The sequence below is a fragment of the Micromonospora sp. NPDC004704 genome (assembly GCF_053601675.1).
The window spans coordinates 1-57,671 of sequence record NZ_JBSGCD010000003.1; the positions used below are offsets into that span (position 1 = coordinate 1).

General features: G+C 71.1%; 46 protein-coding genes, 1 rRNA gene and 2 pseudogenes (1 of these 49 running past the window's edge). 36 read left to right on the forward strand and 13 right to left on the reverse strand.

What is annotated here, in order from left to right; genetic code table 11:
• A 5S ribosomal RNA gene (gene rrf / locus ACWEFB_RS04280) occupies positions 1-95 on the forward strand; the annotation flags it as partial.
• 123 nt (positions 96-218) lie between these two features.
• On the opposite strand, the gene ACWEFB_RS04285 is transcribed toward rrf, so the two are convergent.
• The gene (locus ACWEFB_RS04285; protein WP_452282125.1) at positions 219-908 is read right to left on the reverse strand and encodes a hypothetical protein; all 690 of its coding nucleotides are present in this window, start codon (positions 906-908) and stop codon (positions 219-221) included.
• Between the two features lie 69 nt (positions 909-977).
• On the opposite strand from ACWEFB_RS04285, the gene ACWEFB_RS04290 reads away from it, so the two are divergent.
• From ACWEFB_RS04290 to ACWEFB_RS04300, 3 genes are read left to right on the forward strand one after another with little or no spacing between them, the layout of a single operon-like run.
• Complete coding sequence (locus ACWEFB_RS04290; protein WP_452282127.1) at positions 978-3,593, forward strand: valine--tRNA ligase; 2,616 nt, start codon at positions 978-980, stop codon at positions 3,591-3,593.
• 59 nt (positions 3,594-3,652) lie between these two features.
• Positions 3,653-4,924: a bifunctional folylpolyglutamate synthase/dihydrofolate synthase gene (locus tag ACWEFB_RS04295; RefSeq protein ID WP_452282761.1), complete on the forward strand. Its 1,272-nt coding sequence runs from the start codon at positions 3,653-3,655 to the stop codon at positions 4,922-4,924.
• A gap of 12 nt (positions 4,925-4,936) precedes the next feature.
• Positions 4,937-5,434: a DUF4233 domain-containing protein gene (locus ACWEFB_RS04300; protein ID WP_452282129.1), complete on the forward strand. Its 498-nt coding sequence runs from the start codon at positions 4,937-4,939 to the stop codon at positions 5,432-5,434.
• Between the two features lie 21 nt (positions 5,435-5,455).
• Here ACWEFB_RS04300 and ACWEFB_RS04305 read toward each other — a convergent pair whose 3' ends face one another.
• Positions 5,456-7,009 (reverse strand): VOC family protein, encoded by a 1,554-nt coding sequence (locus ACWEFB_RS04305; RefSeq protein WP_452282131.1) that lies wholly within the window; start codon positions 7,007-7,009, stop codon positions 5,456-5,458.
• A 154-nt stretch (positions 7,010-7,163) separates the two neighbouring features.
• On the opposite strand from ACWEFB_RS04305, the gene ndk reads away from it, so the two are divergent.
• The 3 genes from ndk (at position 7,164) to ACWEFB_RS04320 (ending at position 11,855) form a co-directional block, all read left to right on the forward strand.
• Positions 7,164-7,589: a nucleoside-diphosphate kinase gene (gene ndk, locus ACWEFB_RS04310; RefSeq protein ID WP_326556222.1), complete on the forward strand. Its 426-nt coding sequence runs from the start codon at positions 7,164-7,166 to the stop codon at positions 7,587-7,589.
• An 82-nt stretch (positions 7,590-7,671) separates the two neighbouring features.
• On the forward strand, positions 7,672-9,024 hold the full coding sequence (locus ACWEFB_RS04315; protein WP_452282133.1) for an SWIM zinc finger family protein: 1,353 nt from the start codon (positions 7,672-7,674) through the stop codon (positions 9,022-9,024).
• Complete coding sequence (locus tag ACWEFB_RS04320; protein ID WP_452282135.1) at positions 9,021-11,855, forward strand: DUF7824 domain-containing protein; 2,835 nt, start codon at positions 9,021-9,023, stop codon at positions 11,853-11,855. The genes ACWEFB_RS04315 and ACWEFB_RS04320 overlap by 4 nt, the downstream gene beginning before the upstream one ends.
• A 265-nt stretch (positions 11,856-12,120) precedes the next feature.
• Here the strand turns inward: ACWEFB_RS04320 and ACWEFB_RS04325 are convergent, their stop codons facing one another.
• Positions 12,121-12,714, reverse strand: a complete 594-nt coding sequence (locus ACWEFB_RS04325) for a carboxymuconolactone decarboxylase family protein (protein ID WP_452282137.1) — start codon at positions 12,712-12,714, stop codon at positions 12,121-12,123.
• An 82-nt stretch (positions 12,715-12,796) separates the two neighbouring features.
• On the opposite strand from ACWEFB_RS04325, the gene ACWEFB_RS04330 reads away from it, so the two are divergent.
• From ACWEFB_RS04330 to ACWEFB_RS04340, 3 genes are all read left to right on the forward strand, one after another.
• Positions 12,797-14,362, forward strand: coding sequence for an alkaline phosphatase D family protein (locus tag ACWEFB_RS04330; RefSeq protein ID WP_452282139.1), 1,566 nt, complete (start codon positions 12,797-12,799; stop codon positions 14,360-14,362).
• Positions 14,363-14,745: 383 nt separating this feature from the next.
• Positions 14,746-17,910 (forward strand): isoleucine--tRNA ligase, encoded by a 3,165-nt coding sequence (gene ileS / locus ACWEFB_RS04335; RefSeq protein WP_452282141.1) that lies wholly within the window; start codon positions 14,746-14,748, stop codon positions 17,908-17,910.
• Between the two features lie 241 nt (positions 17,911-18,151).
• The gene (locus ACWEFB_RS04340) at positions 18,152-18,844 is read left to right on the forward strand and encodes a lysophospholipid acyltransferase family protein (protein ID WP_326556228.1); all 693 of its coding nucleotides are present in this window, start codon (positions 18,152-18,154) and stop codon (positions 18,842-18,844) included.
• Between the two features lie 34 nt (positions 18,845-18,878).
• Here the strand turns inward: ACWEFB_RS04340 and ACWEFB_RS04345 are convergent, their stop codons facing one another.
• On the reverse strand, positions 18,879-20,351 hold the full coding sequence (locus ACWEFB_RS04345; protein WP_452282143.1) for a cryptochrome/photolyase family protein: 1,473 nt from the start codon (positions 20,349-20,351) through the stop codon (positions 18,879-18,881).
• A gap of 81 nt (positions 20,352-20,432) precedes the next feature.
• A complete protein-coding gene (locus ACWEFB_RS04350; protein ID WP_452282145.1) occupies positions 20,433-22,037 on the reverse strand; it encodes a hypothetical protein in 1,605 nt (534 codons plus the stop codon).
• Between the two features lie 163 nt (positions 22,038-22,200).
• On the opposite strand from ACWEFB_RS04350, the gene ACWEFB_RS04355 reads away from it, so the two are divergent.
• The 8 genes from ACWEFB_RS04355 to ACWEFB_RS04390 all read left to right on the forward strand — a co-directional run bounded on the left by ACWEFB_RS04355 (position 22,201) and on the right by ACWEFB_RS04390 (position 32,103).
• Entirely contained in the window at positions 22,201-24,177 is a 1,977-nt protein-coding gene (locus ACWEFB_RS04355; RefSeq protein WP_326556232.1) for a TIGR03960 family B12-binding radical SAM protein, read from the forward strand.
• Between the two features lie 144 nt (positions 24,178-24,321).
• On the forward strand, positions 24,322-25,041 hold the full coding sequence (locus tag ACWEFB_RS04360; RefSeq protein WP_326563185.1) for a TIGR03936 family radical SAM-associated protein: 720 nt from the start codon (positions 24,322-24,324) through the stop codon (positions 25,039-25,041).
• Positions 25,042-25,179: 138 nt separating this feature from the next.
• Positions 25,180-28,266 carry an Rne/Rng family ribonuclease gene (locus ACWEFB_RS04365; RefSeq protein WP_452282148.1) on the forward strand — a complete coding sequence of 1,029 codons (3,087 nt, stop codon included), beginning with the start codon at positions 25,180-25,182 and terminating at the stop codon, positions 28,264-28,266.
• Between the two features lie 174 nt (positions 28,267-28,440).
• On the forward strand, positions 28,441-29,046 hold the full coding sequence (locus ACWEFB_RS04370) for a hypothetical protein (protein ID WP_452282150.1): 606 nt from the start codon (positions 28,441-28,443) through the stop codon (positions 29,044-29,046).
• Positions 29,047-29,209: 163 nt separating this feature from the next.
• Positions 29,210-29,524, forward strand: coding sequence for a 50S ribosomal protein L21 (gene rplU / locus ACWEFB_RS04375; RefSeq protein WP_326556235.1), 315 nt, complete (start codon positions 29,210-29,212; stop codon positions 29,522-29,524).
• 49 nt (positions 29,525-29,573) lie between these two features.
• Complete coding sequence (rpmA, locus tag ACWEFB_RS04380) at positions 29,574-29,831, forward strand: 50S ribosomal protein L27 (RefSeq protein WP_326556236.1); 258 nt, start codon at positions 29,574-29,576, stop codon at positions 29,829-29,831.
• A 240-nt stretch (positions 29,832-30,071) separates the two neighbouring features.
• The gene (gene obgE / locus ACWEFB_RS04385) at positions 30,072-31,571 is read left to right on the forward strand and encodes a GTPase ObgE (RefSeq protein ID WP_452282153.1); all 1,500 of its coding nucleotides are present in this window, start codon (positions 30,072-30,074) and stop codon (positions 31,569-31,571) included.
• A gap of 70 nt (positions 31,572-31,641) precedes the next feature.
• On the forward strand, positions 31,642-32,103 hold the full coding sequence (locus ACWEFB_RS04390; RefSeq protein WP_452282155.1) for a GNAT family N-acetyltransferase: 462 nt from the start codon (positions 31,642-31,644) through the stop codon (positions 32,101-32,103).
• 38 nt (positions 32,104-32,141) lie between these two features.
• Here ACWEFB_RS04390 and trpS read toward each other — a convergent pair whose 3' ends face one another.
• A complete protein-coding gene (gene trpS, locus ACWEFB_RS04395; RefSeq protein WP_452282157.1) occupies positions 32,142-33,155 on the reverse strand; it encodes a tryptophan--tRNA ligase in 1,014 nt (337 codons plus the stop codon).
• A gap of 305 nt (positions 33,156-33,460) precedes the next feature.
• Here trpS and ACWEFB_RS04400 point away from each other — a divergent pair, with 305 nt between their 5' ends.
• A complete protein-coding gene (locus tag ACWEFB_RS04400; RefSeq protein WP_452282159.1) occupies positions 33,461-35,707 on the forward strand; it encodes an FUSC family protein in 2,247 nt (748 codons plus the stop codon).
• Between the two features lie 163 nt (positions 35,708-35,870).
• Positions 35,871-36,749 carry an NAD(P)-dependent oxidoreductase gene (locus tag ACWEFB_RS04405; RefSeq protein ID WP_452282161.1) on the forward strand — a complete coding sequence of 293 codons (879 nt, stop codon included), beginning with the start codon at positions 35,871-35,873 and terminating at the stop codon, positions 36,747-36,749.
• A gap of 88 nt (positions 36,750-36,837) precedes the next feature.
• Here ACWEFB_RS04405 and ACWEFB_RS04410 read toward each other — a convergent pair whose 3' ends face one another.
• Entirely contained in the window at positions 36,838-37,056 is a 219-nt protein-coding gene (locus tag ACWEFB_RS04410; RefSeq protein WP_326556242.1) for a DUF397 domain-containing protein, read from the reverse strand.
• Between the two features lie 69 nt (positions 37,057-37,125).
• Here ACWEFB_RS04410 and pepN point away from each other — a divergent pair, with 69 nt between their 5' ends.
• The 5 genes from pepN (at position 37,126) to ACWEFB_RS04435 (ending at position 42,490) form a co-directional block, all read left to right on the forward strand.
• Positions 37,126-39,657 (forward strand): aminopeptidase N, encoded by a 2,532-nt coding sequence (gene pepN / locus ACWEFB_RS04415; protein ID WP_452282163.1) that lies wholly within the window; start codon positions 37,126-37,128, stop codon positions 39,655-39,657.
• Positions 39,658-39,769: 112 nt separating this feature from the next.
• Positions 39,770-40,363: a nicotinate-nucleotide adenylyltransferase gene (gene nadD / locus ACWEFB_RS04420; protein ID WP_326556244.1), complete on the forward strand. Its 594-nt coding sequence runs from the start codon at positions 39,770-39,772 to the stop codon at positions 40,361-40,363.
• Positions 40,364-40,466: 103 nt separating this feature from the next.
• The gene (gene rsfS, locus ACWEFB_RS04425) at positions 40,467-40,865 is read left to right on the forward strand and encodes a ribosome silencing factor (protein WP_326556245.1); all 399 of its coding nucleotides are present in this window, start codon (positions 40,467-40,469) and stop codon (positions 40,863-40,865) included.
• Positions 40,862-41,491, forward strand: coding sequence for a histidine phosphatase family protein (locus ACWEFB_RS04430; protein WP_452282166.1), 630 nt, complete (start codon positions 40,862-40,864; stop codon positions 41,489-41,491). The genes rsfS and ACWEFB_RS04430 overlap by 4 nt, the downstream gene beginning before the upstream one ends.
• Before the next feature lie 132 nt (positions 41,492-41,623).
• On the forward strand, positions 41,624-42,490 hold the full coding sequence (locus ACWEFB_RS04435) for a DegV family protein (RefSeq protein ID WP_452282167.1): 867 nt from the start codon (positions 41,624-41,626) through the stop codon (positions 42,488-42,490).
• Positions 42,491-42,506: 16 nt separating this feature from the next.
• Here ACWEFB_RS04435 and ACWEFB_RS04440 read toward each other — a convergent pair whose 3' ends face one another.
• From ACWEFB_RS04440 to ACWEFB_RS04455, 4 genes and pseudogenes are all read right to left on the reverse strand, one after another.
• On the reverse strand, positions 42,507-43,181 hold the full coding sequence (locus ACWEFB_RS04440) for a maleylpyruvate isomerase N-terminal domain-containing protein (protein ID WP_452282169.1): 675 nt from the start codon (positions 43,179-43,181) through the stop codon (positions 42,507-42,509).
• A gap of 5 nt (positions 43,182-43,186) precedes the next feature.
• Positions 43,187-43,534 (reverse strand): annotated as a pseudogene (locus ACWEFB_RS04445) (Imm1 family immunity protein); the annotation flags it as partial.
• 445 nt (positions 43,535-43,979) lie between these two features.
• Positions 43,980-44,165, reverse strand: a complete 186-nt coding sequence (locus tag ACWEFB_RS04450; protein ID WP_452282764.1) for a DUF397 domain-containing protein — start codon at positions 44,163-44,165, stop codon at positions 43,980-43,982.
• Positions 44,162-44,971 (reverse strand): helix-turn-helix domain-containing protein, encoded by an 810-nt coding sequence (locus tag ACWEFB_RS04455; protein WP_452282171.1) that lies wholly within the window; start codon positions 44,969-44,971, stop codon positions 44,162-44,164. The genes ACWEFB_RS04450 and ACWEFB_RS04455 overlap by 4 nt, the downstream gene beginning before the upstream one ends.
• A gap of 444 nt (positions 44,972-45,415) precedes the next feature.
• Between ACWEFB_RS04455 and ACWEFB_RS04460 the strand changes: the two genes are divergently transcribed.
• The 8 genes and pseudogenes from ACWEFB_RS04460 to ACWEFB_RS04495 form a co-directional block, all read left to right on the forward strand.
• Positions 45,416-45,709: a hypothetical protein gene (locus ACWEFB_RS04460; RefSeq protein ID WP_452282173.1), complete on the forward strand. Its 294-nt coding sequence runs from the start codon at positions 45,416-45,418 to the stop codon at positions 45,707-45,709.
• On the forward strand, positions 45,706-46,017 hold the full coding sequence (locus ACWEFB_RS04465; protein ID WP_452282175.1) for a hypothetical protein: 312 nt from the start codon (positions 45,706-45,708) through the stop codon (positions 46,015-46,017). Before ACWEFB_RS04460 ends, ACWEFB_RS04465 begins: the two co-directional genes overlap by 4 nt.
• A 139-nt stretch (positions 46,018-46,156) precedes the next feature.
• Positions 46,157-46,738: a matrixin family metalloprotease gene (locus ACWEFB_RS04470; protein WP_452282766.1), complete on the forward strand. Its 582-nt coding sequence runs from the start codon at positions 46,157-46,159 to the stop codon at positions 46,736-46,738.
• Between the two features lie 12 nt (positions 46,739-46,750).
• Positions 46,751-47,329 (forward strand): hypothetical protein, encoded by a 579-nt coding sequence (locus ACWEFB_RS04475; RefSeq protein WP_452282177.1) that lies wholly within the window; start codon positions 46,751-46,753, stop codon positions 47,327-47,329.
• Between the two features lie 398 nt (positions 47,330-47,727).
• Entirely contained in the window at positions 47,728-48,504 is a 777-nt protein-coding gene (locus tag ACWEFB_RS04480; protein ID WP_452282179.1) for a ComEA family DNA-binding protein, read from the forward strand.
• Positions 48,501-50,906: a ComEC/Rec2 family competence protein gene (locus ACWEFB_RS04485; protein WP_452282181.1), complete on the forward strand. Its 2,406-nt coding sequence runs from the start codon at positions 48,501-48,503 to the stop codon at positions 50,904-50,906. The genes ACWEFB_RS04480 and ACWEFB_RS04485 overlap by 4 nt, the downstream gene beginning before the upstream one ends.
• 140 nt (positions 50,907-51,046) lie before the next feature.
• Entirely contained in the window at positions 51,047-52,021 is a 975-nt protein-coding gene (gene holA / locus ACWEFB_RS04490; protein WP_452282183.1) for a DNA polymerase III subunit delta, read from the forward strand.
• Positions 52,022-52,245: 224 nt separating this feature from the next.
• Positions 52,246-52,644, forward strand: a pseudogene (locus tag ACWEFB_RS04495) (hypothetical protein); the annotation flags it as partial.
• A 396-nt stretch (positions 52,645-53,040) separates the two neighbouring features.
• Here the strand turns inward: ACWEFB_RS04495 and rpsT are convergent.
• Positions 53,041-53,313 (reverse strand): 30S ribosomal protein S20, encoded by a 273-nt coding sequence (gene rpsT, locus ACWEFB_RS04500; protein ID WP_452282185.1) that lies wholly within the window; start codon positions 53,311-53,313, stop codon positions 53,041-53,043.
• Positions 53,314-53,459: 146 nt separating this feature from the next.
• A complete protein-coding gene (locus ACWEFB_RS04505; protein WP_452282187.1) occupies positions 53,460-54,446 on the reverse strand; it encodes a phosphotransferase in 987 nt (328 codons plus the stop codon).
• A gap of 143 nt (positions 54,447-54,589) precedes the next feature.
• On the opposite strand from ACWEFB_RS04505, the gene ACWEFB_RS04510 reads away from it, so the two are divergent.
• The 3 genes from ACWEFB_RS04510 to ACWEFB_RS04520 all read left to right on the forward strand — a co-directional run.
• Positions 54,590-55,120, forward strand: a complete 531-nt coding sequence (locus ACWEFB_RS04510) for a DUF4240 domain-containing protein (RefSeq protein ID WP_452282189.1) — start codon at positions 54,590-54,592, stop codon at positions 55,118-55,120.
• Between the two features lie 239 nt (positions 55,121-55,359).
• The gene (gene lepA, locus ACWEFB_RS04515; protein ID WP_452282191.1) at positions 55,360-57,249 is read left to right on the forward strand and encodes a translation elongation factor 4; all 1,890 of its coding nucleotides are present in this window, start codon (positions 55,360-55,362) and stop codon (positions 57,247-57,249) included.
• Positions 57,246-57,671, forward strand: the 5' portion of a protein-coding gene (locus ACWEFB_RS04520; protein ID WP_452282193.1) for an NUDIX domain-containing protein. 102 nt of this gene lie beyond the right edge of the window; 426 of the gene's 528 nt are visible here — the first part of the coding sequence; it begins with the start codon at positions 57,246-57,248; its stop codon lies off the right edge, out of view. The genes lepA and ACWEFB_RS04520 overlap by 4 nt, the downstream gene beginning before the upstream one ends.

Here is a 57,671-nt window from a genome sequence, read left to right on the forward strand (position 1 = left end):
AAACGCCCGGTTACATTCCGAACCCGGAAGCTAAGCCCTCCAGCGCCGATGGTACTGCACTCGGGAGGGTGTGGGAGAGTAGGACGCCGCCGGACTTCTTTTGAGTTAGGGCCACCCTTCGGGGTGGCCCTAACTTGCATTCCGGGCCTGATTGCATTCCGGGCCTGATTGATCGGCGCCGGGCACGGGGAAAGACACCGCACCCGACGACCTTCGGGTCAGTCTCTGGTCTGTACCTCGGAGCGGATCTGCAACATCAGGGGTGCCGCCTCGTCGGCCGTACGGCCGGGGAACATCGCCAACGCGACGCTGCCGTGGTCCGCCCAACCACAGACGGTCAACGCGTCGCCCTGGTGGCTGGTGCCGCACTTGAGCACCCCGCCGAGTTCACCGGCCGGCAGTTCGCGCAGCTCGTCGATCCGACCGGAGTCGTCCGCCACCAGCTTGAACAGGCGGTCCAGATCCTGTTCCGGCTGCCACATCAACGTCGTACCGCCGAAGAGCAGGACCGACCGCTCGGGCCGGGCCGGGTCGGCGTACACGGCTGCGATGCTCTGGTCGACCTCGATGTCGGCGAGGAACCCGTTGCGCAGATAGTCCGCGGTGGTCCTCGCCCGGTCGCTGCCGTCCAGGGTGAGGCCGGCAACCTGGTCGGGAGTGGCCAGGGTGGCGTCCTTCTCCTGTGCGACCCGCCAACCCAGGGTGCCCAGCACCGCCGCGCCGGCCACCCCGACAAGCAGTGCAGCCCCGAGTGCGATCAGCCGACGGCGGGACGGCGGGCCCGACCGCTCCTCCTCCGGATCGTCATCGAAACCGAAACCGGGAGTGATGTCGTACGGCTCCGGGGTGACGTCTACCGGCACCGGATCGGTGGCCGAAGGGCGATCGGAGAGGTTCGCGTCGGACATGACCGACACCGTAGCCCAAGCGGAGGTGGTCCACGTCGGTCCCGGTCGGGGCCTCCGTAGACTTTCAGGGTGACCGAGACACTGGATACCCAACGTACGGCCGTCCCGTCCCTGCCCGCGCAGTACCAGCCGAGCGAGGTAGAGCAGCGACGGTACGAGCAGTGGGTAGCCGCCGGCCACTTCCGGGCGTCGGCCGACAGCGACAAGCCGCCGTTCACCATCGTCATCCCGCCGCCGAACGTGACCGGCTCCCTGCACATGGGCCACGCCCTGGACCACACGGTGCAGGACGCCCTCATCCGGCGCAAGCGGATGCAGGGCTTCGAAGCGCTCTGGTTGCCGGGCATGGACCACGCCGGCATCGCCACCCAGAACGTGGTCGAGCGGCAGCTCGCCGCCCAGGGCCTGTCCCGGCACGACCTGGGTCGGGAGAAGTTCGTCGAACGGGTCTGGCAGTGGAAGGCCGAATCCGGTGGGGCGATCCTCGGCCAGATGCGCCGGCTCGGCGACTCGGTCGACTGGGAACGCGAGCGTTTCACCATGGACGAGGGTCTCTCGCGGGCCGTACAGACGATGTTCAAGCGGCTGTACGACGACGGCCTGATCTACCGTGCCGAGCGCATCATCAACTGGTGCCCGCGCTGCCTCACCGCCCTGTCGGACATCGAGGTCGAGCACACCGACGACGACGGCGAACTGGTCTCGATCCGGTACAGCGACGACGTGGTGGTCGCCACCACCCGGGCCGAGACGATGCTGGGTGACACCGCGGTTGCCGTACACCCGGAGGACGAGCGGTACCGGCACCTGATCGGGACCGAGGTCGAGGTGCCGCTCACCGGCCGGATGATCCCGATTGTCGGCGACGAGCACGTCGACCCGACGTTCGGCACCGGCATGGTGAAGGTGACCCCGGCGCACGACCCCAACGACTTCGAGATCGGCCAGCGGCACCAACTGCCCTCGCTCACGATCATGGACGAGCGCGGTGTGATCACCGCTGCCGGGCCGTTCGAGGGTCTGGACCGGTTCGAGGCCCGGCCGGCGATCGTCGCCGCGCTGCGCGAGGACGGCCGGATCGTGGCGGAGAAGCGGCCGTACGTGCACGCGGTGGGGCACTGTTCGCGGTGCCGTACGACGGTGGAGCCCCGGCTCTCCCTGCAGTGGTTCGTCAACACGACCCCGCTGGCGCAGGCAGCCGGTGACGCGGTCCGGGACGGGCGGGTCCGGATCGAGCCGGCCGAGTTGTCCAAGCGCTACTTCGCCTGGGTCGACAACATGCACGACTGGTGCATCTCCCGCCAGCTCTGGTGGGGCCACCGGATCCCGGTCTGGTACGGCCCGGACGGCGAGGTCGTCTGCGTCGGGCCGGACGAGCAACCGCCGACGGGGCCGGGCTGGCGGCAGGACGAGGACGTACTCGACACCTGGTTCTCCAGCGGCCAGTGGCCGTTCTCCACCCTCGGCTGGCCGGAGCGGACCGCCGACCTGGAGAAGTTCTACCCGACCAGCGTCCTGGTCACCGGCTACGACATCCTCTTCTTCTGGGTCGCCCGGATGATGATGTTCGGCCTGTACGTGATGGACGGCAAGCCGCCGTTCGAGGTCATCGCGCTGCACGGCATGGTCCGTGACCAGTACGGCAAGAAGATGTCGAAGTCGTTCGGGAACGTGATCGACCCGCTGGACTGGATCGAGCGGTTCGGCGCCGACGCGACCCGGTTCACCCTGGCCCGGGGCGCCAACCCGGGTGCGGACGTCCCGGTCAGCGAGGACTGGTGCCAGGGGTCCCGCAACTTCTGCAACAAGCTCTGGAACGCGACCCGGTTCGCCCTGATCAACGGGGCGAACGTCGAGGGACCGCTGCCGGAGCCGGGCCAACTCTCCCCGGTCGACCGGTGGATCCTGTCCCGGTTGCAGCACGTGGTCGCCGAGGTCGACGAGCAGTTCGAGGCGTACGAGTTCGCCAAGATCTGTGACACCCTCTACCACTTCGCCTGGGACGACGTCTGTGACTGGTACGTCGAGCTGGCGAAGCCGGTGCTGGCCGCCGGGGGTGAGCCGGCCGCGGTCACCCGTCGGGTGCTGGGGCACGTACTCGATCAGGTGTTGCGCCTGTTGCACCCGATCGCGCCGTTCGTCACCGACGAACTGTGGATCGCGTTGACCGGTCGGGAGACGATCCAGACCGCCGACTGGCCGGTGACCGAGCCGACGCTGGTCGACGACGCGGCCGAGGCCGAGCTGGTCATGCTGCAGCGGGTGGTGACCGAGATCCGCCGGTTCCGTTCCGACCAGGGGCTGCGCCCGGCCCAGCGGGTCGCCGCCCGGCTCGACGGGCTGGCCGAGGCGGGCATCGTCGGGCACGAGCCCCTGATCCGTTCGCTGGTGCGGCTGGAGGACGGTGGACCGGACTTCTCGGCCAGCGCGACCCTGGCCGTCGCCGGTGGGGTGAACGTGGCCCTGGACACCCGCGGCTCGATCGACCTGGCGGCCGAACGGGCCCGGCTGGAGAAGGACCGGGCGGCGGCGGAGAAGGAAGCCGCCCAGGCCCGGGCGAAGCTCGGCAACCCGGCCTTCGTGGACAAGGCACCGGAACCGGTGGTCAACAAGATCAAGGATCGGCTGGCCGTCGCCGAGGCCGACCTGGCCCGGATCGCCGCCGCGCTGGAGGCACTCGCGTGAGCGACCGTAACGAGTTCAACCAGGTGGACGCCGAACTGGAGGCGCGCGGCTTCACCCGGATGGTGTTTGACCTGGGCCGGATCGAGCAACTGCTCGACCTGCTCGGCAGCCCGCAGCGGGCGTACCCGTCGATCCATCTGACCGGCACGAACGGCAAGACCTCCACCGCCCGCATGATCGACGGGTTGTTGCGGGCGTTCGGGCTGCACACCGGGCGTTACACCAGCCCGCACCTGGAGACCGTCCGGGAGCGGATCAGCCTGGACGGGGAGCCGGTCAGCGAGTCACGGTTCGTGGCCGCGTACCGGGAGGTGCTGCCGCTGGCCCGACTGGTCGACGTGAAGGCCAGCGAGCCGCTGACGTACTTCGACATGACCACCGCGCTGGCGTTCGCGATCTTCGCCGACGCGCCGGTGGACGTGGCCGTGGTCGAGGTCGGTCTCGGCGGGGCGGACGACTCCACCAACGTCCTCGGCGCTGGCGTAGCCGTGATCACCCCGATCGGGCTCGACCACACCGAGTGGCTCGGCGACACGATCGAGGACATCGCGCTGGCCAAGTCCGGCATCATCCACAAGGGCGCCACGGTGATCACGGCGAACCAGACGGAGGAGGCCGCCCGGCCCCTGCTGGAGCGGGTCGCCGAGGTTGGTGCCACCATCGCCCGCGAGGGCAGCGAGTTCGGCGTGGTACGGCGGGACGTGGCGGTGGGCGGCCAGGTGCTGGCCATCCAGGGGCTCGGCGGCGTCTACGACGAGATCTTCATCCCGCTGCACGGCGCGCACCAGGCGCAGAACGCCGCCGTCGCGCTCGCCGCCGTGGAGGCGTTCCTCGGCGCCGGTGCCGACCGGCAGCTCGACATCGACGCGGTCCGCGAGGGCTTCGCCGAGGCCAGCTCGCCCGGCCGGCTGGAACGGGTCCGGTCCGCCCCGACGATCCTGCTCGACGGTGCGCACAACCCGCACGGGATGGCCGCCACCGTCAACACGCTCCAGGAGGAGTTCGCGTTCAGCCGGCTGGTCGCGGTGCTCGGCGTACTCGCCGACAAGGACGCGTCCGGGCTGCTGGAACTCCTCGAACCGGTGGTCGACACGGTCGTGGTCACCCGCAACACGTCACCCCGGGCGATGCCGGTCGAGCAACTGGCGGAGCTGGCCGAGGAGATCTTCGGTCCGGAACGGGTCGCGACGGCGGAGGACATGCCGGACGCGATCGAGCTGGCCGTGGAACTCGCCGAATCGAACCCCGAGGCCGAGCTGAGCGGTGTCGGGGTACTCGTCACCGGATCCGTGGTCACCGTGGCCGACGCGCGGCGGCTACTGAAGCGATGAACCGGAGGAACGATGACACCGGAACGGGAAGCGGGCGAACCGGAACTGGCCGGGACGGCGACGGTCGAACCGGCAGCGGTCGAACCGGCAGCGGTCCAACCGGGAAGGGTCGAATCGGCAGCGGTCCAACCGGGAGGGGTCGAGCCGGCAGCGGTCGCGGGGGCGGCGGAGCGGCCGTCGGGACTGCGCAACCCGGTCCGGGCGGTACGCGGCCTCGGTGCCGGCACCCTGGTCATCGAGATGCTGGTGCTGCTGCTGGCCATCCAGCCGATCAGAATCGTCGGCGGTGACCTGAGCGGCACCGCGATCTGGACCATCGTCGCGCTGGCAGTGGTCGCGGTGCTGCTCAGCGGCATGCTGGCCCGAGCGTGGGCCTGGCACGCGGCAACCGTCCTGCAGGGACTGCTGCTGCTGTCCAGCTTCCTGCACTGGTCGCTGGGCGTGCTCGGGCTCATCTTCGCCCTGGTCTGGGCGTACGTGTTGCACGTACGCCGGACGATCCTGGGTTGATCGGACCCGGCACCGGACCGGTCAGGCCGCCGTGCGACCGCGCCACTGGGTCAGTGCGATGCCGTGCCCGTCCGGGTCGCGGAACGCCGCCGCCCACAGTTCCAGCTTCGCGCCCCGGTTGACCGCCCTCGGCGCGTAGGTGAACCGCACCCCCTTGGCCCGAAGGTCCTCGTACACCGCCTCGACGTCACCGACCTCGAGGTTCAGGTGGACCAGGCGGCGGTTGATCGGTGCGACGTCCGGGATGGCCCGCAGCACGATCCGGGTCGCGCCCGAGGCGAGTACGGCGTTGCCGTCGCCGCCGTCGATCTCGAAGAAGCCGAGCATGTCCCGGTAGAAGGTCACCGACCGGTCGAGGTCGGTGACGAGCAGGGTGATGCCGACCCCGTGGATCGGGCCCCCGCCGCCGACCTCGGCGCTCGGTGGTGTGGTGACCAGCCCGGCGAGCAGGTCGGCGTCATCGGCGGGCTCGGGTCGATCGTCGGACGCCTCGGCATCCGGTGAACGGTCCCGGGGCGCCACCGGGTCGTCGAAGTCCAGGTCGAGGTCGATGTCGTCCGCTGGGCGTACCGGTCCGGAAGCGGCCACCACCGGCCCGGACGCGGCCGGGTACGGGTGGGGCCGGTGATCGTCGCCGCGGTTGTCGTCGTCAGCGTCAACGTCGTCGTAACGCTCGTCGACCCGGTCCTCGGTCCGCTCGTCGACGCGGTCCTCGATCCGGTCGTCGGGGTAGCGGTCGCGGAAGTCGGTGTCCAACCGGTCCGTGGGCTCGTGGTACGGCGGTGCGTCGGGGTACGGGTCGCCGCCACCGGCGCCGCCGGTGCGCCGGGTCGGGCCGGGGGTCGGCTTCGCCCGGCGCGGAAGCGGCACCGCGGCCGGCGGCTCGACCAGGTGACCCTCCAGCACGATGGTCCCGCCCGGCGTGTGGTGCACCACCACCGGTTCCTCCCGCAGGTCGCGCAGATCGTCGTCGAGGTCCGCGATGACCGGGCCACCGCCCGGCGAGGGCGTCCGGTAGCCGTCGCCGGCCCCTCGGCGTACCCACGGCGGGACGTCCTCCTCGATCAGCACGTCGTCGCCGAGCGGGTCGAGGTTCTCGTCGAACTCCGGCGGCAGGTCCATCCGCTCGGCGGCCTCCGCGTGGGTGGGCACCTCGTCCCAGAGGATCCGTACGTGCCGGGGGTCGTCGATCGCGACCATGATCGGTAGGGCGGTACCCGGTGCCGGCCACTTGGTCACCGGCACCCTCGGATCCCGGACCCGGATCGACCGGGGCGGCAGGCCCGGCGCATCCAGCACGATCTGCAACTCGCACCGGCCGAACACCGACGAAGCGGGCGGCTCCGACACGCTGTGTACGTGCGCGATGCCGGAGACCCAGGCGCGGGCACCACTGCGTACGGTGGTCACCAGGCCGAGCCCGACGGCGAGCACCAGCAGGGCCACCCCGAGGGCGACGATCGCCCAACTGGGCATCCCGCAGCCGAAGAGGATGACAAAGGTGGCGAAGGTGCCCAGCACTCCGGCGACGAGCTTGCGCACGGGCGCGACCGATCGACGAACACCGTCTGCCACAGTGGACCTCCCTGGTTAAGGCCAGGCTAGGCCCGATCCGCCAGGATTGGAAAGAGCGGGGCCGTGAGACGTGGCCGGCGTCGGGAGCCACCGGCCGGCTCGCTAGGCTGACCTTGGTCCAGCCGTACCCGGTCCCGCTCAGGAGGAAAACAGCGTGTCCACCAGCAGCCAGGACGAGCGCACTCTCGTTCTGATCAAGCCCGACGCGGTTCGCCGCGGCCTGGTCGGCGAGATCATCTCGCGGTTCGAGCGCAAGGGCCTCGCTATCGACGCGCTGGAGCTGCGCACGATCGACGGCGAGTTCGCCGACCAGCACTACGCCGAGCACGTCGAGAAGCCGTTCTACCCGCCGCTGAAGGACTTCATGACCGGCGGTCCGCTGGTCGCGCTGGTGCTCTCCGGCGACCAGGTGATCGAGGTGGTACGCGGGCTGGTCGGTGCCACCGACGGCCGCAAGGCGGTGGCCGGCACGATCCGCGGCGACCTCTCCCTGTCCAACCGGGAGAACCTGGTGCACGCCTCCGATTCCGTCGACAGCGCCAAGCGCGAAATCGGGCTCTGGTTCCCCGTACTGGGCTGACCTTCGGGTTGGTGTCGTCGAGGCGGACAAAAGGGGTGGCGAACGCGTTCGGTTGTCGTACCGGGCGGCTAGTTTCTCCGGCATGGCCACGCTGGCGACGTACTCATATCTGCGCCCCTCCGGTCTCACCCCCGACGACCGGCAACTGACCCTCCAGACCTCGGGTGGGCCCTCGGCCCACCCGAGGTTTTTCCACGGCTTCCTGACCACCCCCGAGCCGGCCGCGGTGGGCCTGCTCGCGGTCGCCGAGGTGGCCAGGACCCGTTACTACCAGCCGGTCAGCCCCGCCAGCCTCGACCCGGTCGTCACCGGTGGGCTGGACCGGCTGCGGTTCGAGTCGTTCTCCGGCTGCTGCGGGGTCTACGCCCGGCTCGACGTGCTGCCGGCCGGGCTCGACGGTCAGATCACCACCCACGGCACCACCAACGTCGACGTCAACCCACCGCTGCGCCAGGCGCTGGCCGGCATCGGCGACAACGACCCGATGCACGTCGCCGTCGGGCCGGACGACCTCACCGTCACCACCATCGACGACGGGCCACTCGTCGAACGGAAGGTGCCGCTGCCCACCCGGTGGCTGCGCGGCTTCGCCGAGGCGCAGGTCATCACCGCCCCGTTCGAGCCGCGGGTCGAGGTCAGCGGCGCCGAGGCGACCGCGTTCCTGCGCCGCCTGCCCAGCGGATCGGACCGTTCGGTGCTGTGGGTGGTGCCGGCCGGGCGGACCCTGCGGCTGACCTCCCGCGCGGTGCCGGGCGCGGTCTGCCTGCCCGGAGCCGGTCGACTGGTGGCGCTGCGGCCGTTCCTGCGGTTCGCCACCGGGCTGCGGGTCTACGGGCCGGCGGTCCGGACGGGCAGCGGGCCGGTCGCCAGCACCTGGGAGCTGAGCACACCGGCACTGCGACTGTCGCTGACCCTGTCACCCGAACCGCACCGCGGCTTCTCCGGTGAGGGGGCGGTCCTCGCCGCGCTCGCCGGAGACGAGGTCTGCGACGACGCCGACCTGGTCAGCGCGCTGCTCTCCTGGGACCCGACGATCGACGTCGGTGCGCTGGCCGCCGCCGCCGGCCTCCCCGTCGACCGGGTACGCGCCGCGTTGACCCAGCTCGGCACCGCCGGACGGGTCGGCTACGACGTGGCGGAGGCGGGCTACTTCCACCGGGTGCTGCCGTACGACGGGGCCGCCGCCGAGCGGATGAACCCCCGGCTGGTCGGCGCGCGGGCCCTGGTCGACGCGGGTTGCGTGACCGTCGACGGCGACCTGGCGACCGTACGCAGCGGGGAGGAGACGTACCGGGTCCGGTGGACCGGGGCGGCGTCGTCCTGCACCTGTCCCTGGTGGGCGAAGTACCGGGGCGGCCGGGGGCCGTGCAAACACGCGCTCGCGGTTCGGCTGGTCACCACCGCCGCCACCGAACCGGCCGAGGTGTGGGCGTGAGTGTCATCCACCGGGAGCCCGAGCTGAACTGGCCCGACCTGCGGCAGGCGATCGACCTGGGCAAGGTCGAGGTGATCGGCAAGCTGCTGCGCGGCGGGACCGAGGAGCAGCGCCGGACGTTCGGCCCGGAGCTGGAGGCGTACGTCAAGGGTCTGCCGCCCGAGCGCTGGTGGAGCAACCGCGACCGGGCCGCCGCGGTGGCGGTCGCCGCCCTCGGTTGCCTGCCGTCGGCCGCCCGGACCTCGGCCCTGCTCACCCGTCGGGACGTGCGCGACCGGTGGGGCGACATCCCGCTCGGCGAACTGATCGAGATGTCCCGCGCCCGGGACCTGCAGTGGCTGGGGGACCTCGCCCGACGGCTCGCCGCCAAACTCCCCCGTGAGGGGCGGGACGGACAGTGGAGGCTGGTCGCCGGACTGCTCACCGAGGCCGGCGTCGCCCCGCCCACCGACGACGCGTTCGTCCGGGGATGGTTCGCACACCTCCAGGCGTGGCAGCCGAAGGACGAGCGCCAGCCGCTGCTCGAACGGCTGCGGGTCGACCCGTACCTCGACGCCCTGCTGCCCCGGATGTTCGAGGTGGACGGGCTCGGCGTCGAACTGGCCCGCAGCAGCTGGCACCAGGAGGAACGACGCTGGGACCACCGGCCGGCGGTGCCGCACGTGCTGGTGGCGCTCGCCGCCGAGGGACGCGTCGACCGGACGGTGCTGCTCGACGGCGTACTGGGACGGTTCCTGCGCGGGGACAGGGTGTCCGCCCTGCGCGCCTTCGTGGTCCTGCACGACGAACTGGCACCGACCGAGGCCGAGCTGACCGCACGGGTCGTCCGCTACGTCCGACTGCTGCCGGACGCCCACTCCACCGTCGCCGGGCTCGCCCAGCGGGCCCTGCGCCGGCTGGAGGACAACGGCCGGCTGGAACTCGACACCCTGTTGCAGGGCAGCCGTCAACTCCTCGCCCGCCCGGAGAAATTGCTGGTCAAGGCACAGTTGAGCTGGCTGGACCGGGTCGCCAAACGCAACCCGGACCGGGTCGGCGAGGTGCTGGAGACGGTCGCGGTCGCCTTCGGACACGACGCCCTCGACGTGCAGGAGCGGGCGTTGACCATCGTGCTCCGGCACATCGCCCGGACCGAGCCGCCGGTACGCGCCCGGCTCGCCGAGCTGGCCGGCGTACTGGCGGGCGACCTGCCGGGGCGGGCTGCCGCCGTACTCGGGGAGCCGGTGGCGGCGGTGGCCGTCGACGTACGGACCGGGTGGGCGCTGGTGCCGATGCCGTCGGTGGCACCCATGCCGCCGCCGGTGACGGGGGTCGCCGAACTGGCCGAGGAGATCGGTGCGCTGCTGCACGACGAGGGTTCGATGGTCGGCTGGGAGCGGGTGCTCGCCGGAATCGTCGCCTGTCACGCCGACGATCCGGTGCTGCTGCGTGACGCGCTCGTGCCGATCCTCGACCGGTACGAGGTGCAGTTCCGGCCGGGGCAGACCTGGTGGGGCAGCCCCCGGCTGCGGCAACTGCTCGGTGAGGTGATCCGAGCCGCCGTACGCCCCGGGAACAGGCTCTCCGGCTGGGAGCGCGGGGTCGGCATGGTCCGGGCGGCGCTCGGCGGTCCACCGGCCGACCTGCCGGTCACCGGGTACGGGCCGGGGCCGCAGCAGGCACTCGCCCTCCGGATCGCCGAGACGGCGGTCTACACCCGGCACAGGCCGATCCCGATGCTGGTGTCGACACCGACCCGGGCCAACGGTCAGCTCGACGCGACGGTGTTGGTGCAACGGCTCGCGGAAGCCGAGCGGGCGGGTTGGCAGCCGTGGCGGTTCGACCTGGAGCAGGCCCTGCTGCGGCTGCCCCGCGAGATCGACGGCGACGCGCTGAGCCGGGCCGCCGGGCTACGAACGCCTGCCGGTGTGCGGCTGTCCCGGTGGCTCACCGACGGCGGGGCACCGCAGCCGGGATCGGTCAGGGTGGACCAGCGGCGGCCGCCGCTGCGGCGCTTCGACCACTGGGAGTTGAGCCATCTGCCCGAGCGTCGGGTGGTGGTCGGGCTGCGGCCCGGGGCGGTGGACTACGGGCCGTTCGCCCAGGAGATGTTCGAACTCGATCCGGCCGACCGGCCGGAGATCAAGCAGAGTGACCCGGAGTACCAGCTCTGGCCGGGGGTGCTGCCCAACCATCGCGAGGTGATCGCGGCCTGGGCGCTGCCCGCCTTCGCCGGGTTGGCCGACTGCGACCAGCGGGGAGCCGAACTGTTGCCGCTGCTCGCCGAGTCCGCCGGCCCGGTCGGCCCGGCGGTCGCGCTGGCGTTGGCGTACACGCTGGCGGCGCGGCACGAGGCGGACCGGGTCGCCGGGGTCGACGCCTTCCTCGCCCTGGCCGCCGTCGGGGACCTCGACGGGGCGGCGCTCGGCCGGGAGCTCGGAGCGCTGGCCGCCGACGGCACGATCAAGCTGACCCGGGTGGTGGCGGGCCTGGCCGAGGCCGCTCGGGCCGGTGCTCGGGCGGATGTGTGGGCCGCGATCGAGGCGGCCCTGCCGGCGGTGCTGGCCGCCACTCCCCGCGGCGGACCGGACCTGCTCGCCCTCGGCGCCCAGACCGCGACCGCCACCCCCACCGTGAGCACGAGCGGTGTCACGAGCGGGAGCAACGCGACGAGCACGAGCGGCGGCACGGGCGCGAGCGGCGGCACGAGTGGGACCGGGAGTGTGGGCGGCGAGGCGCACCAGGCCGAACCCGGGGCGCTGCGGGCCGCCCTGGCGGGGATCTCCGCGCGCGGCGGCAGCGGTCGGCTGGTGACCGAGGCCCGGCGCCTCGACCGGGTGCTCGCCGGGTAGCGACAGCGGGGCGGCTGGCGACAGCGGGGCAGGGTAGCGACAGGCCGAGGGCGGGTGGCGACAGCGGGCAGGGTGGCGACAGCGGGGCAGGGTGGCGACAGGCCGGGGGAGGTGGCCACGGCCAGGGGCGGGTGGCGACCGCCGGGAACGGCCGGCCGGGTCGAGCTGGATGGTGATGAGTGGTGCGAGGGGACCATCCGGCCGACCCGGCCGCGCTCCGGTCAGGCCTCGGGTCGGGCCTGTTCAGCCCTCGGTCGGGCCTTGTTCAGACCTCGGTCGGTGTCTGGGCGTGGACGGTCACCGCGACCCGGTTCCACACGTTGATGGTGGCGATCGCGACCACCAGGTCGGCGAGTTCCTTCTCCGACCACACCTTGGCCGCCCCGTCCCAGACCTCGTCCGAGACACCGTGCTCGCCCAACCTGGTCACCTCGTCGGTGAGGGCCAGGGCGGCACGCTCCCGCTCGTCGAAGAGGGATGACTCCCGCCAGGCGGAGACCGCGAACAGCCGCCGACTCGACTCGCCCGCCGCCAGCGCGTCCCGACTGTGCATGTCGACGCAGAACGCGCACCCGTTGATCATCGACGCCCTGAGCTTGACCAGCTCCAACACGGTGTGGTCGACGTTCTTCTGGACATAGCCCTCCAGTCCGGCCACCGCCCGGTACGCCTCCGGCGCCACCCGCCCGATATCCATCCGCTGCTGCACTCCGCACCTCCTCGATCCGCCGTCGCCGGCCCGTTGACCGCCGTACGGCACCGCTTCCGGTTGCGTCTCGTGGACGGGCGGGTCGGCGGGGACGTGACGGGACCGGGGTGTGATCCGGATCATCCGGTCGTTCGTATCCAGTTCGGACATCGGTCACCTCCACCGCGTGGAGGAGCCACCTCCGGTCGATAGACAACCCTGGTCAACGCCCCACCGACCGTGGAGGAATCGAATGACCTCACTCGATCGACGTACCCTGTTGCGCGCCGGACTGGTCAGCGGCGCCGGACTCGCCGGCGGAGCGCTGCTCGGCGCGGCCGGCGCGTCCGCCGGCGGACCCGCCGCCCCGGCCTGGCGGCCCAGCGGGCGACCGGTGCTCACCCACGGCGTCCAGAGCGGCGACGCCACCGCCGACTCCGCGGTGGTCTGGACCCGGGCGGACCGGGCCGGTCGACTGCACGTCGAGGTCAGCCGCCGGCCCGACTTCCGTGGGGCCCGCCGGATCCGCGGGCCGCTGCTGGCCCCGTCCGGCGACTTCACCGGCAAGGTACGCCTGCGTGACCTGCCCGGCGGCGAACGGCTGCACTACCGGGTACGGGTGGAGAGCCTGGACCGGCCCGGCCTGCTCAGCGAGCCGCTGGTCGGGTCGCTGCGTACCGCTCCGGGGTCGGGGCGCCGGGCGGACCTGCGGTTCGTCTGGACCGGTGACATCGTCGGCCAGGGCTGGGGCATCGCGTCCGACTTCGGTGGCATGAAGATCTTCGAGTCGATGCGGGCGGTCCGGCCGGACTTCTTCCTGTGCAGCGGGGACACCGTCTACTCCGACGGACCGCTGGCCGAGACGGTGGCGCTGCCCGACGGGCGGATCTGGCGCAACCTGGTCACCCCGGAGAAGAGCAAGGTCGCCGAGACCCTGGCCGAGTACCGGGGGCAGTTCGCGTACAACCTGCTCGACGAGCACCTGCGGGCATTCGCCGCCGAGGTGCCGCAGATCAACCAGTGGGACGACCACGAGGTGACCAACAACTGGTACCCGGGGGAGATCCTCGCCGACGACCGCTACACCGAGAAGCGGGTCGACGTGCTCGCCGGGCGGGCCCGGCAGGCGTTCCACGAGTGGTTGCCGACCCCGGGCGACGGGCGGCTCTACCGGAAGCTCTCGTACGGGCCGCTGCTCGACGTGTTCGTACTGGACATGCGGACGTACAAGGACGCCAACGACGGCAACACGTACGCCGACCCGAACCGGGGGCTGCTCGGGCGGGCCCAGCGGGAGTGGCTGATCCGGGAGCTGAAGCAGTCCCGGGCGACCTGGAAGGTGATCGCCAACGACCTGCCGATCGGGCTGGTCGTACCGGACGGGTCGACCGCGCAGGAAGGGGTGGCGCAGGGCGACAACGGGCTGCCCGCCGGGCGTGAGCTGGAGTTCGCCGAGGTGCTCCGGGCAGCGCACCGCGGCGGCGTACGCGGAATCGTGTTCGTGACCGCGGACGTCCACTACACCGCGGCGCACCACTACGACCCGGCCCGGGCGGCGGTGCGCGACTTCACCCCGTTCTGGGAGTTCGTCTCCGGGCCCGCGCACGCCGGTGCATTCGGCCCGAACGCCCTCGACGGGACGTTCGGCCCCAAGGCGGTCTTCGTCAACGCCCCGCCCGCGGCCAACACCTCGCCCGCCGACGGCTTCCAACACTTCGGCGAGATCACCATCAACGCCCACTCGGCGGCCCTCACCGTCCACCTCCGCAACCGCAACGGCCACTCCCTCTGGTCCACCACCCTCCCCGCCCCCCGCTAACCGGCGCGTTGATCATGAAGTTAGCGACGGTTCGATCATCGTTCCGTGTTGCTAACTTCATGATCAACGCCCTGGGGGTGGGTGGGGGTGGGGTTAGTCGGGGGCGGGGTTGGGGGTGGGGCGGGTAGGGTGGGGGGACAGGCGATGATCTGGCTATCACCGGGGAGCCTCCGGAAGAAACGGTGGGATCCCGTGAGGGGTGCCGGCGGAGTAGAACCGGACGGGGCCGGCCCGTCACAGCCGACGAACGAGCGGGCGGTCGATCCTTGGCCGTCAAGCGGGGTGGTACCGCGGGTCCCGCGGCGCGTCGGCTGTCCGGCGTACCGTTCGGCTCGTCCTCGCAGTCCACTGACAGTGAGCTGCACCGAGGAGAGCGACCCCCGATGGCGTATCCCAAGCACGCGTCCGACGGCACGGGCGTACCGGCGAGCCCCGACCTGCCCGCGGTCGAGCGCCGCGTGCTGGAGCACTGGACCTCGGACAAGACGTTCGAGGCGAGCGTCGAGCAGCGACCGGCCGGCGACAACGGCGCCAACGAGTACGTCTTCTACGACGGCCCGCCGTTCGCCAACGGCCTGCCGCACTACGGCCACCTCTTCACCGGCTACGTCAAGGACGTGGTCCCGCGCTACCAGACCATGCGCGGCCGGCGGGTCGAGCGGCGGTTCGGCTGGGACACCCACGGCCTGCCCGCCGAGGTGGTCGCCGAACGGCAGCTCGGCATCACCACCAAGGCCGAGATCATCGACCTCGGGGTGGCGAAGTTCAACGACGTCTGCCGTACGTCGGTGCTGCAGTACACCCAGGACTGGGAGCGGTACGTCAACCGGCAGGCACGCTGGGTCGACTTCGGCAACGACTACAAGACCCTCGACCTGGACTACATGGAAAGCGTCATGTGGGCCTTCCAGACCCTGCACCGCAAGGGCCTGATCTACGAGGGTTTCCGGGTCCTGGCGTACTGCATGCGCTGCGAGACGCCGCTGTCGAACACCGAGACCCGGATGGACGACGTCTACCGGGAGCGGCACGACCCGACGCTGACCGTCTGGTTCCAGCTCGACCCGACCGCCGACGGCCAACCCGGCGAGAAGATCGGCGTCTGGACCACCACGCCCTGGACGCTCCCGTCCAACCTGGCGCTCGCCGTCGGCCCAGACATCGAGTACGCCGTACTCGAGCGCGACGGCCAGCGGTACATCGTCGGCGCCGTGCGGGTCGGTGCGTACGCCAAGGAGCTGGAGGGTTACACCCAGGTCGGCACGGTGTACGGCCGTGACCTGGTCGGACGCCGCTACACCCCGCTGTACGACTTCCTGGTCGAGCCGGCCGGACCGAACGCGTTCCAGGTGCTCGGGGCGGAGTTCGTCACCACCGAGGACGGCACCGGTGTGGTCCACCTCGCCCCGGCGTTCGGTGAGGACGACCAGAACGCCTGCAACGCCGCCGGCATCCCGACCATCGTCACCGTGGACGACCACGCCCGGTTCACCGCGCTCGTGCCGACGTACCAGGGCGAGCAGGTCTTCGACGTCAACAAGCCGGTGATCCGGGAGCTGAAGGACCGGGGGGTGGTGCTGCGGCAGGACACGTACACCCACTCGTACCCGCACTGCTGGCGCTGCGACACCCCGCTGATCTACAAGGCGGTGTCGTCCTGGTTCGTGGAGGTGACCCGCTTCCGGGACCGGATGGTCGAGCTGAACCAGGAGATCAACTGGACGCCGGGGCACGTCAAGGACGGGTCGTTCGGCAAGTGGCTGGCGAACGCCCGCGACTGGTCGATCAGCCGTAACCGGTTCTGGGGGTCGCCGATCCCGGTCTGGAAGTCCGACGACCCGAACTACCCCCGGGTCGACGTCTACGGCTCGCTGGACGAGATCGAGCGGGACTTCGGCGTACGGATCACCGACCTGCACCGGCCGGTGGTCGACGACCTGGTCCGCCCGAACCCGGACGACCCGACCGGGAAGTCGACGATGCGCCGGGTGCCCGAGGTCCTGGACTGCTGGTTCGAGTCCGGGTCGATGCCGTTCGCCCAGGTGCACTACCCGTTCGAGAACCGGGACTGGTTCGAGGACCACTACCCGGGCGACTTCATCGTCGAGTACATCGGCCAGACCCGCGGCTGGTTCTACACCATGCACGTACTGGCCACAGCGCTGTTCGACCGGCCCGCGTTCCGTAACTGCCTGGCGCACGGCATCCTGCAGGGCGCCGACGGGCGCAAGATGTCCAAGAGCCTGAACAACTACCCGGACGTCTACGGCGTCTTCGACTCGTACGGGTCGGACGCGATGCGCTGGATGCTGATGTCCTCGCCGGTGCTGCGCGGCGGTGACATGCCGGTGACCGAGGTCGGGATCCGGGACGCCGTACGTCAGGTGCTGCTGCCGCTCTGGAACGTCTGGTACTTCTTCTCCCTCTACGCCAACGCCGACGGCTACGAGGCGAGGAGGGTCGCGCCGGAATCGGCGGGCACGGGAGGGGGCGGGCTGCTGGACCGGTACGTGCTGGCCAAGACCGGCGAACTGGTTGGCACCGTGCAGACCCAGCTCGACGAGTACGACATCTCCGGCGCCTGCGCCACCGTCCGGTCGTTCCTCGACGCGCTCACCAACTGGTACGTCCGCCGTTCCCGGGACCGGTTCTGGTCCGGCGACCGGCAGGCGTTCGACACCCTCTACACCGTGCTGGAGACGCTCTGCCGGGTGGTCGCGCCGCTGGCGCCGCTGACCGCTGAGGAGATCTGGCGGGGGTTGACCGGCGAGCGCTCGGTGCACCTGACCGACTGGCCGGACGCGGCCGAGTTCCCGGCCGACCACGACCTGGTCAGCGCGATGGACAACGCCCGTACGGTCTGCTCGGTGGCGCTGTCGCTGCGCAAGGCGAAGGGGCTGCGGGTCCGCCTGCCGCTGTCGTCGCTGACCGTGGCCAGCTCGAACGCGAACGCCCTGGAGCCGTTCGCCGACCTGATCGCCGACGAGGTCAACGTCAAGACGGTCCTGTTCACCACCGAACTGGCCGGCTACTGCGAGCAGGTCCTGACGGTGGTGCCCCGGGCACTCGGGCCGCGCATCGGCGGGCAGGTCCAGACGGTGATCAGGGCGGTCAAGGCGGGCGACTGGTCGCTGGTCGACGGTGCGCCGGTCGCCGCCGGGGTCACCCTCCAGGAGGGCGAGTACGAGCTGCGCCTGGTCGCCGCCGACGTCGAGCACTCGGCACCGTTGCCGGGCGGCGAGGGGGTGGTGGTGCTGGACACCACGGTCACCGCCGAACTCGCCGCCGAGGGACTGGCCCGGGACGTCGTACGGGTGGTGCAGCAGGCCCGTCGGGCGGCCGACCTGGACGTGTCGGACCGGATCGGGGTGGCCCTGTCGGCGTCCCCGGAGGTGGCGGCGGCGGTCGAGGCGTACCACGACTTCGTCGCGGCCGAGGTGCTCGCCGACCTCATCACGGTCAACGCGACCACCGGCGAACTGCCGGGCGCCTTCACCGGCGAGGTCGGCGAGGGCGAGCCGGTCGCGGTGACCGTCCAACGCTCCTGAGGCGAACGGGAGGGCCCCTTCTCATCGCGTTTTGGGTGAGGAGGGGCCCTTCTCGACCACCGTCCGACCGCGCTCGGCAGCCGGGCGAGGCGTCGATGGCGGTGGTCGTGGAGGGGGTTGGCCGGCGGTTGGTGAGATGGAACGCTGGCGATGCTGAAGTCGGAGCGACTCTGGCCTACCATCGGTGCGGCGGCGAGGGCCGTCGCGACCGGTGGGCCCGGCGCTGACCAGGGGAGGCCGCGTGCCGCTGCTCTACACCGTCGGCAAAGTCACCGTCGGTACCGCGATGAACCTGGTGTGGCGGCCGACGGTCGAGGGGCTGGAGAACGTACCGACCAGCGGCGGCGCGATCATCGCGGGCAACCACCTCTCGGTTGCCGACGAGCTTTTCCTCGGTTCGGTGGTGCCCCGGCACATCTCCTTCTGGGCCAAGGCGGAGTACTTCACCGGGACCGGGTTCCGGGGCTGGCTGAGCCGGTCGGTGATCGGCGGGCTGGGCGCGATCCGGGTCGAACGCGGTGGCGGACGGGCCGCCCTCTCGGCCTTCGACGGGGCGATCCCGGTGCTGCGCGGCGGCGAACTGGTCGCGATCTATCCCGAGGGCACCCGGTCGCCCGACGGGCGCCTCTACCGGGGGCGTACCGGCACGGCCCGGCTGGCGATGGCGGCCGGGGTGCCGATCATCCCGGTCGGCATGATCGGGACCGACCGGGTCCAGCCGATCGGGGTCCGGGTGCCCCGACCCAACGCCCGCGGCGTCGTGGTGCGTTTCGGCAAGCCGATCGACGTGAGCGGACGGCAGGACGACCGCACCACGCTGCGCGAGGTCACCGACGAGCTGATGGCCGAGATCCAACGGCTCACCGGCCAGGAGTACGTGCCGCGGTACGCCCCGGCCCGGGTGAGCCCGACCTCCGACCCCACCGACGGCTGACCACGGTCCGGCCCGGTGCCGAACCGGCTCCGGGTCACGGTGCCTGCGACCCGCGTTCCTTCTCCTGGTCCCGGATCGCGGGTACGTCGTCGAGCCGGTCGAGTTGGCGCAGGGTGCGGACCAACCGGGGACTGCTGGGCAGGCGTTCCCGGTTGCGGTCGAGGAAGACCCAGTGCCCGGCGGTGTACGGGCAGGCGTTCTCGCCGAGGTGCTGCTTCGGGTCGTACCGGCAGCCCCCGCAGTAGTCGCTCATCCTGTTGACGTACGCCCCGCCGCCCACGTACGGCTTGGTGCTCAACTGGCCGAGGTCGGCGTACGGGTTCATGCCGACGACGTTGGCGGTCAGCACCCACTCGTGGCCGTCGACGAACGACCGCTGGAACCAGTCGACCACCTCCGACGGGCGCCACCCGCGCTGCAACGCGTAGTTGGCGAGAACCATGAGTCGGGGGACGTGATGGACCCAGCCCCGGTCCCGTACCCCGGCCAGGACGTCGGCGAGGCAGCGGGCCTGCACCGCGTCGGCGTCGAGATTGCCGAACCACGACGGCACCGATCTGCGGGCGCCGACCCGGTCGCCGCCACGGTTCCCGGCGTCGAAGTACCAGTAGAGGTGCCAGACGAAGTCCCGCCAGCCGAGAAGCTGACGGACGAATGCCTCCACACTGGATAGCGGCGCGTCCTGCTCCCGGTAGGCCTGCTCGGCGCCCCGGATCGCCTCCATCGGGTCGAGCAGACCGAGATTGAGCGACGGCGAGAGCAGGCTGTGCGCCATGAACGGGTCGGTGCCGAGCATCGCGTTCTCGTACGGCCCGAAACTCGGTAGCCGGTGCCGCAGGAAGTGCCGCAGCCGGTCGGTCGCCTCGGCCCGGGTGGCGGGGAACAGCCGTGGCCCGTCCCGGCCCACGAACCGGATGCCCTCCGCCGCCCACCGGTCCAGGTCGTACCGGACCTCCGCGTCGATGTCGTCCTCCTCCGGCAGCGGCGGCGGGGGGACGTCGAGGGGTTCGGACTCCTTCGGCGGCGGCTGCCGGTTGTCGGCGTCGAGGCTCCACCGGCCCCCGACCGGGTCGTCGCCGTCGAGCAGCACCCGGTGCTGGCGGCGGGCGTGGCGGTAGAAGTCGTCCAGCCGCATCGCACCCCGCCGGTCGTCGGCCCAGGCGGTGAAGTCGGTGGTGCTGGTGACAAAACCGCGTGGCGGCAGCACGGTCACCCGCTCCAGGGACCGCACCAGGTCACGGGCTCGACGCGAGGTCGGGTGGCAGACGTCGATCGGTTCGGGGACCTGCCGCAGGCCATCCCGGTAGGTCTCCGCCCGTACATATGTTGCCTGGTCGCCAAGCTCGGCGGCCCGGTGCCGGAGCGCGGACAGGATCAGGTGGGCCTTCTGCCGGTGGAACGCGCGCCGACGGAACACCGCTTTCGACTCGATCAGGAGTACCTGCTGGTCGTGGTCGTCGAGGAAGTGCGGCCCGAGTTGGTCTGCGAAGATCCAGCGCCGCGACATCACCCGATTCTGCACGGCGCGGCTGAGTTCACCCGTAGCCTGCCCGTGGATCGACTGTGTCTCCGGTCACATGAAGTATGGTCATTCGTGACGGATGATCTCCGTCCGGAGTCGCGTCAGCAGGTCCGCACTGTCCTGTACCGACAGCTGGGTGAACAGGACCGTGCCGAGGCTGCCGTGGTCGGCCCAGGAGCAGACCACCACGTCACTGCGTCCGGCCTGACCGACGCCGCAGCGCTGGAACTCGCCCCGTACCCCGGTGTCGATCGGCTGGACGTCGCTCAGCGCGTACTCGTTGCCGAGTTGCGCCATCGCGGCGTCGAGATCCTGTTCCGGGTTCCACCGGAAGCCGGTGCTGCCGAAGATGGTGACGACCTTCTCGTTCGGGTCGGTGTAGACCCCGGCGAAGGTGTCGCCGAACAGGTCACTCGTGGCCATCTGCTCCTTGAGCTGGTTGGTGAGCTGCTCGCTGGCCCTGTCCTCCCGCTTGTGCAGGTCGAACACCTCGGCCGGCAGGGTGGCGGTGACCGGGTACTGCTCCCACATCGGCTTGGCGTACCAGCCCGGCACCCCGCAGCAGCAGGCGACGCCGAGCAGCGACAGCACCAGCATCACCCTCGGCCAGCGCCGCCGGCGCCGGCCGGTCACCGCCACGTACCCGGGCGGCGCCCGCCATCCCGGCGGCGGCGCGGCGGTGGGGCCCCGGCCGGGCGGCGGATCGTCGCGGCGTCCGCGCCGGGACTTCGCCGGCACCTTGGCCACCGGGACGGATGCCGGGGCCGGCGGCCGACCGGACCGGGCCGGCGGGGGAGGAGGCGGCGGCGGGGGAACGGCGGCGGGCGCCGCCGGCGGCGGGCCCGCCGAGAACGGCCGGGTCGCGGGGTACGGACGCACCGGCGGATGCGGCGAAACCGGCGGGTACGCCTGCGCTGGCGCCCCGGCCCGGTACGGCTCGCCCGCTGCCGTCGGTCGGTACGGCTCCGCCGGCGACGTTGGGTGGTACGGCTCCGCCGGCGACGTTGGCTGGTACGGCTCTGCCGGCGAGATCGACGCCACGTGTGCCGCCCACGGCTCCGGATCCGCCGCCGCCCACGGGTCGACCGGGGTGTCCCGGTCCGGGATCTCCTGACCGTGGTGGCTGTGCCCGTGGCCACCCTGGTCGTGCTGTCCCTGACCGTGGTGACCCTGCCCCGGATGGCCCTGGTCGTGGTGGTCCGGTTCGACGGCCGGTAACCGCAGGGTCGGGTTGCGGGGGACCGGCACGTCCCGATTCCCGCCGCCCAGGGAACGGCGTTTCTTCGGCGCCGGTGGAGGAACCGCCGCCGATCCGGTCCAGCGCGGCGGCGCCGGCTCGGTCACCGGCTCGTCCGACCCGCTCGCCGGTTCGTCCCCGGCTGCCGGCTTCTCCGCCTCGGCCGGTGCGTCCCCGGCTTCCGATGTCTCCACCTTCGTCGGGGGCGTGTCCGGCGACGTTTTCGGGGTCTCTGCCTCTGTCGGCGGCTGGTCCGTGGGGGCGTCGGCTGTTGGCGTCCCGTTCGGGCGGGTGTCCGGGCCGGTCGGTGGCTCCGGGTCCGCGGTGGCGGTCGGCTCGGCGGGCCGCCGCTCCGGTGTCGGGGCGGGGACCGATGGCTCGGACGGTCGGGACTGGCCTGCCGGTGGGGTGACTTCCGGCTGTGGCTCCGGCATCGGGTTGTGCTCCTCTCGCGCGCCCGTACGAGGGTAGTAGCGGCGGGCCACTGCGGCATCGACGGCCACCGGGGCATCAACCTCAACGTGCCCCGGCGACTTACGCGGCCCGCCGGGCATATGGCAACCGGTCGGCCGGGCGCGCCGCGTACCCTTGGCGGTCATGAGCGTCCCGACGACCACGACCGGCCACAGCAACAGCATCTGGCCGCAGCTCGAGCCACTGTTGCCGAAGGTGAGCAAGCCCATCCAGTACGTGGGCGGCGAGCTGGGGGCGGTTGTCAAGGAGTGGGAGTCGGCGACCGTACGCTGGGCGCTGATGTATCCGGACGCGTACGAGGTGGGGCTGCCCAACCAGGGCGTGCAGATCCTCTACGAGGTGCTCAACGAGCAGCCCGACGTGCTCGCCGAGCGGACGTACGCGGTCTGGCCCGACCTCGAGGCGTTGATGCGCGAGCACCGGGTGCCGCAGTTCACCGTCGAGGCGCACCGGCCGGTCGGCACCTTCGACCTGTTCGGCATCTCGTTCAGCACCGAACTGGGCTACACCAACCTGCTCACCGCGATCGACCTGGCCGGCATGCCGATGCTCGCCGCCGACCGGACCGACAACGACCCGGTGATCGTGGCCGGTGGGCACGCCGCGTTCAACCCGGAGCCGATCGCCGACTTCATCGACGCGGCGGTCCTCGGCGACGGTGAGGAAGCCGTACTCGAGATCACCGCGATCGTGCGGCAGTGGAAGAACGAGGGATCTCCGGGCGGGCGCGACGAGTTGCTGCTGCGGCTGGCCCGGACCGAGAGCGTCTACGTCCCGAAGTTCTACGACGTCGACTACCTGCCCGACGGCCGGATCCAGCGGGTCGTGCCGAACCGGGCGGACGTGCCGTTCCGGGTACACAAGCGCACGACGATGGACCTCGACGCGTGGCCGTACCCGAAGAAGCCCCTGGTCCCGCTCGCCGAAACGGTGCACGAGCGGTACGCGGTGGAGATCTTCCGGGGTTGCACCCGGGGTTGCCGGTTCTGCCAGGCCGGCATGATCACCCGTCCGGTACGCGAGCGGTCGATCACCACCGTCGGGCAGATGGTCCGGGACGGGCTGGAGTTCTCCGGCTTCTCCGAGGTCGGTCTGCTCTCGCTCTCCTCGGCCGACCACTCCGAGATCGGCGACATGTGCTCCGGCCTGGCCGAGCAGTACGCCGGCACCAACGTCTCGCTCTCGCTGCCCTCCACCCGGGTCGACGCGTTCAACATCGACCTGGCCCAGGAGTTGTCCCGCAACGGCCGGCGCACCGGGCTGACCTTCGCACCCGAGGGCGGCTCGGAGCGGATCCGCAAGGTGATCAACAAGATGGTGTCGGAGGAGGACCTGATCCGCACCGTGGTCACCGCGTACACCAACGGGTGGCGGCAGGTGAAGCTCTACTTCATGTGCGGGCTGCCGAGCGAGACCGACGAGGACGTACTCCAGATCGCCCGGCTCGCGCACGAGGTGATCAAGGCCGGGCGGGCGGCGACGGGGTCGAAGGACATCCGCTGCACCGTCTCCATCGGCGGTTTCGTACCCAAGCCGCACACCCCGTTCCAGTGGGCGAAGATGGAGACGCCGGAGGTCATCGACAACCGCCTCCGGCTGCTCAAGCAGGCGATCAACTCCGACCGGTCGCTGGGCCGGGCGATCAGCTACCGCTATCACGACGGCGAGCCGTCGCTGATCGAAGGGCTGCTCTCCCGTGGTGACCGCCGGGTCGGCGCGGTGATCCGCCGCGTCTGGGAGGGCGGGGGTCGGTTCGACGGCTGGAGCGAGCACTTCTCCTACCAGCGCTGGGTGACCGCCGCCGCCGAGGTCCTGCCGACCTTCGGTGTCGACCTGGACTGGTACACCACCCGCCAGCGCGAGGAGCTGGAGGTCCTGCCCTGGGACCACCTCGACTCCGGCCTGGACAAGGACTGGCTCTGGCAGGACTGGCAGGACTCGATGTCCGAGTTCGAGCAGGATGACTGCCGGTGGACCCCGTGTTTCGACTGCGGTGTCTGTCCCTCGATGGACACCGAGATCCAGATCGGGCCGACCGGCAAGAAGCTGCTGCCGCTCACGCCGCTCAACTCCGGGCTGCGAGCGCCGGCCGGCGCCTGACCAGGGCTGCCGCCGGCCGCCGCAGGCCGTACCCATCCGAGCCGGTCGGGCCACGCCCGCTCGGCCGCCACACCGAGGAGCACCACGATCAGCAAGAAAAACCAGCCAGAGGGTGGTCAGGCGCCGGTCGTACAGCGGATCCGGATCAGGTACGCCAAGCGCGGGCCGCTCCGGTTCACCTCGCACCGCGACTTCGCCCGCGCGTTCGAGCGGGCCCTGCGCCGTGCCGGCGTACCGGTGGCCTTCTCCCAGGGCTTCACCCCGCACCCCAAGATCTCGTACGCCAGCGCGGCACCCACCGGTACCGCGAGCGAGGCGGAGTACCTGGAGGTCGGGCTGCAGGCCGAGGTCGACCCGGAGGCACTGCGGGTCGCCCTCGACGCCTCCCTGTCGCCCGGACTCGACGTGATCGAGGTGGTGGTCGCGCACGGCGGCAGCCTGGCCGACCGGATCGACGCCTCGCACTGGCGGATCGAGTTGCCGGGGATCGGGCCCGACGTGGCACGGCAGGCGGTGGAGAAGTTTCGGGCCTCGTCCGAGGTACTGGTCGAGCGCCTGACCAAGCAGGGCCGGCGTACGTTCGACGCCCGGGACGCAGTCAGCAGGCTCGATGTGATCGACCAGACTGGGGCACCTTCCGAGGTCGCGGGCGTACCGTGTGCGATACTCGACCTAGTCATACGGCAGGTCACTCCGTCCGTACGACCCGATGACGTCCTTTCCGGCCTCCGCGTGGTGGCCGACCTGGAGCCGCCGGTGCCGCCAAGGGCTACCCGGCTGGCGCAGGGCAGTTTGACCGCGCACGGGGCGATCGCGGATCCGTTGGAGGCGGACCGCGACGGGGCAACCATCGGTGAACGCTGATCGATTCCGGCCAGCGCTCAAGTGTTAGCCAGACTTCGGTAGTCGTGCACCTGGACGCGCTGCCGGAAACACCTTTGCGGCAACCCTGCGTGGCAGCGCTCACCCGCGCCCGGGGCAGCCAGAACTGGAGAACGTCCAATGCTCGACAACGAGCCCGAGGGCGGCGAACGGACCGGCTCCCAGCCGGCCGGTGACCCCGCCGAGACCAACGACACCACGCCCGTGCGGCGCACCCGTACCACCAGGCGGCGTACGCCGTCGGCCACCGCCGAGACGACGGAGGGCGGCGCTCCGGTGGAGGCACCGGGCGAGGCCCGTACCGGCTCCGACGAGGCACCGCAGGCGGAGGTCTTCGCCCCGGTCGCCGGAGACACCGAGCCGGCGCCGAAAGTCACCCGGCGACGTCGGAAGGCGACCACCGCCGACAAGCGGGACGAACCACCGGCGGTTGTCGGTGAGCTCGGCACGGGCGGCGAGGCCGACCCCGAACTGACCGCCTCCGGCGGAGACTCCACCCAGCTCACGGGCAGTGCACCGGTCGACAGCCCCACCCCGGCCGAAGAGCCCGAGCCCACCCCGCCGGTCAAGGTCACCCGTACCCGGCGGCGCAAGGCCGTACCGGCGGCGGTCGAGGCCGAGAACATCCCCGCCGAGCCCGAGGTGACCGCGGTGACGCCGCCGGTCGCCCCGCCCGCAGCCGAGCAGGCCGCCCCCGCCGCCGACGCGGAGCAGGTGTCGCCGGGTGTCGCCGTACCGCCGACCGCCGAGACCGCACCGAGCGGCCCCGACCTCGCCGAGCCGGCAGAGGAGGAGGTGCCGCGCACCCGTCGTCGTCGCGCCGCCCTCTCCGCTCCCACCGTGCTGTTCATGGCCCCCGAGCCGGAGATCCCGCCGTCGCGGCCGACCACCCCGCCACCGGCGGTGCTGATCGAGCCGGTCGTCGCGCCCACCGACAACGAGATCATGGCCGAAGAGATCGAGGCCGAGCCGGTCGAGACCTCCCGTCGCAGGCGGCGCGGTCGCCGTACCGGGGAGCCGACCGAGCAGGTCGTCGACCTGGTCGAGCCCGCCACCGACGCCGCGACCGACGGTGAGTCGGAGCCGGTCGACCTGGACGAGGACGACGAGGACGAGGACGACGAGGCCGGTGGCCGCCGTCGTCGCCGTCGCGGACGCCGGGGTCGGGGCCGGGGCAAGGGCCCGACCGACGAGCTCGAAGACGAGGAAACCGAGGAACCGGCGCAGGCCGACGCCGAGGCCGAGGCGGAAGACGACGAGGACGACGACACCGAGGGGGGCGACGGGCTGACCCGTCGTCGCCGTCGCCGCCGCCGCAAGGGCGCCGGGGACAGCCCCGAGGGTGGTGCAAGCACTGACGACGGCGTACACACCGTCGTCAAGATCCGTGAGCCCCGCCGGACCTCCGACGAGGTGCAGGGCGTCTCCGGGTCGACCCGGCTGGAGGCCAAGCGGCAGCGCCGGCGCGACGGGCGTGAGCAGCGCCGTACCCGGCCGCCGATCCTGAGCGAGTCGGAGTTCCTGGCCCGCCGCGAGGCGGTCGACCGGGTGATGGTGGTCCGCCAGCGCGGCGACCGTACCCAGATCGCCGTGCTCGAGGACGGGGTGCTGGTCGAGCACTACGTCACCCGGGCCACCTCCGGCACCATGGCCGGCAACGTCTACCTGGGCAAGGTGCAGAACGTCCTGCCCAGCATGGAGGCGGCGTTCGTCGACGTCGGGCGCGGCCGCAACGCCGTCCTGTACGCCGGTGAGGTGAACTGGGACATGAGCGGCCTGGAGGGACGGGCCCGCTCGATCGAGCACGCGCTGCGCTCCGGCGACTCCGTGCTGGTCCAGGTGACCAAGGACCCGATCGGTCACAAGGGCGCGCGGCTGACCAGCCACATCGCCCTCTCCGGTCGGCACCTGGTCTACGTACCGAACGGCAACGCCTCCGGGATCAGCCGCAAGCTGCCGGACAACGAGCGCAAGCGGTTGCGCGACGTACTCAAGAAGCTGGTCCCGGACGGCGCGGGCGTGATCGTCCGGACCGCCGCCGAGGGCGCCAGCGAGGACGAACTCGCCCGCGACGTCAAGCGGTTGCAGGCGCAGTGGGAGGACATCCAGGCCCGGGCCGCCGAGGGCGGTGCTCCGGCTCCGCTCTACGAGGAGCCAGACCTGGTCATCCGGGTGGTCCGCGACCTGTTCAACGAGGACTTCCAAGAGCTGTTGGTGCAGGGCGACGAGGCGTACAGCCAGGTCGAGTCGTACCTGGCGCACGTCTCGCCGGACCTGGTGGCCCGGTTGCACCGGCACACCGGTACGGGCGACGTCTTCGTGGAGCGGCGGATCGACGAGCAGATCCTCAAGGGCCTGGACCGCAAGGTCTACCTCCCCTCCGGTGGTCACCTGGTGATCGACCGGACCGAGGCGATGACCGTCGTCGACGTCAACACCGGCAAGTACACCGGTGCTGGCGGCAACCTCGAGGAGACGGTCACCCGGAACAACCTGGAGGCGGCCGAGGAGATCGTCCGCCAGCTCCGGTTGCGGGACCTCGGCGGCATCGTCGTGATCGACTTCATCGACATGGTGCTGGAGTCCAACCGTGAGCTGGTGCTGCGCCGGCTCACCGAGTGCCTCGGCCGGGACCGGACCAAGCACCAGGTCACCGAGATCACCTCGCTGGGTCTGGTGCAGATGACTCGTAAGCGGATCGGTGCCGGGCTGCTGGAGGCGTTCAGCGAGACCTGTGACTGCTGCAAGGGCCGTGGCGTGATCATCCACACCGAGCCGGTGCCGGAGAAGCGTCCCCAGGCCAGCGCGAACGGCGGCGGCGACCGGGTGAAGGCGGTCGCCTCGGCGACCGTACCGAGCAGCACCGCCGCGCCGGCCGCTCCGGCGACCGAGGCGGCACCGGCGGTCAGCCGGCGTACCCGGGCACGCAAGAGTGCGGCACCGGAGCGGGTCGCGGTCGAGATCGCCGACTCCGACGAGATCGACACCATGGGGTACGACCTGTCGCGTTACGAGGTCGACACGACCGAGGCGCCGGACGACACCGACGCCGGGTCGACCGGGTCCGCCCGGTTGGCCGGTGCGGACGACCCGGACGCGTTGGGCGAGAGCGGAGAGCTCGACGAGGACGGCGAGCCGACCGAGGGTGGTGCCGGTGGCCGGCGGCGGTCGCGTCGCGGTGGCACGCGGCGGCGTACCCGTCCCTGATCCCCACCCGATCGACGTCCGGCGCCGATCCTGATCGATCTTGTGCTCCGCACCGGTTGCGTACGACGCGCCGGTGCGGTGCACTAGGGGCCGAGCGCTGAGAAGGCCCCTTCCAGGCCAAAATGCGACTGGAAGGGGCCTTTTACCATCCGCACCCCCTTGCGAGGAGATCAGATGCGACGCCCGCTGCCGGCCGCCGTCATCACCACCGCCGCCCTCACCGCCGTCCTGCTGATCGGCTCCGGCTGCGCCGCCGAGCGTCCGAAGTCGGAGGGGCAGGCCCCGTCGGGTACGGCCGCTCCGACCGTCTCGGGTTCCGCGGAGCCCGGCGCCAGTGCCTCGCCCGGTGCCAGTGGCATGCCCCCGGCCCGTTCGAGCGAGGCGCCCGGCGGTCCCACCGGTGGCCCCGGTGCCCCGGCGCCACCGCCGCCGGCGTTGCCCCCGGCCGGCGGCAACGCCAAGGAGGTCTGCGCGGCGGCCCTGAAGACCAACACCGACCTGGGTACGGCCTTCATCACCGAGATGGTGACGGTGATGCAGGCGACCAGCGACGGCGACACCGCCGCGGCGACGGCTGCCCGGGGTCGGGCGGAGAAGGGGCTGGCCGACTGGACGGCCGCGCTGCGCGGGCACGCCACCAAGGCCACCGACGCCACCCTGAAGAGCACCCTCGGCGAGCTGGCGACCCAGGTCAGTACGATGAAGCCCGAGGCGAACTCGATCGACGAGATCAAGCTCGAGTCGCTGAACGAGCGCATCGGCCAGCTCTGCCAGAGCTGAGCCGTCGGGGCCCGGTTTGGGCGCCCGACACCCCATGGCGTACGCTAGCCTGCGGCGCACCTTTGGCGCCAAGCTCTCGCGTGCCCGCCCCCGCATTCGTGCGGCCGAGGTGAGCAGCCGCGAACAGCATCCCAACGCCTCAACGACAGGGAGTCCGCCTCCGATGTACGCGATCGTCAAGACCGGCGGCAAGCAGTACAAGGTCGCCGAGGGCGACGTGATCGAGGTCGAGAAGCTCGTCGGTGAGCCTGGCGACGCGGTGACGCTCTCCGCGGTGCTTCTCGTCGACGGCACCGACCTGGTGACCGACGCGGCCAAGCTCGCCAAGGTCGCGGTTTCCGGCGAGATCGCCGCCCACACCAAGGGCCCGAAGATCCGGATCCACAAGTTCAAGAACAAGACCGGTTACCACAAGCGTCAGGGGCACCGTCAGCCGCTGACCCAGGTCAAGGTGACCGGGATCTCCAACGGTAAGTAAGCAGTCGGCGGCAGGGTAAGAGTCCAGCGGAAAGTTAGGTCGTCCTCAGATGGCTCACAAAAAGGGTGCGTCCAGCTCGCGCAATGGTCGCGACTCCCAGGCGCAGCGGCTCGGTGTCAAGCGGTTCGGTGGCCAGGTGGTCAGCGCCGGCACGATCCTGATCCGGCAGCGCGGCACCAAGTTCCACCCCGGCGACCTGGTCGGGCGCGGCGGCGACGACACGCTCTTCGCCCTCGCCCCGGGTGCGGTCCAGTTCGGCACCAAGCGTGGCCGCAAGGTCATCAGCATCGTGCCGGCGGCACAGTAGTTAGCTTCTCCAATCGGCGAAGCGGGCCGTGGACCTGAGTGTCCCGGCCCGCTTCGCTGTTTGCGTCACGGGCCGATGCCGCGCGTCACAGGTGGCCGATGTCGCGTCGCGCCTCGACGCCGCGTCACGGGCCGATCGACGCGTTCCGTGGCAGGCTTGTTCAGGCGTGGTACGAGACCGGGCCGATGTCGCGGGTCGGTGGTTGTCGCGGGGATGGGCCCCGCGGAGAGGATTGGCGTCGTGATTACCTTCGTTGACCGGGTCGTCCTGCATCTGCGGGCCGGCGACGGCGGGCACGGCTGCGTCTCGATCCACCGGGAGAAGTTCAAGCCGTTCGGTGGCCCGGACGGCGGCAACGGCGGCCACGGCGGCAGCGTGTCGCTGGTCGTCGACCCGCAGGTGCACACCCTGCTCGACTTCCACTTCCGGCCGCACATCAAGGCCGACAACGGCAAGGGCGGCGCCGGTTCCAACCGTGACGGCGCCAACGGCGGCGACCTGGTCCTCAAGGTGCCCGCCGGCACCGTGGTGCTGAGCACCACCGGCGAGGTACTGGCCGACATGACCGGCGCCGGCACCACCTTCGAGGTCGCCCGCGGCGGACGCGGCGGACGCGGCAACGCGTCGCTGGCCAACGCCCGACGCAAGGCTCCGGGTTTCGCCGAGCTGGGTGAGCCGGGCGACGAGATGGACGTCGTACTGGAGCTCAAGAGCGTCGCCGACGTCGGCCTGGTCGGCTTCCCCTCGGCCGGCAAGTCCTCGCTGATCTCGGTGATCTCGGCCGCCAAGCCGAAGATCGCCGACTACCCGTTCACCACCCTGGTGCCGAACCTCGGCGTGGTCCGGGTGGAGAACCACACCTTCACCGTCGCCGACGTACCGGGGCTGATTCCGGGCGCGGCCAGCGGCAAGGGGCTCGGACTGCAGTTCCTGCGGCACATCGAGCGCTGCTCGGTGCTGGCACACGTGGTCGACACCGCGACCCTGGAACCGGGCCGGGACCCGCTCGCCGACATCGACGCCCTCGAGCTCGAGCTGGCCGAGTACGGCGGACTGGCCGACAAGCCCCGGATCGTCGTACTGAACAAGGTGGACGTGCCCGACGGGAAGGACCTGGCCGACATCACCCGGGCCGACATCGAGGCCCGGGGTCTGCGGGTCTTCGAGGTGTCGGCGGCGACCCGGGTCGGGTTGCGGGAGCTGACCTTCGCCATGGCGGAGTTGGTCGAGCAGTCCCGCGCCGCGGCGCCGGTGCTCGAACCGACCCGGATCGTGCTCCGCCCGGTCGCGGTGGACGACGCCGGGTTCACCATCGAGGCCACCTCGGACGGGGCGTTCGTGGTGCACGGCCCGCGCCCGGAACGCTGGGTACGGCAGACGAACTTCGACAACGACGAGGCGGTCGGCTTCCTCGCCGACCGGCTGGCCCGGCTGGGCGTCGAGGAGAAGCTGGCGAAGGCCGGTGCCGTGTCGGGCAGCCTGGTTCGGATCGGCGTACGCGAGTTCGACTGGCAGCCGACGCTCTACGCCGGTGCGGACTTCACGCCCGGTAACCGGGGCACCGACATCCGGCTGGAGACCCAGTCGTCGCGTCCGTCGGCCTCCCAGCGGTTGGCCGCGCGCAAGGCCCGGCGGGTGCGTTCGGACGAGGAGTCGCAGGCGGCGCTGGCCGCGGCGGCTGCCGCCAACCTCGACGACGCGCCGGTGACCGTCGGCGGCGGGGACAGCACCGCCGACTAGACGGATTCGCGCTCTATTGGCGCCACTTTCGGGAAACCTGGGCGAAATGCCGCCTGATTACCCTGAGTGGATGTTGATCGAGTCTCGTCCATGCTCCGATCCGGAACTCGTCGCCCTGGTCACCGCACAGCAGCGGGAGCTGCGTGAGGCGAACCGGCCGGTCGGCGTCGGCGCGGTGGACGACTCCTTTCCCGCCCCCGACGACGTACGGCACCTGGTTGGCGTGGTCAACGGGCGTGCGGTGGCCTGCGGGGCGATCCAGTCCGTCGATCCCGACATCGCCGAGATCCGGCGCATGTACGTCCGACCGGCCCACCGCAGGCGTGGTGTGGGGCGGCAGCTCCTCGCCGCCCTGGAGGACCTGGCCTTCTGGGCCGGTCACTCCGTGTTGCGCCTGGAGACCGAGACGTACCTGCCGTCGGCGTTGGCGCTCTACCGCTCGTCCGGCTACACCGAGATCCCGGTCTACGGCCGGTACGTCGGCAACCCGTACAGCGCCTGCTTCGAGAAACGGATCCTGGTTGCGGCTTGACCCGGTGTACGGGGGCCCGTACACCGGGTTGCTGCTCTTCAGGTGAGCAGGCCGATGGCGCGCTTGGCCCGGTGCACGGTGTCGGTGGCACCGTCGCGGGCCCGTTCGGCGCCCTCCGCCAGCACCCGCCGGACGTAACCGGGGTCGCGGGTCAGCTCGGCGTGACGGAGTTGGATCGGTCGCAGCAGGGCCTCGACCGCCTCCGCGACCGCCCGCTTGAGTTTGCTGTACGAGGTGAACTCGTCGGCGAGAGCATCCGGGCGGGCGTCCACGCAGGCGGCGAGGATCTCCAACAGGTTCGCCAGGCCGGGCCGGTTCTCCGGGTCGTACGCGACACCCCGGCCCGAGTCGGTGACCGCGCGGGTCACCTTGCGCCGGATCACCTCGGGCGGGTCGAGCAGGAAGATGGTGCCCGCGTCCGCGCTGGTGGTCTTGCCCATCTTGGCGGTCGGGTCGCTCAGCTCCATCACCCTGGTGGCCACCTCCGGGTGGACGGCACGCGGCACGGTGAAGGTCTCCCCGTAGCGGGTGTTGAACCGGATCGCCACGTCCCGGGCGAGTTCGAGGTGCTGGCTCTGGTCCTCGCCGACCGGCACCTCCTCGGCGTCGTGGAGCAGGATGTCGGCCGTCATCAGCACCGGGTACGTCAGCAGGCTCAGCCGTACGTGCTGTTGCTGGGAGGCGGACTGCTCCTTGAACTGGATCATCCGCTGGGCCTCGCCGACCCCGGTGGCGCACTCGAGCAGGAAGTGCAGTTCGGTGTGCTCCGGCAACTGGGACTGGACGTAGAGGATGGCCCGGTCCGGGTCGAGCCCGGCGGCGAGCAGCATGGTCGCCTGTTCCAGGGTCCGCTCGCGTACCCGGGCCGGTTCGTGGGCGACGGTGAGCGCGTGCAGGTCGGCGAGGAAGACGATGGTCTCGGCCCGGTACTGGGCGTCGACCACCGGGCGGATCGCGCCGAGCAGGTTTCCCAGGTGCAGTGAGCCGGTGGGTTTGAGGCCGGTCAGCCGGCGTTTCGGCACGGTCCGGGTGATCGTCGGGGTCGCGGTCATCGGGGGCTCCTTCGGGAGTACGTCGACCTGCCCGTCCCGGGTGCGCATACGTCAACGGCCGCCCGGGTGGGGCGGCCGTGGTGCTGTCTCGGGGTGCGCGGATGCGTGGCCGCCCGTCAGGGGGCCCGCCAGCCGTTTGTTGTCATCCGCACCCGGCCAGCTTAACCCACCCGATCGGATCACCCGTGCGGGTGGCCGGACCGCTCGTGCGGGTGGCCGGACCGGATGCCCCGTAACGCCGTGCCCGGGTGATCGTTTTTCCGATCGTGAGGAGCTGATCGGGTCGGCGAGCATCGGAGGGATCCGTGGGCAGCCGCGCCGCCGTGGCCTGGTTGAGTCGACGTGACCCCGGCTACCGGATCATCCGCCGTGCCGTACGCCTGACGCTCATCGGTGTCCTGGTCTTCTACAGCGGCATCTACCTGGTCGACAGCACGACCCTGGCGCTCTACTCGGTCTTCACCGTCTTCGCCGTCGGGGTGCTCGGCCAGTTGCCGGCCACCCCGAGGGAGCGGGCCCGGGTGCTGATCGCCGCCCTCCCGGTGACCTGGGTGCTGGTGGTCGCCGGCACCCTTCTGGCCGGCAACATCTGGGCGGCGGCGGCCGGCATGGTGGTGGTCGGATTCGTGGTCTCCTTCGTCGGGGTCGGCGGGCCACGCCTGGCCGGGGTGGCGGCCGGGTTGCAACTGTTCTACATCCTGTCCTCCTTCGGCCCGTACGCGCCCGACACGCTGGGCGAGCGACTGGGCGGGATCACCGCGAGTACGTTGCTGCTGATCCTCGCCGAGTTGGTGCTCTGGCCCGACCGGGTGACCCTGGTGTCCTATCCGAAGCGGCTCGCCGTCGCGGCGGACGCCGTCGCGGACTTCCTCGACGTGCTCGCCGACGCGCTGTCCGGACGGGTCGATCCGGGGCCGGAGACGGCCCGGCGGCAGGCCCGGGCGGGTCGGGCGGTGGACCGGTTGGCGTTCGAGGACTTGCCGGCGACCGAGCGACCGACGTCGGCGGGCCGTCGGGACCGGGCGATGCGGGACGCTGCGGTGGCGTTACGGGAGGCGTTGGACTTCGGCGACCGGCTGGCCGTCGACACGGCGCTGCCGGGAGCGTCCGCCCCGATCGGCTCGCCGCCACCGCCGGGTGCGCCGGGAATCCCGGACAGCGATCTGGACTGGCTGCTGCGTCAGGGTGCGGACCAGATCCGGGCGGCCGGTCGTACCCTCGCCGGGCAGGGGAGGCGGGACGACGAGGCGGAGCCGCTGCGGCTGCACCGGTTGATCGAGGAAATCTGGGCCCGCCCGCGCGGCGAGGCGTCCCAGGAGCCCGGCCTGGGCCGGTTGTGGCTGGACGCGATCGTCCTGCGGGTGGTCGAGCAGGCGCCGATCCTGAACACCGCGGCCCGGATCGTCGCCCGGCTGCCGACCACCCGGGTGCCACCGCAGCCCGGCCAGCGCCACCACCCCTTCGAGTACGCCCACCGTCCGATGATCGCGCTCTACTGGCAGCGGTACCGGGTGCACCTGACCCCGCGTTCGGTGCACTTCCAGGGGGCGGCGCGGATCGCCCTGGCGCTGGCGGCGGCTCGGGTGGTGGCCGGTTACCTGAACCTCGACCACGGTTTCTGGGTCCTGCTGGCCACTCTGACCCTGTTGCGTACGTCAGCCGCCGACACCCGTACGACGTTGCGGCCGGCGGTGATCGGCACCGTGCTCGGTGCCACCGCCGGTGCGGGGCTGCTGCTGGTCACCGACCGGCCGGAGGTCTACCGGGGAGTCCTGCCGGTGGCCATGGTGCTGGCCTTCGCGGTTGGCCCGCTGCTCGGGCTGGCCTGGGGGCAGGGCTTCGTCACCCTGCTGCTCACCGCCCTGTTCGCCCAGATCGGCCCGGCGAGCCTGCGGATCGTGCAGGCCCGGTTCACGGACGTGCTGGTCGGCGCGGTGATCGGGGTGCTGGCTGGTCTCCTGCTCTGGCCGCGGGGTGGGGGTGGGGAACTGCGCCGGTCGCTGGCGAACTACCTGGACGCGGCGGCGTCGTCGACCGAGGAGACGGTCGACGTGCTCACCGGCCGCCAACCGGACCGGGGGGAGTTGGGCCGGGCGCACCGGGCGATGGTGCTCGCCGAGGCGTCGATGATCCAGTACCAGTCGGAGCAGCCGGCCCGCCGCAACGAGGGGGTGGACTGGAGCGCGGTGCTGATCGCCGGACACGAGATGGTGCGCGGTGGTCAGGCCCGGCGGGATCTGCGGCCACCGCCGTACCCGCTGTTGAGCGACGAGGTGGCGGGGCCGTTGGACGACTTCGCCCACCGGGTGCGGGGCGCGTACGGGGATGTCGCGGACCAGTTGTGGCGGGGCGGGCGGGCGAAGTCGGTGTCGCCGCCTCCGGGACCCGACGACCTGGCGGTCCGGTTGCGTACGCTGCTGCGGATCGGCGGCACCCGGGCTTCGGCGCTGGACCTCGTCGACCTGGAGGTCTGGCTGATCTGCCTGACCGCGCACCTGAACCGGATCCAGACCGAGATCGACGGTACGGCGACCGAACTGCCCCTCCGGTAGGGGCTCCGGACGGGCGGGGTCAGCCGTCAAGAGTGCGCGGGTGGGGTCAGCCGTCCGGGTAGGACCGGCCGATGTTCGCCCAGATCCCGCGTACGGCCCGCCCGCCGGACCGGGTCGCGCCGCAGCCTGGAGGCGAGCCCGGAAGGGCGGCGGAGGGGGTGCCATGGCGCAGCAGCAGACGGTCGCTTTCCTCGGCCTCGGTGGCATGGGTCGGGGGATGGCGGCGAACGCGTTGCGGGCCGGCCTGCCGACGGTGGTGTGGAACCGGACACCCCGGTCGGCGGAGGCCCTGTCCGATCTCGGCGCGCAGGTGGCCGGTAGCGCGGCCGAGGCGGCCGGCCGGGCGGCGATCGCGGTCACGATGGTGACCGACATCGACGCGGTCACCGCGATCGTCGTCGACCAGGGCGCGCTCGCCGCACTGCCGCCGGGGGCGATCTGGGCGCAGATGAGCACGATCGGGGTGGCCGGCACCGAGCGGCTCGCCGCGCTGGTGCGGCGGGAGCGTCCGGACGTGGTGTTCGTCGATGCGCCGGTGGCGGGCAGTCGGGGACCGGCCGAGGCCGGGAAGCTGTCCATCTACGCGTCCGGGCCGACCGAGGCGCGGGACCGGGTGGCACCGCTGTTCGACGCGCTCGGCCAGCGGACCCTCTGGGTCGGCCCGGCGGGGCAGGGTTCCCGGCTCAAACTGGTGAACAACATCCTGCTGGCGTTCCTGGCCGAGGGGGTGGCCGAGTCGGTCGCGATGGCGCAGGCGGTCGGGATCGGCACCGAGACTGTGCTGACCGCGCTGGTCGGCAACCCGATCGTGCCGCCGTGGGCCGAGGCGAAGCTGCACCGGATGGCCCGCGACGACTACTCACCCGAGTTCACCCTGTCCCTGGCGCTCAAGGACCTCCTGCTCGCGCTCGACGCGGTCGACCCGGCCGAGTTCACCGTTGCCGGTTGTCTCGCGGCACAGTGGCGGCGGGCCGTGGACCGGGGGTTCGGTGGCGACGACCTGACGGTGATCGCACGGGCGATGACACCGGGCCCCGCGTGACGGCGCCGTCCACCCGCCTGCCGATGCGGGGGCCGCCGCCCGTGGTGGGTCATCCGGACGACCGACCGGATGACCCACGACGGCGTTCCTACTCCAGGTCGAACTCGCCGTCCTGGGCGCCGGCCACGAACGCGTCCCACTCGGCCTGGGTGAACACGAGCACCGGTCCGTCGGGTTCGGCGGAGCTGCGCATGCCGATCAGGTCGTCCACGAACGCGACCTCCACCGCCGCTTCGGACGTGTCGCCCTCGGCCCGCTGCCACACCGCGCGGGACAGGTCGAAGTCGCCCTTCGGGTGCTGCGCCATCGTCGATTCCTCCACTGCGCGATCCGTCATGGGAAAGCCTTTCCACTCTTCATGTTGCAGGATATGCGGATGCCGAGCCTTACCAGGGTCGAGGCGGCCGAGCGCGCCGCGCTGCTGACCGTCGAGTCGTACCATATTGATCTTGACCTGACCGCCGGCGACACCGGTTTCCGGTCCGTCACCACGATCCGCTTCCGGGCCACCCCCGACAGCACCACCTTCGTCGATATCAAGCCGGCCCAACTGACCAGCGTACGGCTCAACGACACGACGATCGATCCGGCGACGCTCGCCGACGACCGTCTTGTGCTGACCGGGCTGAGGGCCGAGAACACGCTGACCGTCGAGGCGGAGATGGCGTACTCGAACACCGGCGAGGGGCTGCACCGCTTTGTCGACCCGGCCGACGGCGAGGCGTACCTCTACGCCATGGCATTCCTCGAAGAGGGGCCCCGGATCTTCCCCAGCTTCGACCAGCCCGACCTGAAGGCACCGGTGACGCTGAGCGTGACCGCGCCCGAGAACTGGCTGGTCGCCGCGAACGGCGCCCCGCTGCACCCGCCGACCGGTGGCCGGTGGGAGTTCGCCCCGACCGCCCCGCTGGCAACGTACTTCACCTCGCTGATCGCCGGGCCGTACCACGCCCGGTACGACGAGCACGACGGCATCCCGCTCGGCATCTTCTGCCGCCGGTCGATGGCCGAGCACCTGGACCGGGACGCCGACGAGATCTTCACCGTGACCAAGCAGTGCCTGGACCGGTTCCACGAGCTGTTCGACGTCCGCTACCCGTTCGGCAAGTACGACCAGGCGTTCGTGCCGGAGTTCAACGCCGGCGCGATGGAGAACCCCGGCCTGGTGACGATCCGCGACGACTACGTCTTCCGGTCGGCGGTCACCGACAGCGAACGGGAACTGCGGGCCACCACGATCGCGCACGAGATGGCGCACATGTGGTTCGGTGACCTGGTCACCATGCGCTGGTGGGACGACCTGTGGCTGAACGAGTCGTTCGCGGAGTACCTCGGCACCAGGGTGACTGCCGAGGCGACCCGGTTCACCGGCGCCTGGACCACGTTCGGCCTGCGCCGCAAGGGCTGGGGGTACGCCGCCGACCAGCGCCCGTCCACCCACCCCGTCGCCCCGGAGGACGTACCCGACGCCGCCGCCGGACTGCTCAACTTCGACGGCATCTCGTACGCCAAGGGCGCCTCGGTACTGCGCCAGCTCGTCGCCTGGCTCGGCGACGAGGCCTTCCTCGCCGGGCTGAACGCGCACTTCGCCGCCCACCGGTACGGCAACGCCACCCTGGCCGACTTGCTCGACGCGATGAGTACGGCCAGCGGGCGGGACCTGTCCGAGTGGGCCGAGCTCTGGTTGCGCCGCCCGCAGGTGAACACCCTGCGGGCCGAGGTGAGCGTGGCCGAGGACGGCACGTACACCGAGGTGGCGGTGGTGCAGACGGCCCCTCCGGAGCACCCGGTGCTGCGCCCGCACCGGATCGGGGTGGGGCGCTACGACACCGAGGACTCCGCCGACCGGCCGGTGGCGGTGCTACGGGACCGGATCGAGGTCGACCTGGAGCCCGTCGTCGACAAGGGACGGACCGTCCTGGCCGAGCTGGCCGGTCAACCGGCCGCGTCGGTGCTCCTGCTCAACGACGGTGACCTGACGTTCGCCAAGGTGCGCCTCGACGACGCGTCGGCTGCGGCCGTACCGCAGGTTCTGCCCGGCCTGACCGACTCCCTGGCCCGTGCGGTGCTCTGGACCGCGACCATCGACGCGGTGACCGACGGGGAGCGGCCGGTCTCCGACCTGGTGACCCTGATCCTCGCCGCGCTGCCCGGCGAGACCGAGGTGATCGTGGTCGAGGACGTGCTGAAACTGGCCCGTACGCTGATCGACCGTTACCTCGATCCGGATCGCCGGCTGACCGCCCTCGGTTATGTCGCCCAGGCCTGCGACCGGTTGCTCGGCACCGCACCGGCGGGTGGTTCGGTGCAGCTCGCCGCCGCTCGTGGCCTGATCGGCGCGAGCGCCGATGCGGCCCGGCTGGCCGGCTGGCTGGCCGGTGACAACGTGCCGGAGGGGCTCGCCATCGACACCGACCTGCGCTGGGCGGTGGTCGGGCGGCTGGTGGTGCTCGGCGCGGCGGGCGAGGCGGAGGTCGCCGCCGAACTGGCCGCCGACCGGAGTGCGGCCGGTGAGGAACGGGCCGCCCGGTGCCGGGCCGCGCTGCCGGATCCGGCCGCGAAGGAGCGGGCCTGGCAGATCATCGTCAGCGACACCTCGCTGTCGAACCGGTTGGTCGAGGCGAACGCGGGCGGGTTCTGGCAGCCGGAGCAGGAGGCGCTGACCGAGTCCTATCTGGAGCGGTACTTCGCCGAGATGCCGGCGGCGGCGCGGTTGCGTACCTCCTGGACCGCCGACCAGGTGGCCAGGCTGGCCTTCCCCCAGTACGCCGTCGCGCCGCGGACCCGGGAGCTGGCCGCGGCGCTGCTGGAGCGCGACGACCTGACGCCGGGGCTGCGCCGGGTGGTGACCGACGCGGCCGACGACCTGCGTCGGGCGCTGGTGTCCCGTTCCGCCGGGCTGGTCTGACGGCTCTGCCGGCCGCTGGCCGGCTCGCCGGACCCCGGCTGGGGGGATCGAGCGGGTGCGATCTGCGTCATGCCGGGGCGGTTGACCGACCGTCCCGGCATACGATCAAGAGGTGGAGGAAGATACCCGACGAATCGGGATCATGGGCGGAACCTTCGATCCGATCCATCACGGTCACCTGGTCGCGGCCAGCGAGGTCGCCGACCGGTTCGGGCTCGACGAGGTCATCTTCGTGCCCACCGGTCACCCGTGGCAGAAGGCCGACGAGCCGGTCTCCTCGCCCGAGGACCGCTACCTGATGACGGTGATAGCGACCGCCTCGAACCCCCGCTTCCAGGTCAGCCGGGCCGACATCGACCGGGACGGCCCGACCTACACCGTCGACACCCTCCGCGACCTGCACGAGGAGTACGGCCCGAAGGCGCAGCTGTTCTTCATCACCGGCGCGGACGCGCTGGACAAGATCCTGTCCTGGAAAGACGCCGACCAGATGTTCGAGCTGGCCCACTTCATCGGGGTGACCAGGCCGGGCTTCGAACTCTCCGCCCGGCACCTGCCGGCCGACTCGGTGAGCCTGGTCCAGGTGCCGGCGATGGCGATCTCCTCCACCGACTGCCGGGCGCGGGTGGCCGCCGGGGAGCCCGTCTGGTACCTCGTGCCCGACGGTGTGGTCCAGTACATTGCCAAACGCCGGCTCTATCAGTAACGGTTTGGCACGGTTTGCGACCCGTTGTTCGCTAACTGCCAAGTCGTAACTCGGCCACGTGTGAGAGGCTAGATAGGTCTCATGGTCGACCCAAAGGAGTACGGTGACAGCTTCCGATCGCGCCCTCGAGCTGGCATTGGCCGCCGCCCAGGCCGCCGCTGACAAGAAGGCACAGGACATCGTCCTGATCGACGTAGGCGACCAGCTGGCCATCACCGACGTGTTCCTGATCGCCTCGGCGCCGAGTGAGCGCCAGGTACAGGCGATCGTCGACGCGATCGAGGAGCAACTGCTCACCCTCTCGGACAAGGCCAAGCCGGTCCGGCGCGAGGGCGAGCGGGCCGGACGCTGGGTGCTGCTCGACTACGTCGACATCGTGGTGCACGTCCAGCACACCGAGGAGCGCGAGTTCTACGCTCTCGACCGGCTGTGGAAGGACTGCCCGATCATCCCGTTCGTGGACCGTGACCTCGTCGACGCCGACGCCGGCCACGGCGAATGACCCGACTGATCATCTGGCGGCACGGCAACACGGACTGGAACGCGGACAACCGGGTCCAGGGGCAGACCGACACCCCGCTCAACGCGCTGGGTGTGGAACAGGCCGACGCCGCAGCTGCCCTGCTGGCCGAACTGAAGCCGGACGCCATCGTCGCCAGTGACCTGCAACGGGCCACCCGCACCGCGGAGGCCCTCGCCGCGCTGACCGGGCTGCCGGTACGCACCGACACCCGGCTGCGCGAGCGTTTCTACGGGCAGTGGCAGGGGCTCACCATGGCCGAGGTCGCCGCCCGGTTCCCGACCGAGCACGCCCGGTGGCGCAACGGTGACGCCGATCCCGGCTGCCAGGTCGAAGCCCTGGACGACCTGGCCAAGCGGATCGGCACCGCGTTCCAGGCTGCGGCAGACGCCAACCCCGGCGGCACCACTGTGGTCGCCACCCACGGCGGTGGCGCCAAGCAGGGATGCGGCCACCTGCTCGGCTGGGGGCCGCCGATCCTGCGTGCGCTCGGGTCGTTGCAGAACTGCCACTGGACCGAGCTGCGCCACGACCAGGTACGCGGCTGGCAGCTTCGCGCGCACAACGTCGGTCCGGCGGCCCGCGAGCCGATCCCCGCCGCCATCTGAGACAGACCGGTGGCCGACCGGCCGGTTTCGGTTGTCTTCTGCGGCCGTTCACCGGTTATTTGCCGGCAATTATCCTGGTCACGACCAATATCGCCAGCGGCGGTCACCAGGTAGATCGGCTACGGTGCCGGGATGCCCGTCGCGGTTACCACCGATTCCACCGCCTACCTGCCGGATCCGCCCACCGGCCCCACGGCGGTCGCCGCTGACGTCTGGCCCACCGTGGTGCCACTCACCGTCGTCCTCAACGGGGTGCCGGGGCTGGAGGGCATCGAGGTGTCACCGGCCGACGTGTCCCGGGCGATGACCGGGCGCCGGGTCGCGGTCAGCACCTCCCGGCCGTCACCGGAGCAGTTCGTCGCCGCGTACCGCCGGCTGTTCGAGCAGGGCGCGACCGGGATCGTGTCGGTGCACCTGTCGGCCGAACTCTCCGGCACGGTCGAGGCCGCGACCCTGGCCGCAGCCGAGTTCGACAACCGGGTCACCGTGATCGACTCCCGGTCCACCGGAATGGGCCTCGGCTTCCCCGCCCTGGCCGCCGCCCGCGCCGCCGCACACGGCGGCGACCTGGCCGAGGTCGCGCGGGCCACCCGGGACGCGATCGACCGTACGTTCACCTTCTTCTACGTCGACACCCTCGAATTCCTCCGCCGGGGCGGCCGGATCAACGCCGCCGAGGCGCTGTTCGGCACCGCCCTGTCGGTCAAGCCGATCCTGCACGTCCGCGACGGCCGGATCGCCGTCCGGGACAAGGTGCGCACCGCGAGCCGGGGACTGGCCAGGCTCGTCGACCTGGCCGTCGCCGCCGCCGACGGGTCGGCGGTCGACGTCGCCGTACACCACCTGGCCGCGCCGGAGCGGGCGGAATCCCTGGCCGAGGCACTGGCCGTACGCCTCGGTGACCGGTTGCACGACCGGCACATCACCGAGGCGGGTGCGGTGGTCGGGGCGCACGCCGGACCGGGGCTCGCCTGTGTGGTCGTGCACCGCCGGGCGTGATTCTTCCGTCTTCTGTTCAGCCCAGGGTGAGCCAGTGGATGCCGAGATGGTTGATCCGCTCGGTTTCGGCGGGGGTGATCGGGGTTCGGCCGGTGGCCTTGAGTAGGAAGGTCAGCCGGTCCCAGCCGAGGGCTCGTCGCGCCGTGGTGCCGCCGAGCAGGTCTTCGACCAGTTCGGCGGCGGAAGCGGTCAGCCACGGTGGGCGGTCCAGGGCCGCGGCCAGGTCCAGGCCGTGCACCGCGACCTCCACCACCCGGGTACGCAGGAACTCCGTCAACAGCATCGGATCGCCGTGCCGGGTGCGTACGACCCGGTCCGTTGGCTCGGCCCGGCAGAGCTTGTCCACCTGCTGCCAAGTGGTGCGGAAGTCCTCGACCAGCGCGTCTCCGTTGTCGTGCGCTGCCGCGTGTTCCTGGGCCAGCCTGATCCGAGTCGTGTTGGTGTCCGGGGCGAACCGCTCGTCCGGCCGGTAGTACGCCGTCGCGTCCACATTCGCGCGGGCTGGTGGTTCGGCCGCCAGCATTCCCGGCAGCCAGGCGATCACCACTCGGACGTGGGCGAGCAGGTCGCGTACGAGCCATGGGGTGCAGGCAGTGGGACGGTTCCAGTCCTGTTCGGACAGTCCGGTCAGTGCTCGGGTGAGCTGCTCCGCCTCACCCCGGAGGACGTCCAACACCGGTTCCCGCATCATGTCGATCAAGGTACCAACGGGGTGCTTCCGACGGCGGGGCAGCTCCAGAGGTCGTCGGCCGAGTTCCGGCTCTCCGTCATGGGGTCGTCAATGCTCGCCCCAGCCTGCTCGCTCCAGTCGACAGATGTGGGACGTGCGTCGGTGGCGACGAGTTGCCGTACGACCTCGAAGGCTTGTTCCGGGGTGATTCGGGTCTCGGACGGGTGGTACTCGGTGGGCTGGCCGCCATAGCTGAACTCGATGTCGCCGCTCCAGTGGCCGACGCCGGGTTCGACGGCGTAGCCGCTTTCTGGCTCGCCGAAGTACAGCACGAATGATCGATCCCGGTGCCCGACGCCGACCTGTACCCCGCCGTCGGGCCTGCCGTCCCGGTAACGGAGACGTCAACCACAACCGGCCGCCCGGTCTCGTGTAGCGGGGCGAGTACGGCGTCGACCGGGTTCGCGCTCGCCAGAGTGGCACGGCCGATGCCAAGCCAGGTCGCTTCGTAGGTGGTCATTCGATGGTGCCCTCCCCGGTTTCGCCTCCCCGGTTTCGCTCTACGTCTCCCGAATCTCGTCCGACCGTCCGTATTGCTTCACCGGATCCGTTCTGCGTCGGGCCGCGCGAGGCGTGAGGCTCCTGGTGGCGTGGCTGAACGCCGACTTCTACGACGATGACGCCGATACTGCAAGCAGCGCATCCGGGGGGCCAAGCGGGTAGGCCGGATAAAATGAAGGACCCCAGCGTGATGCTGGGGCCCTTCCTCGCTGGATCTCGGCCTGACAGGGGACCAAACCACCGCAGTCCTTCGGCGGTCTAGCTGGCACTCTTCGCGAGGCCGACGAACGCGCGCCAGGCGTCGGGCCTGAAGGCCAGGGTGCCACCGTCGCGGTCCTTGGTGTCCCGAACGAGTACGCGGCCGGGCAGGTTGTCGGCGACCTCCACGCAACTGCCACCGTTGGTTGACGAGCGGGTCGACTTCCGCCACTTGGCGCCGGTCATGTCCATGTCTTTGCCACTTCCTTGATCAGGTCGAGCGACTGGCGACGCGGGATGGCCTCGCCCATGACGATGTCCCACGCGTTCGCCAGCGTAGCAATGTCATCGTGCTTCTCCACGACGTCCACACCGATCTGATGATCTACGTGGCCGTACGTCGCACCGCCCGACAGTTGCGCGATGATGAACGAGCCAGCGAGGCCACGATAGAGCCCGACCGAGTCCGGCACGACGTGGATTTGCACGTTCGGCAGGTCAGCGCAGTTGAGCAGGTGCTCCAACTGGGCGGCCATCAAGTCGCGCTGGTCATCGACTGTGCGCTGCAGCACGGCGTGATCCAGCACAGCCATCAACTGTGGTGGCTTGTTGGCCCGCGTGAGGAGCGCCTGACGCTCCATGCGAGACGCCACGCGCTGCTCGACCTCGTCATCCGAAAACCCCTTGCCTGCTCGCAGCGTTGCGCGGGCGTAGTCCTCGGTCTGTAGCAAGCCCGGAACGAAGGACTGCTCGAACCACCGGAGCGTCAGCGCATCGCGCTCGATCACGATCCACTCTCGGAGCCACGACGGCGGTAGCGCGCTGTCCTTGATCAACTCCTCCCACATCGTCTCGAAGTGGCTACCAAGGTCGAGCGCGACATCTACAAGGCGCAAGTAGGCGAGGGTGACGGGCTTGCTGCCCGTCTCGATGCCGCTGACGTGCGTGTCCGAGTAGTGAATCTTCTCCCCAAGCTGGGCCTGAGTCAGGCCCGCCTTAACCCTCTGGCGCTTTAGTTCACGGACCAGATACTCCGATGATGAGATACCCATGCGTTCCCCACCCTTTCCTCAATTTAGAGATCCACCCCCCGTGCACCAGAACTGGGCGTCTGCACTCCCCGAAGTGGACTGAGCTATTCCGACAGTAGGCGTTCCAGCATCAAGCTGTCATCAAGCGGTCCTTCCCGAATCCAACCCCTCGAATGTCGCCCGCATTCACAAGGACGGGTGGGACCGCGCGGGGACATCCCCGGACTCCCTGTCGGGGGTGTCCCCGCTTCCAACGTCGAGGAGGTGCGGAATGTTTGCCCGGCCCGTTTGGTGTGACCTGATCTTGGGGGTGTTTGCGCCCCCGTCAGCCCCGACGCCGCCCCCGGCTTCCGTGCCCGAGGCGCGGCCGGCGTGGGCGACGGAGGAGACCGTTCTCCTCGCCGAACGCTCTTGGTCCCTGGGTCAGCGGACCTGCTACGGAACTACGGGAAGGAGCGAGCGACGATGATTCTCCAGGTGGGAGACGTGCTCGACCTCCAGCCGTCGGACTACAGGCAGGAGGGCGAGGACCCGGCCGGCAAGCGTCCACTGCGCATGCGGGTCACTCACGTCCCCGACCGCCTCGGCCTGGTCGTCGCGGCATGGGTCGCGCTCGTCGGCGTTGAGGTCGTGGGCGAAGACGACGACGGCGACAAGCTGGAACTCGCGGTGCACCGCCGGGCGTTCCCTGACGGCCACCCGCACCTGCGCCTGGTCGAGCCTCACTTCGCGTCCTCAGACGGGCGCGGGGAACTATGACCAGGCCACTGATCGTCCCCGAGTTGGCTGAACACACGCCGCTCCAGCCGCTCTGGATCTGCCGGGTTGACGCCCACCCCTGGCCCTGCGCCGACGCCAAGCTCAGCCTGATCGGGGCCTTCCTGCCCTTCCATCAGATCGAGCTATATCTGTATCTCGCCATACAGTTCACCACGGCCGTGGCTGAACTTGACGCGATCGTGGTGGAGGCGGGCGGGGACGGGGACCCCTATTCCCTTCACGCGAGCATGATCGGCTGGCTGATCGAGCACGAGACCAGAATCAGGCGAAGACGCCACACCATCTGACCGAGGGAATAGTGCTGACAGGCCCTCACGGGCGGCTTCTTGGCGCCCTAATGACTGGTGTATGCGCCCCACTTACTTGAAGTATTCATTGATCGATATCTATTGACTAAATGCGAAGGTGGCTTCTAGCGTGACCGCCATGACGAAACCCCTTCGCCGCTTATTGGCGGCAACCCTGACCCTGGTAGCCGCACTTGCGGTTATCGTTGTCCCTCAGTCCCCGGCTTCGGCGTACGCGCTGCACAACTGCAAAATGCCCAGCACAACGACCACGTGGCAAGACCTGACCGGTGGGGGTGCCTACGGCTCGGCCGCGTACAGCGCCATCGCGGCCTGGCAGAACACGTCCACCCCGAACTCGTTTCATATCGTCGGCAGCAATGGGCAGATGCTGCTCAAGCAAGAGAACTGGGGAAGCTTCACGTGGTCGGGCAGAACGGACGGCAGCGTGGGTGCACCGTACTGCAACAGCTCAATGGGTACATGGGCAAACCTGCCCCTCACTCTATGGCTGAACCGCCGCTACACTGACGCATATCCGGCCGGGAAGAAGCAAACTGTGTGGGTGCACGAGATTGGACACGCGCTAGGCATAGCACACACGGGAAACAACGTCTGTGCGGGCATGCCGATCATGTTTCAGGGCACAGACGAGAAGTGGAATTGTGGTCTGAACACCCCTCAAGCTGATGACATCAACGGTGTTAACTACATCTACTAGAGAGGTGGCGTGATGATCAAAAAGCTTCTGTTGATCGCCTCCGGGGTGTTCGTGCTGGTGGCAAGCAGCGCTTGCGGCGCCAATGACCAAGCCTCCCGGGGAGGTGCTACACCGACGCCGGAATTGCAACGGCATAGCGTTGCCGACCGGGTGAAAAACTACGAGACGTTCGCCGAGCTGCGGACCGACAGCACGTTGATCGTGCGGGCGACGGCGGTCAGCTCCACCATCGAGACGTTGCACGACACCCCGCAAACGATCACAACCCTGAAGGTCGCGGAGACGCTGCACGGGGAGCTGCCGCCCGCGAACGAGCCCGTACGGGTGCGACAACTGGGCAGCGCCAAGTGGTCAACGAACCTCACTCCGCTACTGATTGCCGGCCGGGAGTACGTGCTGTTCCTGCTCCCGTGGTGGCTGAAGTCCCCCGACGAGCGCACGGGGCAATGGGTGATCACCGGCGAGCAGGGCATGTACGCCCTGGACGCCACTGACAAGGGAGCGGTCTGGCGGTACGCGGTGGAGGAGAACCCAGGCCTTCCCGCGACGCTCTCGACTGAGGCCGTCGAGTCGGGAGCCTTCCTGAGATAGCAACACCAAGGCCACCCACCCCCTGTCGGTCGATAGCGACAGGACGCGGCGACCGCAGGGCGACCCCGCATTGCCTGTAGGCGGGTGCCAGCGTCCGGGGAGGAGGGGGTGGGGGAAGCGGGCGGGGAGCAGTCCGGACTGCTCCCCGCCTTGCTGTTCCCGGTCAGGCGTTGACCGTCGCCGGATACGGGGCGGGCGATCGTGCGACGCCCAGGAGCGAGTGCGGCTGTCAGGTCGTGGGGTTGATGACCTGGACGAACAGTGCCTACGCGGCGAACGCGGCCAATGGCGCTACCACATCCGGGCATGATCAGGGCTTTTTCCACAGGTGGGTGAGTTGTCCACAGGAGAGCTTCGGTCGGCGGCGCGGCCGGTCGACTCCGCCTACCGTCCCGCTGATGTCCGATGACGACGAAACCAGGGTGCGGGAGCGGCTGGCCCGGCTGCTGCGTGGTGGGGCGACGCGTCCCCCCGTACCGGTGGAGGTTGGTGTTTCCCCGCCGGGTGACAACCCGGCGCCGAGTGGGCTGGGCGGGCCGGGCGCGTTCGACCCCGGCCGGCGTGGGGTCAGGGCGCTTGCGGTGGTGGCCGCGCTGGTGGTGCTCGGCGCCGCCGGTTGGGCCTGGCAGGCCCGCCCGCAGGCTGAGCCGGTCGACGTCGTCGCGACGGCTGGCGCCGACGAGCCGACATCCGCCAGCGTCGGGCCAGGTCCGGGCCCGACCGCGAGCGCCGGGGCCGAGGTGGTCGTCGCGGTCGCCGGAAAGGTACGCCGACCCGGCCTGGTCCGGCTCCCCACCGGAGCCCGGGTCGCCGACGCGCTGACCGCCGCCGGAGGTGCCCTGCCCGGCGTCGACGTCGCACTGCTCAACCTGGCCCGGAAGGTCACCGACGGCGAGCTGATCCTGGTCGGGGTGACCGCCCCGCCGGGAGTCGCCGCCGGACCCGCCGGTCCGGGGCAGCCCGCCGATCCGGCGGCCGGCGGCGGCAAGGTCAACCTGAACACCGCCACCCTGGCCCAGCTCGACACCCTGCCCGGGGTCGGGCCGGTGCTCGCCCAGCGCATCCTTGACCATCGCGACCAGCGCGGCGGGTTCCGTACGGTGGGCGACCTGCGGCAGGTCAGCGGCATCGGGGACGCCCGGTACGAGCAGCTCAAGGAGCTGGTCACGGTATGAGCGCGGCAGCGGCGGTCCGGGTACCGGAGGAGGTCGAGCCAGACGCCCGTGCCAGGCCACCGGACCTGCGGCTCGCCGGTGTGGCGGTGGCGACCTGGCTCTCCGCCCTCGCCGTGCTCTACCTGTCGGCGCGGTCCGGAGTGCTGATCGCACTGGTCGCCGCCGCCGTCGCGCTGGCCCTAGCCGCCCGACTGACCCGGCTGCACCACCGAGGCCCGCTCGCCGACCGGTACGGCTGGGTCGCGGTCGCCGTACTGATCGGGGTGGTGTGCGGCAGTGCGGCGACGGCTGCCCGGCTCGGCGTACGGGACGCGGAGTCGTTGGCCGAGTTGTCCCGTACGCGGGCGCCGGTCACCGTCGAGCTGGTCGTACGCGACGATCCACGCGCGGTGGCCGGGGCGGCGGGACGGCCGGCGATGCTCCTGCTGTCGGCCGAACTGTCCTGGTTGCGTGGGCCGGACCAGCGGAAGATCGAGGTCCCGGCCCGGATTCTGGTGCTGGCCACCGATGCGCAGTGGCGGGACCTGCTGCCGGGGCAGCGGCTGACCGCCAGCGGTCGGTTGGCGCGGGCGCGCGGCGGTGACCTGACGGCGGCCGTACTGTCGGCCAACAGTGCCCCCGTGCGGATCGGTACGCCTTCGTGGACCCAGCGGGTGGCCGGGACGCTGCGGGCCGGGTTGCAGCGGGCCTGCCTGCCCCTGGCCGACGAGCCCGGCGGACTGCTGCCGGGGCTGGTGGTCGGTGACACCAGTCGACTGTTGCCGGCGGTCGAGGACGACTTCCTCACCACCGGCATGACTCATTTGAATGCTGTTTCAGGAGCAAATGTCGCGATAGTCGTCGGGTTGGTGCTGCTCTGCGCCCGCTGGGCGCGCGCCGGTCCGTGGCTGACCGCCGCGATCTGCGCGATCGCCCTGGTCGGTTTCGTGATCCTGGCCCGACCGTCGCCGAGCGTGGTCCGGGCGGCCACGATGGGGGCGGTCGGGCTGCTGGCCCTGGCGGTCGGCCGACCACGGGCGGCACTGCCGGCACTCGGGGCCGCGATCACGGTCCTGGTCGTGGTCGATCCGGAGTTGGCCGGCGACGCCGGGTTCGCGCTGTCCGTACTGGCCACGGGTGGGTTGCTGCTGGTGGCGCCGAGGTGGCGGGACCGGATGCGGGCCCGGGGAGTGCCGGCGGGGCTGGCCGAGGCGCTGGCCATCCCGGCGGCGGCGCAACTGACCTGCGCTCCGGTGGTGGCGGGGCTGTCCGGGACGATCAGCCTGGTGGCCGTACCGGCGAACCTGCTTGCGGTGCCGGCGATCGCGCCGGCCACCGTACTCGGCGTGGCCGCCGCCACGGTGTCACCGGTGTGGCCGGCGGGTGCCGAGTTCGCGGCCTGGCTCGGGAGCTGGCCGGCGTGGTGGCTGGTGCTGGTCGCGCGTTACGGGGCTCGGGTGCCGGCCGGAACCCTGCCGTGGCTGGACGGCGTCGCCGGTGGGCTGCTGCTCGGTGCGCTCACCGTGGCGCTGCTGGTCGCCGCCCGGCATCCGCTGGTCCGCCGGCTGGTCGCGGTGGTCGCGGTCGCGGTGGTGATCGGCGCGCTACCGGTACGCCTGGTCGCCTCGGGTTGGCCGCCGGACGGCTGGGTCTTCGCGCTCTGCGCGGTCGGGCAGGGCGACACCGCCGTGCTGCCGATCGGGGCGGGGCGGGCCGTCGTGGTCGACGCCGGACCCAATCCGGCGGCGGCCGACCGGTGCCTGCGCCGGCTCGGCGTACGGTCGGTGCCGTTGCTGGTGGTCAGCCACTTCCACGCCGACCACGTGGGCGGACTGGCCGGGGTGTTGCGCGGGCGCAAGGTCGGTGCGGTGGTGACTCCGCAGTGGCCGGAGCCGGAGGCCGGTCGATCCGCCGTCGAGCGGGCCGGGGCGACGGCCGGCATTCCGGTCGGCGGCATCGGTCCGGGCTGGCGGTACGTCGCCGGCCAGGTGGAACTGACCCTGCTCGGTCCGCCGTACCCGATGCGGGGCACCAGATCGGACCCGAACAACAACTCACTCGTGCTCCGGGCGCGGGTCGGCGGGGTACGGGTCCTCCTCGCCGGGGATGCCGAGGAGGAGGAACAGCGGGCGCTGCTCGACGGCCTCCCCGCCACCGAACTGCGGGCGGAACTGTTGAAGGTGGCCCACCACGGATCGGCCTATCAGGAGGTTGGCTTCCTCGACGCGGTGGCGCCGGCGGTGGCCCTGGTCCCGGTCGGGGTGGGCAACGACTACGGCCACCCGAACCCGGCCGTCCTGTCGAGACTGGCTCGCAACGGCGCGCGGGTGCTGCGTACGGACACCGACGGGGATCTGGCCGTGGTCCGGCGTGACGGTGCACTGGCGGTGGTCGTACGAGGACTCGGTGCAGGTGAGCGGTGACCGAACCGGCTGACCCCACAGGCAAAGTACGGAATGCCAGGATTAAGCTAAATGCCTGGATTTGCGCTAAGTGCGGGCTCGGCTACGGGTACCGGGGTGACCAGGCCCGACGTACGCACCCGTCGTGCGACGATGCTCGGGTGACCCCTGTTAGCCTCGCCCCGATCCTGCTCGTCCTCGGAGACGAGGAGCTGCTCGTCACCCGGGCGCTCGCCGGGGCAGCCGCAGCGGCCCGGGAGATCGACTCCGGCGCCGACGTACGTGACTACGAGGCCGGATCGGTCAACCCCGGCGAGGTCGCCGAGATGCTCAGCCCGTCCCTGTTCGGCGGTCGCCGGGTCCTGCTGTTGCGCAACGGGCAGGACGCCCGCAAGGACCTGGTCACCGTGCTGCTCGCGTACGCGAAGAACCCGGACCCGGACGTCCACCTGGTGGTGGCCCACGCCGGTGGCGCCAAGGGCAAGGCCTTCGCCGACGGGCTGCGGACGGCCGGTGCGACCGTGATCCCGGCGGCCAAGCTCAAGGGCGAACGGGAGCGGATCGCCTTCGTCCGGGACGAGTTCCGGCGCGGTGGCGCCAAGGCCAGCGACGACGCCGCCTCGGCCCTGGTCGCCTCGGTCGGCAACGACCTGCGGGAACTCGCCTCGGCCTGCGCGCAGCTCATCGCCGACACCGACGGGCGGATCGGCGCCGACACCGTCGCCCGCTACTACAAGGGTCGGGCCGAGGTGAGCGGCTTCACCGTCGCCGACGCGGCCATGGTCGGTGACCTGCCCGCCGCGCTGGAGGCGCTGCGCTGGGCGCTGCACGTCGGCGTCGACCCGGTGCCGATCGCCGACGCCCTCGCCGACGGCGTACGGACGGTCGCCCGGGTGAGTTCCGCGGGGCGCGGCAGCGCGTACCAACTGGCCAGCAGCCTCGGCATGCCGGCGTGGAAGATCGAACGGGCGCAGCGGCAGGGTCGGGGCTGGACCCCGGAAGGGCTGGTCGACGCGATGCAGGCCGCCGCCGAGTGCAACGCCGCGGTCAAGGGCGGTGCCGACGACCGGGGGTACGCCCTGGAGCGGGCGGTCTTTGCGGTCGCCGCCGCCCGGACGGGAAGTGGCACCCGGTGAGCGGACCACCCCATCTCCGGTTGCCCGGAACGATGCGCACCGGTCGGCGCCGTCGTGCGGCCGAGGACGCGAGCTACCCCGACCTGTCGGGAGCGCTGGAGGATTTCGGCCCGATGGTGGCCGCGGAGATCGCGGTGAGCTATCCCGGCCTGGTCGCGGAGGTCTGCGCCGACCTCGACGGGGCGTCGCGTACGGAGCATCCCACCGTACGGGTCTACCCCCGGTTGCTCGAACCGGTGCACGAGCCGCCGCCCGTCGACGACGAACGGGTGCGTCCGCTGTACGCCCGCGTCCTGCGACTGCGCCACGTCGACCCCGGCGGCCTGCTCTGTTTCTTCTTCTTCGAGGGCACGGTGGCCCTCGGTCTGCTGCTCGCGCTCGCCGAACTCGTCAACTGGTGGGGAGTGCTGGTCCTACCGGTGACGGTCGCCGTCATGGTCAAGCTGAACGACCTGGTCGCCGCCGCCGTGGTCCGCTCCGCCGCCCGGGTCCCCGACCTGGAACAGGAGCGGTTCCGGCGCGAGATGCTGCCGGTGGTCGGCCGCGCCCGGGTGCCCGACGGCTGCAAGATCAGCGCGTACGGGTCGCACGCGCCGGCCGGTGCGCCCGACGCCTACGGCACCCTCAACCCGGCCACGTTCGGCACCGGGGACGCGGCCGAACCCGCCGAACCGGAACAGGACGAGGCCCCGCCCGCAGCCGCGAGGCTGGTGCTGGGACGGGCCGCCGCCAGCCGGATCCGGGCCAACTCCGGTCACGCCGGCACCCGCCGTACGCCGATCGGACGCCCGACCAACACGCACCCGGCGGCGGGGGAGCGGACCGAGCAGTGGCACGGCCAGCAGACCGGACGATGGCCCGACCCGCTGGACCCCGGCCAGCAGCGGGCCCGTCAGTCCGGCGCCCCGCACTACGAGTAATCAGCCCCCCGGCACTACGCGGTCGGGACCGTCGAGACAACACAGCTACGCCCCGAGCCTTCGCGGCTCGGGGCGTAAGTGGTGAAGTCTGTCGATCCGTCAGGCAGCGGCGGAGAGCGACTCCAGGCGCTTGGCGATGGCCGACTTGCGGTTCGCCGCCTGGTTCTGGTGGATGACGCCCTTGCTGACAGCCTTGTCAAGCTTGCGCGAGGCGTCGCGCAGCAACGCGGTGGCCTGCTCGGCGTCACCGGCGACGGTCGCCTCGTTGAACTTGCGGATGGCGGTCTTCAGCGACGACTTGACCGACTTGTTACGCAGCCGGCGCTTCTCGTTCTGCCGGTTGCGCTTGATCTGGGACTTAATGTTCGCCACGCGACAGCCTCGTCTTGATAGCTCGGGTTGGTCAGCTTGATGCACGGGCGACGATCGGCGTAAGCCCTCAGGGGCACCAACGCACAGTTACATCGCCACACGCGAAAAGCCAGGTTACCAGGTCGGCCCGGTGGGGCCAAAACCGGTCACCGCCAGCCGCGCCGCGTGGCCAACCAGCTCAGCGCCGTCTCGCCGCTCCACCGCTGGTGTGCCCGCAGGTGCGGGGACTCGCCGGAGGGTTCCGTGGTCGCCCGGACCAGCCAGTACCCGGCGAGCGCGGCGAGCGTGGCGTCCAGCCCGTCCACCGGCACGTCACGGGCGGCGGGATGCGTCGCGAAGGCCCGGTCGGCGTCCAGCCCGCTGGCGTACACGGTCACCAGCAGGCCGGCCAGGTCGAACCAGGCAGGCCCGAAACAGAGCCAGTTCCAGTCGCAGATCCAGGCGGTCCCGGCCCGGTCGACCAGTACGTTGTCCAGCCGCAGGTCCCCGTGGATCACGCTGGTGCCGTACGCGTAGCCGGGCAGCAGTCCCTCCAGGTGGGCCAGCTCCGGCAGCCGGTCACGCAGGCTCGCCGGCATCCCGGCCGGCACCGGCTCGTGCCCGTCGACGATCTCCCGCCACCAGGAGAGGTCGGCCCGGAGCAGGTCGGCGAGCTGTGGCAGGCCAAGCGCGACCAACTCGGCCGGGGGTTCCCGCAGCGCCTCCGCCACCCGTGCGTACGCGTGCAGGGTGGCGGTCAGGTCCGCCGGGTGCCACGGCAGGGCGGGCATCCGGCCGTCGATCGCGTCCAGGCAGATGACGAAGTGCCCGGCGGCGGTGAGGGTCCACCGGGGGCGGGCGACCGGCAGGTCGGGCGGGAGGGCGGCGATGATCGCGGTCTCCCGGGCGTACCAGTCGCTCAGGTGGCGCTGGTCGGCCAGGGAGGCGGCCTTGACGAAGACCCTGTCCCCGGCGGTGGTGTCGAGGACCCCGGCGAAGCCGTTGGTGAAGCCCCCACCGGCGGTGCTCGCCCAACTGACCCTGGCTCCGAGCCGGGCACCGATCGCGGCGCGCAGCTCCGCCGGCAGGTCGGCCCAGTCCGGTCGTACGGCGGTCGCACCGTACGGCACCAGCGGTAACGAACTCGCGGACATGCCCCCATCCTGCCCCAGCCGGCCCGAACGGCGTTCCCGCCGGTCGGTGTGACGGACGTTCCCGCCGGTCGCCCCGACCGGCCGGAACGCAGCTCGGCGGGGGTGGCGGGAGATGTCACAGCGGTCTGCCAGACTGCCGGGACATGAGGACCGACGACTTCTGGGCGCTGATCGACGACGCCCGCACCGGCGCCGACGGCAACACCGAGGCGATCATGGCGCGGGCGGTGGCCCTGCTGGCGGCTCGGGACGTGACCGAGATCGCCGGTTTCGACCAGCACCTGTGGCGGGTCCTGGCGGCCTCCTACCGGGCGGATCTCTGGGGTGCGGCGTACCTGATCAACGGGGGCTGCTCCGACGACGGGTTCGAGTACTTCCGCTGCTGGCTGATCCTCCAGGGGAGGGCGACCTTCGCCCAGGCGGTCAAGGACCCCGACTCCCTGGCCGGACTGCCGGCGGTCCAGCAGGCGGCGGTCACCGGCGAGGAGTTTGAGGCCGAGGACGTGCTGCACCTCGCGCACAACGCCTACCTGAAGGCGACGGCGAGCGAGCTGCCGGCGCAGGAGCACGCCGCCTACCCGAAACTGGACGAGTTCTGGGACTTCGACGACGAGGCCAGCGCCCGCCAGCAGTTGCCCCGGCTCGCCGCGCTCTTCGTGGAGCCGCCAGAGTGACCGGTGCTGTCGTACCGGAACGACCGGAGGCGTGAGCGGGCTCGGCGGGGAACCGAGCGGGCTCGGGGTGATCGGATGGGCTGCGCCGGGGTTTCCGGAGGGCATGGGATCATAGAGAGTGGTCGGCCCCGCGCCGACCGACGCGTACCGCCCGCCGGGCCGTCGCGTACCGCTGACCAGCCCGACCATGCCAGCTTGCCAGCCCGACCCGCTCGCCAGCCCGATTAGAACGGACCGCCGTGCCACCGACGCCCGACGCAGGCGCGAACACTCCTGGTGCCACCGATCCCGGCCGGATCAGGAACTTCGGCATCATCGCCCACATCGACCACGGGAAGTCGACCCTGGCCGACCGGATGTTGCAGCTCACCGGCGTGGTCGACCCGCGGCAGATGCGGGCCCAGTACCTGGACCGGATGGACATCGAGCGCGAGCGCGGCATCACCATCAAGAGCCAGGCGGTCCGGATGCCGTGGACCGTCCGGGAGGGCGAGCAGCAGGGCGAGCACGCCGTACTCAACATGATCGACACCCCGGGTCACGTGGACTTCACGTACGAGGTGTCCCGTTCCCTGGCCGCCTGCGAGGGTGCCGTGCTGCTGGTCGACGCGGCGCAGGGGATCGAGGCGCAGACGCTGGCGAACCTCTACCTGGCGATGGAGAACAACCTCCACGTCATCCCGGTGCTGAACAAGATCGACCTGCCGGCGGCCCAGCCGGAGAAGTACGCCGAGGAGCTGGCCCACCTGATCGGGTGCGAGCCGAGCGACTGCATCCGGGTCTCCGGCAAGACCGGTGACGGGGTGCCGTACCTGCTCGACGAGATCGTCCGGCAGTTCAAGCCGCCGGTCGGTGACGCCAGCGCCCCCGCCCGCGCGATGATCTTCGACTCGGTCTACGACGTCTACCGGGGCGTGGTCACCTACGTCCGGGTGATCGACGGGCGGATCGAGGCCCGTGAGCGGATCAAGATGATGTCCACCGGCGCCGTGCACGAGCTGCTGGAGATCGGGGTCATCTCGCCCGAGATGGAGAAGCACACCGCGCTCGGTGTCGGCGAGGTCGGTTACCTGATCACCGGCGTGAAGGACGTACGACAGTCGCGGGTCGGTGACACCGTCACGATCAACTCCCGGCCGGCGACCCAGGCGCTCGGTGGTTACAAGGACCCGAAGCCGATGGTCTACTCGGGTCTCTACCCGATCGACGGCTCGGACTACCCCAACCTCCGGGACGCCCTGGACAAGCTCAAGCTCAACGACGCCGCACTCGACTACGAGCCGGAGACCTCCGGTGCGCTCGGCTTCGGCTTCCGCTGCGGCTTCCTCGGCCTGCTGCACCTGGAGATCATCCGGGAGCGGCTGGAGCGCGAGTACAACCTCGACCTGATCTCCACCGCCCCGAACGTGGTCAACCGGGCGCTGCTGGAGGACGGCAGCGAGATCACCGTGACCAACCCGAGCGAGTACCCCACCGGCCGGGTGGCCGAGGTGTACGAGCCGGTGGTGCGGGCGACCGTACTGACGCCGAACGACTACGTCGGCGCGGTGATGGAGCTCTGCCAGGGGCGCCGGGGCAACCTGCTCGGCATGGACTACCTCTCCGCCGACCGGGTGGAGCTGCGCTACACCCTGCCCCTCGCCGAGATCATCTTCGACTTCTTCGACCAGCTCAAGAGCCGGACCAAGGGGTACGCGTCGCTGGACTACGAGCCCTCCGGCGAGCAGCAGTCCGACCTGGTCAAGGTGGACATCCTGCTGCACGGCGAGCCGGTCGACGCGTTCAGCGCGATCGTGCACAAGGACAAGGCGTACAACTACGGGGTCACCATCGCGGCGAAGCTGCAGAAGCTGATTCCCCGGCAGCAGTTCGAGGTGCCGATCCAGGCCGCGATCGGCAACCGGGTCATCGCCCGCGAGACGATCCGGGCGATCCGCAAGGACGTGCTCGCCAAGTGCTACGGCGGTGACATCACCCGTAAGCGCAAGCTGCTGGAGAAGCAGAAGGAAGGCAAGAAGCGGATGAAGATGGTGGGCCGGGTCGAGGTGCCGCAGGAGGCCTTCATCGCCGCGCTCTCCTCCGACGAGTCCGGCGACGCCAAGGGCGGCAAGGGCGGCGGCAAGAAGTGAGCCTGCGGGTGTACGGAACGGACGCCTCGTTCTGCCCGCGCTGCGGGGCGCCGCTGCCCGGCGCCCCGCCCACCGCCTGCGGGTCGTGCGGGTACAACCTGTTCGTCAACGCCCGCCCCACCGCCAGCCTGATCGTGCTCGACGGCGACCCGGTCACGCCCCGCTTCCTGGCCCTGCGGCGGGCCGCCGAGCCCCGATCGGGGCTCTGGGAGACCCCGGGCGGCTTCTGCGACGGGTGGGAACACCCGGCGACCGCCGCGGTCCGGGAGGGACGCGAGGAACTCGGCGTCGAGGTCAAGCTCGGCGACTACGTCGGAATGTACGTCGGCAGCTACGACTACCAGGGCGAGACACTGCCCGTACTGGATGTCTTCTACCTGGCCACGATCGACGCCGTCGCGATCCGGCTCGATCCGGCGGAG

Excerpts from the sequence above, each read along its gene's own strand:
- ACWEFB_RS04435 (WP_452282167.1), top strand. The coding sequence starts at position 41,624 with ATGCCCGTCGCGGTTACCACCGATTCCACCGCCTACCTGCCGGATCCG.
- ACWEFB_RS04355 (WP_326556232.1), top strand. The coding sequence starts at position 22,201 with ATGAGCGTCCCGACGACCACGACCGGCCACAGCAACAGCATCTGGCCG.
- ACWEFB_RS04285 (WP_452282125.1), bottom strand. The coding sequence starts at position 908 with ATGTCCGACGCGAACCTCTCCGATCGCCCTTCGGCCACCGATCCGGTG.
- ACWEFB_RS04370 (WP_452282150.1), top strand. The coding sequence starts at position 28,441 with ATGCGACGCCCGCTGCCGGCCGCCGTCATCACCACCGCCGCCCTCACC.
- ACWEFB_RS04505 (WP_452282187.1), bottom strand. The coding sequence starts at position 54,446 with ATGTCCGCGAGTTCGTTACCGCTGGTGCCGTACGGTGCGACCGCCGTA.
- ACWEFB_RS04345 (WP_452282143.1), bottom strand. The coding sequence starts at position 20,351 with ATGTCGCGGCGCTGGATCTTCGCAGACCAACTCGGGCCGCACTTCCTC.
- rplU (WP_326556235.1), top strand. The coding sequence starts at position 29,210 with ATGTACGCGATCGTCAAGACCGGCGGCAAGCAGTACAAGGTCGCCGAG.
- ACWEFB_RS04475 (WP_452282177.1), top strand. The coding sequence starts at position 46,751 with ATGATCAAAAAGCTTCTGTTGATCGCCTCCGGGGTGTTCGTGCTGGTG.
- ACWEFB_RS04455 (WP_452282171.1), bottom strand. The coding sequence starts at position 44,971 with ATGGGTATCTCATCATCGGAGTATCTGGTCCGTGAACTAAAGCGCCAG.
- ACWEFB_RS04480 (WP_452282179.1), top strand. The coding sequence starts at position 47,728 with ATGTCCGATGACGACGAAACCAGGGTGCGGGAGCGGCTGGCCCGGCTG.
- ACWEFB_RS04350 (WP_452282145.1), bottom strand. The coding sequence starts at position 22,037 with ATGCCGGAGCCACAGCCGGAAGTCACCCCACCGGCAGGCCAGTCCCGA.
- ACWEFB_RS04470 (WP_452282766.1), top strand. The coding sequence starts at position 46,157 with ATGACGAAACCCCTTCGCCGCTTATTGGCGGCAACCCTGACCCTGGTA.
- ACWEFB_RS04330 (WP_452282139.1), top strand. The coding sequence starts at position 12,797 with ATGACCTCACTCGATCGACGTACCCTGTTGCGCGCCGGACTGGTCAGC.
- ileS (WP_452282141.1), top strand. The coding sequence starts at position 14,746 with ATGGCGTATCCCAAGCACGCGTCCGACGGCACGGGCGTACCGGCGAGC.
- ACWEFB_RS04440 (WP_452282169.1), bottom strand. The coding sequence starts at position 43,181 with ATGATGCGGGAACCGGTGTTGGACGTCCTCCGGGGTGAGGCGGAGCAG.
- ACWEFB_RS04365 (WP_452282148.1), top strand. The coding sequence starts at position 25,180 with ATGCTCGACAACGAGCCCGAGGGCGGCGAACGGACCGGCTCCCAGCCG.
- pepN (WP_452282163.1), top strand. The coding sequence starts at position 37,126 with ATGCCGAGCCTTACCAGGGTCGAGGCGGCCGAGCGCGCCGCGCTGCTG.
- trpS (WP_452282157.1), bottom strand. The coding sequence starts at position 33,155 with ATGACCGCGACCCCGACGATCACCCGGACCGTGCCGAAACGCCGGCTG.
- ACWEFB_RS04510 (WP_452282189.1), top strand. The coding sequence starts at position 54,590 with ATGAGGACCGACGACTTCTGGGCGCTGATCGACGACGCCCGCACCGGC.
- ACWEFB_RS04315 (WP_452282133.1), top strand. The coding sequence starts at position 7,672 with ATGGCCACGCTGGCGACGTACTCATATCTGCGCCCCTCCGGTCTCACC.
- ACWEFB_RS04295 (WP_452282761.1), top strand. The coding sequence starts at position 3,653 with ATGGTGTTTGACCTGGGCCGGATCGAGCAACTGCTCGACCTGCTCGGC.
- ACWEFB_RS04325 (WP_452282137.1), bottom strand. The coding sequence starts at position 12,714 with ATGTCCGAACTGGATACGAACGACCGGATGATCCGGATCACACCCCGG.
- ACWEFB_RS04450 (WP_452282764.1), bottom strand. The coding sequence starts at position 44,165 with ATGACCGGCGCCAAGTGGCGGAAGTCGACCCGCTCGTCAACCAACGGT.
- ACWEFB_RS04430 (WP_452282166.1), top strand. The coding sequence starts at position 40,862 with ATGACCCGACTGATCATCTGGCGGCACGGCAACACGGACTGGAACGCG.
- ACWEFB_RS04460 (WP_452282173.1), top strand. The coding sequence starts at position 45,416 with ATGATTCTCCAGGTGGGAGACGTGCTCGACCTCCAGCCGTCGGACTAC.
- ACWEFB_RS04390 (WP_452282155.1), top strand. The coding sequence starts at position 31,642 with ATGTTGATCGAGTCTCGTCCATGCTCCGATCCGGAACTCGTCGCCCTG.
- ACWEFB_RS04300 (WP_452282129.1), top strand. The coding sequence starts at position 4,937 with ATGACACCGGAACGGGAAGCGGGCGAACCGGAACTGGCCGGGACGGCG.
- ACWEFB_RS04465 (WP_452282175.1), top strand. The coding sequence starts at position 45,706 with ATGACCAGGCCACTGATCGTCCCCGAGTTGGCTGAACACACGCCGCTC.
- ACWEFB_RS04410 (WP_326556242.1), bottom strand. The coding sequence starts at position 37,056 with ATGGCGCAGCACCCGAAGGGCGACTTCGACCTGTCCCGCGCGGTGTGG.
- rpmA (WP_326556236.1), top strand. The coding sequence starts at position 29,574 with ATGGCTCACAAAAAGGGTGCGTCCAGCTCGCGCAATGGTCGCGACTCC.
- ACWEFB_RS04405 (WP_452282161.1), top strand. The coding sequence starts at position 35,871 with ATGGCGCAGCAGCAGACGGTCGCTTTCCTCGGCCTCGGTGGCATGGGT.
- ACWEFB_RS04485 (WP_452282181.1), top strand. The coding sequence starts at position 48,501 with ATGAGCGCGGCAGCGGCGGTCCGGGTACCGGAGGAGGTCGAGCCAGAC.